This window comes from Leifsonia sp. NPDC056824 (genome assembly GCF_042789575.1).
Classification (GTDB): Bacteria; Actinomycetota; Actinomycetes; order Actinomycetales; family Microbacteriaceae; genus Leifsonia.
The window spans coordinates 760,678-816,448 of sequence record NZ_JBHUAV010000001.1; the positions used below are offsets into that span (position 1 = coordinate 760,678).

General features: G+C 69.2%; 56 protein-coding genes (2 of these 56 running past the window's edge). 30 read left to right on the forward strand and 26 right to left on the reverse strand.

The window, feature by feature from the left end; all coding sequences use genetic code 11:
* Positions 1-423: the 5' portion of an antibiotic biosynthesis monooxygenase gene (locus ACFRFH_RS03745; RefSeq protein WP_382461668.1), read on the reverse strand. It extends 186 nt beyond the left edge of the window; only the first 423 of its 609 coding nucleotides appear in the window; the start codon lies at positions 421-423; its stop codon lies off the left edge, out of view.
* Positions 424-561: 138 nt separating this feature from the next.
* Positions 562-1,599, reverse strand: a complete 1,038-nt coding sequence (locus ACFRFH_RS03750; RefSeq protein WP_382461669.1) for a LacI family DNA-binding transcriptional regulator — start codon at positions 1,597-1,599, stop codon at positions 562-564.
* Positions 1,600-1,962: 363 nt separating this feature from the next.
* On the opposite strand from ACFRFH_RS03750, the gene ACFRFH_RS03755 reads away from it, so the two are divergent.
* The 5 genes from ACFRFH_RS03755 to ACFRFH_RS03775 are packed head-to-tail and all read left to right on the forward strand — an operon-like array spanning position 1,963 to position 8,084.
* Entirely contained in the window at positions 1,963-3,216 is a 1,254-nt protein-coding gene (locus ACFRFH_RS03755) for an extracellular solute-binding protein (RefSeq protein WP_382461670.1), read from the forward strand.
* Positions 3,217-3,230: 14 nt separating this feature from the next.
* Positions 3,231-4,364, forward strand: a complete 1,134-nt coding sequence (locus ACFRFH_RS03760; RefSeq protein WP_382461671.1) for a carbohydrate ABC transporter permease — start codon at positions 3,231-3,233, stop codon at positions 4,362-4,364.
* Positions 4,361-5,275, forward strand: a complete 915-nt coding sequence (locus tag ACFRFH_RS03765) for a carbohydrate ABC transporter permease (protein ID WP_382461672.1) — start codon at positions 4,361-4,363, stop codon at positions 5,273-5,275. The genes ACFRFH_RS03760 and ACFRFH_RS03765 overlap by 4 nt, the downstream gene beginning before the upstream one ends.
* Positions 5,272-6,093, forward strand: coding sequence for a Type 1 glutamine amidotransferase-like domain-containing protein (locus ACFRFH_RS03770; RefSeq protein ID WP_382461673.1), 822 nt, complete (start codon positions 5,272-5,274; stop codon positions 6,091-6,093). Before ACFRFH_RS03765 ends, ACFRFH_RS03770 begins: the two co-directional genes overlap by 4 nt.
* On the forward strand, positions 6,090-8,084 hold the full coding sequence (locus ACFRFH_RS03775) for a glycogen debranching N-terminal domain-containing protein (RefSeq protein ID WP_382461674.1): 1,995 nt from the start codon (positions 6,090-6,092) through the stop codon (positions 8,082-8,084). Before ACFRFH_RS03770 ends, ACFRFH_RS03775 begins: the two co-directional genes overlap by 4 nt.
* A gap of 70 nt (positions 8,085-8,154) precedes the next feature.
* Here the strand turns inward: ACFRFH_RS03775 and ACFRFH_RS03780 are convergent, their stop codons facing one another.
* Entirely contained in the window at positions 8,155-9,216 is a 1,062-nt protein-coding gene (locus tag ACFRFH_RS03780) for an NAD(P)-binding domain-containing protein (protein WP_382461675.1), read from the reverse strand.
* 150 nt (positions 9,217-9,366) lie between these two features.
* Here ACFRFH_RS03780 and ACFRFH_RS03785 point away from each other — a divergent pair, with 150 nt between their 5' ends.
* Positions 9,367-9,612 (forward strand): DUF3073 domain-containing protein, encoded by a 246-nt coding sequence (locus tag ACFRFH_RS03785; RefSeq protein WP_382458072.1) that lies wholly within the window; start codon positions 9,367-9,369, stop codon positions 9,610-9,612.
* 79 nt (positions 9,613-9,691) lie between these two features.
* Here ACFRFH_RS03785 and ACFRFH_RS03790 read toward each other — a convergent pair whose 3' ends face one another.
* The 9 genes from ACFRFH_RS03790 to ACFRFH_RS03830 all read right to left on the reverse strand — a co-directional run bounded on the left by ACFRFH_RS03790 (position 9,692) and on the right by ACFRFH_RS03830 (position 18,334).
* Positions 9,692-10,300 carry a response regulator gene (locus ACFRFH_RS03790; RefSeq protein WP_382461676.1) on the reverse strand — a complete coding sequence of 203 codons (609 nt, stop codon included), beginning with the start codon at positions 10,298-10,300 and terminating at the stop codon, positions 9,692-9,694.
* Positions 10,297-11,439 carry a sensor histidine kinase gene (locus ACFRFH_RS03795; RefSeq protein ID WP_382461677.1) on the reverse strand — a complete coding sequence of 381 codons (1,143 nt, stop codon included), beginning with the start codon at positions 11,437-11,439 and terminating at the stop codon, positions 10,297-10,299. The genes ACFRFH_RS03790 and ACFRFH_RS03795 overlap by 4 nt, the downstream gene beginning before the upstream one ends.
* A gap of 32 nt (positions 11,440-11,471) precedes the next feature.
* Complete coding sequence (locus tag ACFRFH_RS03800) at positions 11,472-12,215, reverse strand: ABC transporter permease (RefSeq protein WP_382461678.1); 744 nt, start codon at positions 12,213-12,215, stop codon at positions 11,472-11,474.
* Positions 12,216-12,238: 23 nt separating this feature from the next.
* Complete coding sequence (locus ACFRFH_RS03805) at positions 12,239-13,165, reverse strand: ABC transporter ATP-binding protein (protein ID WP_382461679.1); 927 nt, start codon at positions 13,163-13,165, stop codon at positions 12,239-12,241.
* An 81-nt stretch (positions 13,166-13,246) separates the two neighbouring features.
* A complete protein-coding gene (locus ACFRFH_RS03810) occupies positions 13,247-14,494 on the reverse strand; it encodes a Calx-beta domain-containing protein (protein ID WP_382461680.1) in 1,248 nt (415 codons plus the stop codon).
* Positions 14,495-14,668: 174 nt separating this feature from the next.
* Positions 14,669-15,790 (reverse strand): phosphoribosylformylglycinamidine cyclo-ligase, encoded by a 1,122-nt coding sequence (purM, locus tag ACFRFH_RS03815; protein ID WP_382461681.1) that lies wholly within the window; start codon positions 15,788-15,790, stop codon positions 14,669-14,671.
* Positions 15,791-15,829: 39 nt separating this feature from the next.
* On the reverse strand, positions 15,830-17,416 hold the full coding sequence (gene purF / locus ACFRFH_RS03820; RefSeq protein ID WP_382461682.1) for an amidophosphoribosyltransferase: 1,587 nt from the start codon (positions 17,414-17,416) through the stop codon (positions 15,830-15,832).
* 34 nt (positions 17,417-17,450) lie between these two features.
* Positions 17,451-17,915 carry a hypothetical protein gene (locus ACFRFH_RS03825; protein WP_382461683.1) on the reverse strand — a complete coding sequence of 155 codons (465 nt, stop codon included), beginning with the start codon at positions 17,913-17,915 and terminating at the stop codon, positions 17,451-17,453.
* Positions 17,916-17,977: 62 nt separating this feature from the next.
* Complete coding sequence (locus tag ACFRFH_RS03830; RefSeq protein ID WP_382461684.1) at positions 17,978-18,334, reverse strand: sterol carrier family protein; 357 nt, start codon at positions 18,332-18,334, stop codon at positions 17,978-17,980.
* A gap of 122 nt (positions 18,335-18,456) precedes the next feature.
* Between ACFRFH_RS03830 and purD the strand changes: the two genes are divergently transcribed.
* Entirely contained in the window at positions 18,457-19,719 is a 1,263-nt protein-coding gene (gene purD, locus ACFRFH_RS03835) for a phosphoribosylamine--glycine ligase (RefSeq protein WP_382461685.1), read from the forward strand.
* Between the two features lie 84 nt (positions 19,720-19,803).
* Here the strand turns inward: purD and ACFRFH_RS03840 are convergent, their stop codons facing one another.
* A complete protein-coding gene (locus tag ACFRFH_RS03840; protein ID WP_382462725.1) occupies positions 19,804-21,048 on the reverse strand; it encodes an FAD-binding protein in 1,245 nt (414 codons plus the stop codon).
* Between the two features lie 166 nt (positions 21,049-21,214).
* Here ACFRFH_RS03840 and ACFRFH_RS03845 point away from each other — a divergent pair, with 166 nt between their 5' ends.
* Positions 21,215-21,682 carry a DUF6325 family protein gene (locus tag ACFRFH_RS03845; protein WP_382461686.1) on the forward strand — a complete coding sequence of 156 codons (468 nt, stop codon included), beginning with the start codon at positions 21,215-21,217 and terminating at the stop codon, positions 21,680-21,682.
* An 11-nt stretch (positions 21,683-21,693) separates the two neighbouring features.
* On the forward strand, positions 21,694-22,032 hold the full coding sequence (locus ACFRFH_RS03850) for an SHOCT domain-containing protein (protein ID WP_370055007.1): 339 nt from the start codon (positions 21,694-21,696) through the stop codon (positions 22,030-22,032).
* Positions 22,033-22,085: 53 nt separating this feature from the next.
* Here ACFRFH_RS03850 and ACFRFH_RS03855 read toward each other — a convergent pair whose 3' ends face one another.
* Positions 22,086-22,565: a MarR family winged helix-turn-helix transcriptional regulator gene (locus tag ACFRFH_RS03855; protein ID WP_382461687.1), complete on the reverse strand. Its 480-nt coding sequence runs from the start codon at positions 22,563-22,565 to the stop codon at positions 22,086-22,088.
* Between the two features lie 54 nt (positions 22,566-22,619).
* Between ACFRFH_RS03855 and ACFRFH_RS03860 the strand changes: the two genes are divergently transcribed.
* The 5 genes from ACFRFH_RS03860 (at position 22,620) to ACFRFH_RS03880 (ending at position 26,742) form a co-directional block, all read left to right on the forward strand.
* Entirely contained in the window at positions 22,620-23,345 is a 726-nt protein-coding gene (locus ACFRFH_RS03860; protein ID WP_382461688.1) for a hypothetical protein, read from the forward strand.
* A complete protein-coding gene (locus ACFRFH_RS03865; protein WP_382461689.1) occupies positions 23,342-24,091 on the forward strand; it encodes an SDR family NAD(P)-dependent oxidoreductase in 750 nt (249 codons plus the stop codon). The genes ACFRFH_RS03860 and ACFRFH_RS03865 overlap by 4 nt, the downstream gene beginning before the upstream one ends.
* 27 nt (positions 24,092-24,118) lie before the next feature.
* Positions 24,119-25,021, forward strand: a complete 903-nt coding sequence (locus ACFRFH_RS03870; RefSeq protein WP_382461690.1) for a phosphoribosylaminoimidazolesuccinocarboxamide synthase — start codon at positions 24,119-24,121, stop codon at positions 25,019-25,021.
* A gap of 74 nt (positions 25,022-25,095) precedes the next feature.
* A complete protein-coding gene (locus ACFRFH_RS03875) occupies positions 25,096-25,794 on the forward strand; it encodes an RraA family protein (protein WP_382461691.1) in 699 nt (232 codons plus the stop codon).
* Positions 25,795-25,827: 33 nt separating this feature from the next.
* The gene (locus tag ACFRFH_RS03880; RefSeq protein ID WP_382461692.1) at positions 25,828-26,742 is read left to right on the forward strand and encodes a VOC family protein; all 915 of its coding nucleotides are present in this window, start codon (positions 25,828-25,830) and stop codon (positions 26,740-26,742) included.
* A gap of 103 nt (positions 26,743-26,845) precedes the next feature.
* Here ACFRFH_RS03880 and ACFRFH_RS03885 read toward each other — a convergent pair whose 3' ends face one another.
* Together ACFRFH_RS03885 and ACFRFH_RS03890 are read right to left on the reverse strand one after the other, a co-directional pair.
* Positions 26,846-28,567 carry a DHA2 family efflux MFS transporter permease subunit gene (locus ACFRFH_RS03885; protein ID WP_382461693.1) on the reverse strand — a complete coding sequence of 574 codons (1,722 nt, stop codon included), beginning with the start codon at positions 28,565-28,567 and terminating at the stop codon, positions 26,846-26,848.
* A 13-nt stretch (positions 28,568-28,580) separates the two neighbouring features.
* Positions 28,581-29,162 carry a PadR family transcriptional regulator gene (locus ACFRFH_RS03890; RefSeq protein WP_382461694.1) on the reverse strand — a complete coding sequence of 194 codons (582 nt, stop codon included), beginning with the start codon at positions 29,160-29,162 and terminating at the stop codon, positions 28,581-28,583.
* Positions 29,163-29,461: 299 nt separating this feature from the next.
* Between ACFRFH_RS03890 and ACFRFH_RS03895 the strand changes: the two genes are divergently transcribed.
* Entirely contained in the window at positions 29,462-29,785 is a 324-nt protein-coding gene (locus ACFRFH_RS03895) for a hypothetical protein (RefSeq protein WP_382461695.1), read from the forward strand.
* A gap of 35 nt (positions 29,786-29,820) precedes the next feature.
* Positions 29,821-30,354, forward strand: a complete 534-nt coding sequence (locus ACFRFH_RS03900) for a MarR family winged helix-turn-helix transcriptional regulator (protein ID WP_382461696.1) — start codon at positions 29,821-29,823, stop codon at positions 30,352-30,354.
* Positions 30,355-30,369: 15 nt separating this feature from the next.
* Here ACFRFH_RS03900 and ACFRFH_RS03905 read toward each other — a convergent pair whose 3' ends face one another.
* Positions 30,370-30,981 (reverse strand): uracil-DNA glycosylase, encoded by a 612-nt coding sequence (locus ACFRFH_RS03905; RefSeq protein ID WP_382461697.1) that lies wholly within the window; start codon positions 30,979-30,981, stop codon positions 30,370-30,372.
* Positions 30,982-31,094: 113 nt separating this feature from the next.
* Here ACFRFH_RS03905 and ACFRFH_RS03910 point away from each other — a divergent pair, with 113 nt between their 5' ends.
* From ACFRFH_RS03910 to ACFRFH_RS03920, 3 genes are read left to right on the forward strand one after another with little or no spacing between them, the layout of a single operon-like run.
* A complete protein-coding gene (locus ACFRFH_RS03910; protein ID WP_382461698.1) occupies positions 31,095-32,156 on the forward strand; it encodes an ABC transporter substrate-binding protein in 1,062 nt (353 codons plus the stop codon).
* A 47-nt stretch (positions 32,157-32,203) separates the two neighbouring features.
* On the forward strand, positions 32,204-33,193 hold the full coding sequence (locus tag ACFRFH_RS03915) for an iron chelate uptake ABC transporter family permease subunit (RefSeq protein WP_382461699.1): 990 nt from the start codon (positions 32,204-32,206) through the stop codon (positions 33,191-33,193).
* Positions 33,190-33,951: an ABC transporter ATP-binding protein gene (locus ACFRFH_RS03920; RefSeq protein ID WP_382461700.1), complete on the forward strand. Its 762-nt coding sequence runs from the start codon at positions 33,190-33,192 to the stop codon at positions 33,949-33,951. The genes ACFRFH_RS03915 and ACFRFH_RS03920 overlap by 4 nt, the downstream gene beginning before the upstream one ends.
* Positions 33,952-34,010: 59 nt before the next feature.
* Here the strand turns inward: ACFRFH_RS03920 and ACFRFH_RS03925 are convergent, their stop codons facing one another.
* The 5 genes from ACFRFH_RS03925 to lanKC all read right to left on the reverse strand — a co-directional run bounded on the left by ACFRFH_RS03925 (position 34,011) and on the right by lanKC (position 40,107).
* Complete coding sequence (locus tag ACFRFH_RS03925; protein WP_382461701.1) at positions 34,011-35,012, reverse strand: TIGR03557 family F420-dependent LLM class oxidoreductase; 1,002 nt, start codon at positions 35,010-35,012, stop codon at positions 34,011-34,013.
* A gap of 21 nt (positions 35,013-35,033) precedes the next feature.
* On the reverse strand, positions 35,034-36,413 hold the full coding sequence (locus ACFRFH_RS03930; RefSeq protein WP_382461702.1) for an FtsX-like permease family protein: 1,380 nt from the start codon (positions 36,411-36,413) through the stop codon (positions 35,034-35,036).
* A complete protein-coding gene (locus ACFRFH_RS03935) occupies positions 36,407-37,162 on the reverse strand; it encodes an ABC transporter ATP-binding protein (RefSeq protein ID WP_382461703.1) in 756 nt (251 codons plus the stop codon). The genes ACFRFH_RS03930 and ACFRFH_RS03935 overlap by 7 nt, the downstream gene beginning before the upstream one ends.
* A gap of 103 nt (positions 37,163-37,265) precedes the next feature.
* Positions 37,266-37,406 carry a hypothetical protein gene (locus ACFRFH_RS03940; RefSeq protein ID WP_382461704.1) on the reverse strand — a complete coding sequence of 47 codons (141 nt, stop codon included), beginning with the start codon at positions 37,404-37,406 and terminating at the stop codon, positions 37,266-37,268.
* 37 nt (positions 37,407-37,443) lie between these two features.
* Positions 37,444-40,107 (reverse strand): class III lanthionine synthetase LanKC, encoded by a 2,664-nt coding sequence (gene lanKC / locus ACFRFH_RS03945; RefSeq protein WP_382461705.1) that lies wholly within the window; start codon positions 40,105-40,107, stop codon positions 37,444-37,446.
* A 118-nt stretch (positions 40,108-40,225) separates the two neighbouring features.
* Between lanKC and ACFRFH_RS03950 the strand changes: the two genes are divergently transcribed.
* The 4 genes from ACFRFH_RS03950 (at position 40,226) to ACFRFH_RS03965 (ending at position 45,621) form a co-directional block, all read left to right on the forward strand.
* Positions 40,226-42,013 carry an ABC transporter ATP-binding protein gene (locus ACFRFH_RS03950; protein ID WP_382461706.1) on the forward strand — a complete coding sequence of 596 codons (1,788 nt, stop codon included), beginning with the start codon at positions 40,226-40,228 and terminating at the stop codon, positions 42,011-42,013.
* A complete protein-coding gene (locus tag ACFRFH_RS03955) occupies positions 42,010-42,999 on the forward strand; it encodes an LLM class flavin-dependent oxidoreductase (RefSeq protein WP_382461707.1) in 990 nt (329 codons plus the stop codon). Before ACFRFH_RS03950 ends, ACFRFH_RS03955 begins: the two co-directional genes overlap by 4 nt.
* Positions 42,999-44,255, forward strand: coding sequence for a M16 family metallopeptidase (locus ACFRFH_RS03960; RefSeq protein WP_382461708.1), 1,257 nt, complete (start codon positions 42,999-43,001; stop codon positions 44,253-44,255). The genes ACFRFH_RS03955 and ACFRFH_RS03960 overlap by 1 nt, the downstream gene beginning before the upstream one ends.
* A 70-nt stretch (positions 44,256-44,325) precedes the next feature.
* Positions 44,326-45,621 (forward strand): M16 family metallopeptidase, encoded by a 1,296-nt coding sequence (locus tag ACFRFH_RS03965; RefSeq protein WP_382461709.1) that lies wholly within the window; start codon positions 44,326-44,328, stop codon positions 45,619-45,621.
* 155 nt (positions 45,622-45,776) lie between these two features.
* Here the strand turns inward: ACFRFH_RS03965 and ACFRFH_RS03970 are convergent, their stop codons facing one another.
* From ACFRFH_RS03970 to ACFRFH_RS03980, 3 genes are all read right to left on the reverse strand, one after another.
* Positions 45,777-46,925 carry an alcohol dehydrogenase catalytic domain-containing protein gene (locus tag ACFRFH_RS03970; RefSeq protein WP_382461710.1) on the reverse strand — a complete coding sequence of 383 codons (1,149 nt, stop codon included), beginning with the start codon at positions 46,923-46,925 and terminating at the stop codon, positions 45,777-45,779.
* An 11-nt stretch (positions 46,926-46,936) separates the two neighbouring features.
* Positions 46,937-47,977, reverse strand: coding sequence for a phosphonatase-like hydrolase (locus tag ACFRFH_RS03975; protein WP_382461711.1), 1,041 nt, complete (start codon positions 47,975-47,977; stop codon positions 46,937-46,939).
* 79 nt (positions 47,978-48,056) lie between these two features.
* Positions 48,057-49,214: a TIGR03364 family FAD-dependent oxidoreductase gene (locus tag ACFRFH_RS03980; protein WP_382461712.1), complete on the reverse strand. Its 1,158-nt coding sequence runs from the start codon at positions 49,212-49,214 to the stop codon at positions 48,057-48,059.
* A gap of 167 nt (positions 49,215-49,381) precedes the next feature.
* On the opposite strand from ACFRFH_RS03980, the gene kynA reads away from it, so the two are divergent.
* From kynA to purQ, 6 genes are read left to right on the forward strand one after another with little or no spacing between them, the layout of a single operon-like run.
* On the forward strand, positions 49,382-50,242 hold the full coding sequence (gene kynA / locus ACFRFH_RS03985; protein ID WP_382461713.1) for a tryptophan 2,3-dioxygenase: 861 nt from the start codon (positions 49,382-49,384) through the stop codon (positions 50,240-50,242).
* Entirely contained in the window at positions 50,239-51,315 is a 1,077-nt protein-coding gene (locus tag ACFRFH_RS03990) for a hypothetical protein (protein WP_382461714.1), read from the forward strand. Before kynA ends, ACFRFH_RS03990 begins: the two co-directional genes overlap by 4 nt.
* Entirely contained in the window at positions 51,312-52,640 is a 1,329-nt protein-coding gene (locus ACFRFH_RS03995) for a kynureninase (protein ID WP_382461715.1), read from the forward strand. Before ACFRFH_RS03990 ends, ACFRFH_RS03995 begins: the two co-directional genes overlap by 4 nt.
* The gene (locus ACFRFH_RS04000; RefSeq protein WP_382461716.1) at positions 52,637-53,494 is read left to right on the forward strand and encodes a PaaX family transcriptional regulator C-terminal domain-containing protein; all 858 of its coding nucleotides are present in this window, start codon (positions 52,637-52,639) and stop codon (positions 53,492-53,494) included. Before ACFRFH_RS03995 ends, ACFRFH_RS04000 begins: the two co-directional genes overlap by 4 nt.
* A gap of 42 nt (positions 53,495-53,536) precedes the next feature.
* On the forward strand, positions 53,537-53,794 hold the full coding sequence (gene purS, locus ACFRFH_RS04005; protein ID WP_382461717.1) for a phosphoribosylformylglycinamidine synthase subunit PurS: 258 nt from the start codon (positions 53,537-53,539) through the stop codon (positions 53,792-53,794).
* Positions 53,794-54,492 (forward strand): phosphoribosylformylglycinamidine synthase subunit PurQ, encoded by a 699-nt coding sequence (purQ, locus tag ACFRFH_RS04010; protein ID WP_382461718.1) that lies wholly within the window; start codon positions 53,794-53,796, stop codon positions 54,490-54,492. Before purS ends, purQ begins: the two co-directional genes overlap by 1 nt.
* 77 nt (positions 54,493-54,569) lie before the next feature.
* Here the strand turns inward: purQ and ACFRFH_RS04015 are convergent, their stop codons facing one another.
* Positions 54,570-55,373 carry a helix-turn-helix transcriptional regulator gene (locus ACFRFH_RS04015; RefSeq protein ID WP_382462726.1) on the reverse strand — a complete coding sequence of 268 codons (804 nt, stop codon included), beginning with the start codon at positions 55,371-55,373 and terminating at the stop codon, positions 54,570-54,572.
* A 68-nt stretch (positions 55,374-55,441) separates the two neighbouring features.
* Here ACFRFH_RS04015 and ilvD point away from each other — a divergent pair, with 68 nt between their 5' ends.
* Positions 55,442-55,771: the 5' portion of a dihydroxy-acid dehydratase gene (gene ilvD / locus ACFRFH_RS04020; protein ID WP_382461719.1), read on the forward strand. The gene runs 1,536 nt beyond the window's last position; only the first 330 of its 1,866 coding nucleotides appear in the window; its start codon is at positions 55,442-55,444; its stop codon lies beyond the right edge, outside the window.

Genomic DNA, 55,771 nt, shown 5'->3' on the forward strand with positions numbered 1-55,771 from the left:
GAGCCAGATCGTGACGGCCTGCTTCCAGCGCGGCGGGGCGGCGGGCGCTCCGGGCTCCGGCTCGTCGAACCAGCCCTCGATGCCGGTGCGGCGTTCCACACGGGACACCTCGACCAGCTCGCGGCCCGCATACAGCCACTCGGCGCGCTCGTCGGAGGCCTCCCAGACCTCCAGAGATGCGGCGTCGGCGAAGCGGTACAGCATGTGCCACTCGTGCGAGTGGGCGTTGGCGCGCACCCAGCCGGAGCCGAGGAAGCCCTCGTAGCCGTTGGCGAGGTTGACGCCCGCCTGGACCCAGTGGGTCACCTCGGGGAGGCGGTCGGGGTCGACGCGGCGGGTGATGGAGACGGTGACGGGGATGCGCGGGGGGAAGTCCGGGTTCTGCGCTTGTGGCGCGGAGACGTTCGGCTCTTGTGGAGTCATGCGTCCATTGTCGCCGCCGCGGGTTACGCCCACGTTTCGGCGGCGAGGTTCCGTCGAAGGGCACGTAAACGCCCCTAAAAAACGGTTTTAGGGGCGTTTACGTGCCCCTCGGCGGATGTGGGCGGGGTTTGGGCGCGGTCAGCGGGGGGCGAGGAGGGTGCCGCCGTCGCGCACGACGAGCTCGGGGGTCACCAGGCGGTGCCGCGGGTCGTCGACGCTGGAGCGCACGCGGCCGCCGTGGGCGCCGGTCAGCAGTTCGAGCACGCCGGCGGCCACCTCCTCCAGCGGCTGGCGCACGCTGGAGAAGCCGAGCGACGCGGCGACGGGGGTGTCGTCGTAGCCGATCACGGGGATGCGACCCCGGGTCGCGGTCAGGGCGCCGAGGGCAAGCGAGTCGGAGGCGCAGACGACGGCCTCCACGTCGGCGCGGGCGGCGAGTGTCCGCATGGCCTCCGCGCCGAAGGTCACGCCGTCCTCCGAGGCCTCCTCCAGCGTCGCGAGGGTCGCGTCGTCGACGACCTGCGCGTCCCGCATCGCCTCGAGCCAGCCCGCGCGGCGGTCGTCGCCGGTGCCGGAGCCCGCCGGCCAGCCCAGGTAGCCGATCCGGCGGAGGCCACGCGCGAGGAAGTGGTCGGTCGCTTCCCGCAGCCCCGCGCGGCCGTCCACGTCCACCCACAGGTGCAGCGGGTCGGTCATGTCGTCGATGCCCCAGGGGCGGCCGAACGTGACGAAGGACTGGCCGTGCTCGATCAGCCACTCCGTGCGCGGGTCGCCGTGGAAAGTGGAGGTCAGCACGAACGCGTCCACGTCCGCGCCGTCGGAGAGCCGTCGGAATTGCTCGATCTCGTCCTCCGGGCCGTCCGCGGTGAACAGCAGGACGCGCAGGCCCTTGCGGTCGGCCTGCTCGGTGAGGGCGTGCAGGAAGCGGTCGAGCACGCTGCCCGAGATGCCGTCCCTGGTCATCGGGTCGAGCCGGATGCCGATGGTGGAACTCTTCTGCGTGCGGAGCCGGCGCGCGGAGGCGTGCGGCCGGTAGCCGAGCGCGCGGATGGCCTCCTCGACGCGCTCGCGGGTCTCCGGGCGCACGATCGCGGGGGTGTTCAGCACGTTCGAGACGGTCTGCCGCGAGACGCCCGCGGCGTCGGCGACATCGCTGACCGTCGGCTGTGCGCCCATGCTGTTCCTTCCCGACGCGTTCCCGGGACGGCCCGGGACGCTGTCACAGACCTTACCGGTGCGCGTTCGCGCTGGCCCGCTGCCCCCGCTTGACACGTCCCGAAGGCCGTGACTATGGTGACAGCGTCCCCGTTTGATCGTTCAAAATGCACTGTAGCATCATCGAATTTGATCGATCAAAGAGGAGTCCCCCGGAACAAAGACCACAGGAGGTCGGATGCGCGCAGAGCAGCGGGCGATCCCAGCGCTCCCTCCGCGATGTCCTCCACAGGTCCGCGTCCGACGCGAACCATCCACCACTTCGGCGACCCACACCGCGTGAGCCCGACCGTTCGGGCACACTCACACCAAGGAGAGAAACACATGCGAAGAATCACATCCCGCTGGCTCGCGGGCGGCGCCGTCGCCGCCGCGGCCGCACTCGCCCTCACGGCCTGCGGCTCCGGCTTCGGCGGCAGCGGCAGCGGCAGCAGCGACACCGGCAAGCTGACCTCGTCGAGCAAGGCGCTGACGGTCATGATCGGCTCGTCCGGCGACGCCGAGACGGCCGCGGTCAAGTCCGCCGTCGGCGACTGGTCGAAGAGCTCCGGCACCAAGGCCAGCGTCGTGGCCGCGGCCGACCTCAACCAGCAGCTCTCGCAGGGCTTCGCGGCGAAGAAGCCGGCGGATGTGTTCTACCTCTCGACCGACGCGCTCGCCGGCTACGCCTCCAACGGCTCGCTGCTCGCGTACGGCGACCAGCTCGGCAACAAGGGCGACTTCTACCCGAGCCTGGTCAAGTCCTTCACCTACAACGGCAAGTTCTACTGCGCGCCGAAGGACTTCTCCACGCTCCAGCTCATCATCAACAAGGACATGTGGAGCGCCGCCGGCCTCACGGACAGCGACATCCCCAAGACCTGGGACCAGCTCCAGGCGGTCGCCAAGAAGCTCACCGGCAACGGCCACGTCGGCCTCGGCATCTCGGGTGAGTACGCTCGCATCGGCTCCTTCATGGTGCAGGCAGGCGGCAACCTGATGAACGACGACAGCACGAAGGCGACCGCGAACAGCGACGCCAACGTCAAGGCGCTCGACTTCGTCAAGACGATGCTCAACGCGGGCGACCTCAAGTACGCCAAGAACCTCGGCGCGGGCTGGGGCGGCGAGGCGTTCGGCAAGGGAATGGCCGCGATGACCATCGAGGGCAACTGGATCACCGGCGCCATGAAGTCGGACTACCCGAACATCAAGTACAAGGTCGCCGAGCTCCCGGCCGGCCCTGCCGGTCAGGGCACCCTCCAGTTCACCAACTGCTGGGGCATCGCCGCCGACAGCCCCAACCAGGCCGCCGCGCTCAAGCTCGTCGAGAAGCTGACCAGCAAGAGCGACCAGCTCGCCTTCTCTCAGGCGTTCGGCCCGATGCCGTCGATCAAGTCCGCCGCGAGCGAGTGGAAGTCGGCCAACCCCGACCTGGTGCCGTTCCTCAACGCCGCCGACTACGCCAAGGGCGTGCCGACCGCGAAGGGCGCGGCCGACGTCGTGACCGACCTCAACAGCAAGCTGGAGACGCTGGCCACGAGCGACCCGAAGACGATCCTCGACGCCACGCAGAAGAACCTCGAAGCGCTGAAGTAAGGATCGCAGACACCATGTCGCAAGCCACGAGTCGGTCTCGCCGTTCCGGAATCCGGCGCGGCGAGGCCGCCTCGGGGTGGTTGTTCACCGCCCCGGTCATCCTGCTGCTCGGCGTGTTCCTCGTCATCCCGGTGCTCATGGCGCTGTGGGTCAGCTTCTCCGACTGGGGAGGGCGCGGCAGCCCCTTCGCGTCCGACGTGAACTTCGTCGGGCTCAAGAACTACTCGACGCTGCTGGCCGGCGGCGGCCTCGCCGAGTCGGACTTCGGCACGGCGCTGAAGAACAACGCCTGGTACGTCGTCCTCGTCGTCCCGATCCAGACGGCCGTCGCGCTCTTCCTCGCGGTGCTCGTCAACCGGGCCATCCTCCGCGGGCGCGGCTTCTTCCGCACCGCCTTCTACTTCCCGTCGGTGACCAGCTCCGTCGCCATCACCGTGCTGTGGCTGTTCCTGTTCAGCACGACGGGCGCGGTGAACAAGGTGCTCTCCTGGTTCGGCGTCAACGGACCGAACTGGTTCAACGACCCGAGCGGCATCATCCACAACTTCCTCGGGCTGTTCGGCGTCACCACCGGCCCCGCCGCCCTCACCCAGAACACGCTGCTCGGCGTCTCCTGGTGGGACTGGCTGGGCGGGCCGTCCGTTGCGATGACGGCCTACATGATCATGGCCGTGTTCACCACGAGCGGCACCTTCATGCTGCTCTTCATCGCGGCCCTGCAGAACCTCGGCGGCGACATCACCGAGGCCGCCATGATGGACGGCGCCAACGGCTGGCAGCGGTTCTGGCGGATCACGCTCCCGCAGCTCCGCCCCACGCTCTTCACCGTCCTCACCCTCGGCCTGATCGGCTGCTGGCAGGTCTTCGACCAGATCTACACCGGCAGCAAGGGCGCGCCGAGCAAGACCACGCTCACCCCGGCCTACCTGTCGTACCAGACCTCGTTCACCAACCAGGAGTGGGGCCAGGGCGCCGCGATCGCGTTCATCCTGTTCATCATCATCGTGCTGTTCACGATCTTCCAGCGCTGGGTGCTGCGTGAGCGGAAGGTGTCCAAGCGGCGCATGCGGCCGTACGACGCGATGGTCATCGCGGCGACCGCGCCGAACAACTCGCCCGGCTCCGGCCTGAAGGGAGGCCAGGCATGACCGCCACCACGTCCACCGTCTCGCCGGTCACCGCGACGTCGCCTGGCGCCTCCGCTCCGCGGCCGGTGCGCCGGCGCCGCACGACCGGCACCATCGCCGCCACGTCCGTCAGCTACGCGATCCTCGTCGTCCTCGCGGTCGTGTACATCATGCCGTTCCTCATCCAGATCGCGACCTCGTTCAAGACCGACGCGGACGCGTCGGCCAACCCGGTCTCGCTGATCCCCCAGGTGTGGACCACGGCGGCGTACACCAAGCTGTTCCTCAATTCGGACTTCCCGCTCTGGTTCATGAACTCGGCGATCGTCACCGTCGTCGTGACCCTCGGCCGGGTGTTCTTCAACTCGCTCGCCGGGTACGCCCTCGCACGGCTGCACTTCCGCGGCCGCGGGTTCGTGTTCGCCGGGCTGGTCGCGGTCATGTCGGTGCCGATGGTCGTGCTGCTCATCCCGAAGTTCCTCGTGATCAACCAGCTCGGCATGTACGACTCGTACACCGGCATGATCCTGCCGCTGCTCACCGACGCGGCCGGCGTCTTCATCATGAAGGGCTTCTTCGAGTCGATCCCGGCGAGCGTCGAGGAGCAGGCGCGCATCGACGGCGCCGGCACCTTCCGGGTGTTCTGGTCGATCGTTCTGCCGATGGCGCGTCCCGCGCTCATCACGATCATCATCCTGTCCTTCCAGGGGTCGTGGAACGAGCTCGCGCACTTCATCGTGTCGACCCAGGACCCGGCCCTCACCACGCTGACCAAGGGCGTTGCGGGTCTGGCGAGCGGACAGCTCAGCCAGGGCAGCCAGTACCCGATCAAGCTCGCCGCCGCGGCGATCATGACCATCCCGGTCGCCGTGCTGTTCTTCATCTTCCAGCGCCGCATCATGAACTCCAGCGACGGAGCGGTGAAGGAGTGACAGCCAGCGCACCGACCATCCTGGCCACCTGCGGAGGCCTCGTCGCCGGAGACTGGACGGACTCCCACTACGGCCCCCTCCTCCAGTACGCGATCGAGCTGGCGCAGGTCGTCGGACGGCGGCCCAAAGTGGCCCACATCAACACCGCAGGCGGCGACCAGCGGCACGTCGAGGGCGGCGAGCTGGAGGCCGCGCGCGCTGCGGGCGTCGAAGCGAGTCACGTCCGGTTCTTCCCGCACCCCAACATCCCGGACCTGCGCGAGCACATCCTCGCCCAGGACGTGGTGTGGGTCAGCGGCGGGAGCCTGCTCAACCTGCTGGCCGTCTGGCGCGCGCACGGGCTCGACGCGGTCCTGACCGAGGCCTGGCAGCGCGGCGTCGTGCTGGCGGGCGGCTCGGCCGGTGCGCTGTGCTGGCACGAGGGCGGGACGACGGCCTCCCGCGGCCCGGACATCTGCGCGCTGCCCGACGGGCTCGGCCTGGTGCCGGGGTCGCTCGCGGTGCACTATGACTCCGACCCGCGCCGCCGGCCGGCCCATCACGCGGCGGTCGCCTCCGGCGAGCTTTCCGGCGGGTACGCGCTCGAGGAGGGCACCGGCCTCGTCTACCAAGGCTGGACCCTGGTCGACGTCGTCTCCGAACGGGAGGGCGCGGCCGTCTGGCGCGTGCAGGGCACGGACGCCGATGGGCGGCGCGGCGTGACCGAGACGCGCATCGAGCCCAGGGTGCTCCCGGCATCCACACCCTTCGCCGCATCCCCCACCACGTCTACATCCCCATCCCCATCCCCGATCGAGGAGGCGCGAACGCCCCGATGACCCAGCCGCTCCAACCCCTGCTGCACGACAGTGTCGTGGTGCTGACCGCGCCCAGCCAAGCCTGGTCCGCCGCGGACGGCACCGTCGACGGCGGCGGGATCCACGGGTTCTACCACTCGGACCTCCGGGTGCTCGACCGCATCCTCCTGACCGTCGGCGGCGACCTGCCCGAGCACATCGCCACAGCCGGCCCCGACGCCGCGAGCGCCGTCTTCACCGCGCTCGCCCGCCGGATCGACGATGCCACGGCCGACCCGCGCGTCCGCCTGGAGCGCACGCGCACGGTCGTGGCGGGGAGCCTGCGGGAGCGGATCGTGCTGCGTAACGCCCTCCGCACCCCGATCGCGACGACCGTCGAGGTCTCGGTCCGTGGCGACTTCACCCCCATGCAGATCGTCAAGGCCGGGCTGACGGGTGCGGAGCACGCCGTTTCGGCCGATTCCGTCGCGGAGGGCGTCGTCTTCCGCTCGGGACCCGTGACCGCACGGCTGATCGCGCCCGGCGCGCGCGTCGTGGTCGACGGCCAGGACGCGGCGCTCGCCTGGGACGTCGAGGTGCCGGCCCACGGGTCCGTGACGCTCGACTGGACCATCGACGTGGACGACCCGACCGCCGTCGTCGCCGGCGCCGCCCCTTCGGCCGAGTGGGCCGCCTTCCGCGCCAGCACCGGCGACTCCCGCCTCGCGTCCTGGCTCGACCGGGCGCTCGCCGACCTCCAGTCGCTGCGGATGTCCACCACAGCGCGGCCGGACGACACCTTCCTCGCCGCCGGCGCCCCGTGGTTCTTCACGCTGTTCGGCCGCGACTCCATCTGGGCCGCGCGCCTGCTGCTGCCGCTCGGCACCGACATCGCCGCCTCCACGCTCCGCGTGCTGGCGCACTTCCAGGGCACGGAGACCGTCGGCGAGACCGCCGAGCAGCCCGGCAAGATCATGCACGAGCTGCGGCCGGCCGCGCTCACCATCCCGGGTGAGGGCGTCGTGCTGCCACCGCTCTACTACGGCACCGTCGACGCGACCGCGCTCTGGATCGGCCTGCTCCACGACGCGTGGAAGTGGGGCCTGCCCGACGACGAGGTGCGCGAGCTGCTCCCCGCGACGCAGGCGGCGCTCGCCTGGATGCGCGACCACGGCGACAGCGATGGCGACGGCTTCCTGGAGTACGTCGACACCACCGGTCACGGCCTGGCCAACCAGGGCTGGAAGGACTCCGGCGATTCCATCCAGTGGAAGGACGGCACTCTCGCGGACGGCCCGATCGCGCTGTGCGAGGTCCAGGGCTACGCCTACGAAGCCGCGGTCGGCGGGGCCGAACTGCTCGAGGCGTTCGGCCTGGAGGGCGCGGACGAGTGGCGAGACTGGGCCGCGCAGCTCAAGACCCGCTTCGCCGAGGCGTTCTGGATCGACGACCCGGCCGGCGCCTACCCCGCCGTCGCGCTCGACGCCGCCAAGCGCAAGGTCGACACCGTCACGAGCAACATCGGCCACCTGCTCGGCACCGGCATCCTCACCCCGGAGCAGTCGACCGTGATCGCGCGCCGGCTGGCGTCGCCCGAGCTGTGCTCCGGCTACGGCCTCCGCACCATGTCGACCGACGCGGACGGCTACTGGCCGCTCAGCTACCACGGCGGCTCCGTGTGGGCGCACGACACCGCGATCGCGATCGTGGGGCTGTCGCGCGACGGCCACGCGGCCGAGGCCGACCTCCTCGCCGACGGCCTGCTGGCCGCGGCGGACGGCTTCGGCTACCGGATGCCCGAACTGCACTCGGGCGACTCCGCCGAGCAGACCAGCGCACCGATCCCCTACCCCGCCGCCTGCCGCCCGCAGGCCTGGTCCGCGGCCGCGGCGGTCGCGGTCCTCTCGGCCCGCCTCGGCCTCCGTGCCGACGCGCAGACGGGATCGCTCGACGTGCGCCCCACCCCCGGCGCAGGCAGCATCCGCGTCAGCGGCCTCCGTTTCGCGGGCACGCCCCGCGACCTCGAGGTCTGACACCCTGCAGATTCGTGCCGAATGTAGCGTTTGCCGCGGCGATAAGCCACATTCGGCACGAATCTGAGGCCTAGATCTGCGCCATGATCTGGCGGGCGATCACGCGGCCGGCGCGGTTCGCGCCGATCGTGCTCGCCTGCGGGCCGTAACCGGCGAGGAAGATCCGCGAATCCTGCCAGGACGCGCCGGACGCCACCGTGAGGCCGCCCGACTTCTCGCGCAGCTTCAGGGGTGAGAGGTGCCTGAGCTCCGGGCGGAAACCGGTCGCCCAGATGATCGCGTCCGCCTTCGTCGTCGAACCGTCCGCCCAGACGACGCCGTCGGGCTCGATGCGGGAGAACATCTCCCGCTCCACGAGCAGCCCACGGTCGATCCCGGCCGCGACGCGGCGCGTACGCGGCACACCCGTTCCGCTCACGATGCTGGGCAGCGCCTGGCCGGCGCGGGCCGCCGCGTCCTGGGCGGAGACCGCGGCCACACCACCCTCGATCGTCAGCTCCGACTCGTTGCGGAAGTCCACAGGGCGGCGGGTCGCCCAGGTCAGGCTCTCGGCGACGCCCTCCAGCTCCAGCAGGAAGCCGATCGCGCTCGTGCCGCCGCCGACCACCACGACCGACTTCCCGGCGAGCTCCTCCGCCGAGACGTACGACGACGTGTGCAGGTGACGGCCGGCGAAGTCGTTCATCCCTGCGTACCAGGGGATGAACGGCGCACCCCAGGTGCCCGACGCGTTGACCACGACCCGGGTGCGCGTCTCACCGCGGTCGTGCGCGACGACCAGGTCCGCACCGCGGTCGAACACCCGCGAGACGGTCACCGGACGCTGCACCTGGAGGCCGTAGTGCTCCTCGTAGCGGCGGTAGTAGCCGGCGACGATGTCCTTGGCCGGGAGGGCGCGGTCCGCGGTCTCGAAGCTGAGACCCAGCTCCGCCATCCCTGGGAGGTCGTTCACATGATGGGCGCTCCCGAGGCGCAGCGCGTCCCACCGGTGCTGCCAGGCGCCGCCGGTGCCGGGGCCGCGGTCGAGGATCACGAAATCCTGGCCGGGAACCAGCTCGAACCGGCGCAGGTAGTACGCGACCGCGAGCCCGGCCTGCCCGGCGCCGACGATCACCACCTGGGTGTCGGTCATGCCACTGATCACGCGCTCATTCCATCATCCGACGCTGTGCGGGAACTCGGGGTCCCCGAGGGTCACCATGCTAAACTCGATGCTAGTTTTCACTGTTTCTACTGGATCCCCGGGTGCCATTCCCCGGGCAGGACCAAAAGGGGGTCACGCATGGGGCGCGGCCGTCAAAAGGCAAAGCACACCAAGATCGCTCGTCAGTTGAAGTCGTTCAGCCCGAACGTCAACTACGACGCGCTCGAGCGTGAGCTCACCGGACATTCCCACCACGACGACGAGCACAACTACGACGCGTGGGCGGACTACAACCCGGATGGTGACGACGACACCCCAGGGTACGACGACGCCGACGAGGACGAGTACGAGGACAGCGAGTCCGAGACGCCGAAGCGCGCCTGAGCGCGCCAGCGTCATCCCCGCGATCACCCGAGCGGGCGGCGTGAACCGCTGACGATCCTTCGAACGCACCCTCGCGCGCTCAGAGCCACCCTTGCCGCGTCGCGATCGCGACCGCCTCGGAGCGGTTGCGCGCGCCCGTCTTGCCGATCGCGCTCGACAGGTGGTTGCGCACGGTCCCGTCGCTGAGGTGGAGGCGGCGCGCGATGTCGGTGATCGTCCCGCCCTGGCCTGCGACCGCGAGCACCTCGGCCTCCCGCACCGTCAGCGGCGAAGCTCCGGACGCCAGTGATTCGGCGGCCAGCGCGGGGTCGACGACGCGCAGCCCGGAGGCGACGCGGCGGACGGCGTCCGCGAGCTGGCCGGAGGGCGTGTCCTTCACGATGAACCCCGCGGCCCCGGCCTCCATCGCGCGTCGCAGGTAGCCCGGCCGGCCGAACGTCGTCACGATCAATGAGCGGCACGACGGCAGATCGCGCGCGAGCAGCGCGGCGACCTGGATGCCGTCGACCCCCGGCATCTCCACGTCGAGCAACGCGACGTCGGCGGCAGCGGAGCGCGCAGCGTCGAGCACCTCGTCGCCGCGGCCGACCTGCGCGACGACCTCCAGGTCGGTCTCGAGGTCGAGGAGGGCAGCGAGGGCGCCGCGGACGAGGGCCTGGTCGTCGGCGAGCAGCAGGCGGATGGTCACGCGGTCAGCCTCCTCACGGTCAGCAGCGTCCCGCCGCGTGGTCCGGCCTCCACCGTCACTGCGGCGCCGAACTCCCGCGCCCGGTCGGTCAGCCCGGCGATCCCGGAGCCCCGCACGAGCTCGCGCCGCTCCGCGAACGGGGCCGGCCCGCGGCCGTCGTCCTCGATACGCAGGGCGTCCGGCTCCACCGTCACCCAGCAGTTGCGGGAGCCGGAGTGCCGGATCACGTTCGTGACGCCCTCCCGCAGCACCCAGCCGAACAGCTCGCGCAGCTCGGGCGCGACGTCCTCGCCGTTGCGGGGGAGGTGCGCCTGGATGTCGGCGGCCGCCAGTCCGGCCTGGGCCGCCGCGAGCTCCGTGGACAGGCTCATCTCGCGGTAACCGGCGACGGCGGCGCGCAGGTCGGCGAGGGCCGAGCGGGTCAGACGCTCGATGTCGGCGAGCTCGTCCTCCGCGCGACGCGGGTCCACCGGGATCAGCCGGCGTGCGAGCTCCGACTTCACCGTCACCACGGTCAGCGAGTGGCCGAGGACGTCGTGCATGTCGCGCGAGAACCGGGCGCGCTCGTCCACCACCGCGAGCCTGGCGATCTCGCCCTGCGCGTTCCGCAGCCGGCGGAGGGTGTCGATCTGGCGGGCGAACGCGCTCATCATGATGCCGATCGAGACGGTGATGAGGGCGATGAACCAGGCGTCCGCGAACGTGCCGGAGAGCAGGAACACGATGACCTGCACGGCCCCGAGGGCGCCGATGATCGTGTTCGCGACCCAGGTGCGCGCGATCGACATCCCGGCGACGCACGCCACGTAGACCCAGGTCCAGAGCGTGTCGATGCCGATGAACGGGAGCAGCGTCAGCGTCAGCGCGAAGTACGCCAGCACGCCGTTCAGCCGCGTGCGCTCGCTCTCCCACCACAGGATGGGCGGGAGGGCGAGGAAGCCGACGTAGACGAGCGTGAGCAGCGCGGTCGCGACGATCTTGGTGCTCAGGGCGCCGGACGACGTCCACAGGCTCACGATCACGGAGATCTGGTACAGCAGGCCGATCACCGCGCCGGGGTACCAGCGGAAGGCGGAGCGGTGCGTCAGCCGCGCCCACACGCCGGTGGGCCGGTACTCCTCGACCTCGCTGCTGAACACGTCCCTAACCCTAGCCAGCCGTCGCCCGCGGGTCAGCCGCGCGCTGCGTCGCGCCGGTAGCGCCACACGATCAGCGCGCCGAGGGCGAGCGTCCACGCGGTCAGCACGAGTGCAGGCGTGAGGGCGTCGCCGCTCTGCAGCGCGCCGAGCTGCCCGACCCGGTTCAGCCAGTACGACGGCACAGCCTGCGCGACGTTCGCGACCCAGGCGGGGAAGATCTGCAGCGGGATCCACAGACCGCCCAGCACAGCCATCCCCATGAACACGGCCATGAACAGCGGCTGCGCGAACTCCGGCTTGGCGAACTGGCCGATCAGGATGCCCAACAGGGCGAACGGCACGACGCCGGCCCAGATCGCCAGGCAGGCGAGCATCCAGCTCATCGCCGGGAGGTCCGGGTGGTAGAGCCCGATCGAGACCGTGACGATGATCACGATGCTGAGCAGCGCGAGCGCCAGGGCCGCGACCAGCTTGGAGATCAGGTATCCGGTGCCGGTCAGCGGGGTGACCCGGAGCTGGCGGTTCCAGCCGAGCGAGCGCTCGGTGACGATGTTGAACGCCTGGGACAGCGCGGCCATCATGCCGCCGTACGCGGAGACCTGGATGGTGGTGACGACGATCCACGGGAGGTGGGTGACGGCGTCGACCTGCCCGCGGCCTCCGAACGTGCCGCCGAAGGCCAGCAGCATGACGAGCGGGACGGCGAGGGTGAAGATCATGGCGCGCATGTTCTTGAGCTGGCGCAGGGACTCGCGGCCCAGGTAGGCGATGCTCATCGGAGGGCTCCTTCGGAGAGGTGTTACGGGGTCGGCGCGGTCGCGTCGTCCCGCGACTCGGTGAGGGCGAGGAACGCGTCGTCCATCGTGTGCGCGGTGACCTCGATGTCGTGGAGGTCGTCGTGCGCGGCGAGGAGGGCGCGGAGCGTGGCGTCGGAATCGTCGCTGACGATCGAGAGGCGGCCGTTGCGCTGGTCGACCGTGCGGACTCCGGGGAGGGCACCCAGCTCGGCGGCGACCTCCGGGGTCCAGGCGAAGCCGGCGGTGGCGGCGATCCGGCGTCCGGACACGACGGCCTTCACCTCGGCGGGAGTGCCGTCGGCGACCACCCGGCCGCGGGCGAGCATCACGATCCGGTCGGCGTAGGCGTCGGCCTCGTCGAGGTAGTGCGTCGCGAAGACGACGGTGCGGCCCTGGTCGGTGAACTCCCGCATCGAGAGCCAGAAGGTGCGCCGGGCCTCCACATCCATCGCCGCGGTCGGCTCATCCAGGAACAGCAAGTCCGGGTTCGACACCACGGCGACGGCGAACCGTGCGCGCTGCATCTGGCCGCCGGACAGCTTGGCGACGCGCTGCTTGGCGATCTCGGTGCAGCGGGCGCGCTCGAGGGCTTCGGCGACGCTGAGCGGATGCCGGTGCGCCGACGCGACGAGCGCCACGGACTCGGCGACGGTGAGGGTGGGCAGCAGCGCGCCGCCCTGCAGCATCGCGCCGACCCTCCCCTCCCGGATCGCCGCGCGCGGGTCGCCGCCGAACAGCTCGGCGGTGCCGGCGGTCGGGCGTGCGAGGCCGAGCGCGAGGTCGATGGTGGTGGACTTGCCCGCGCCGTTCGGACCGAGGAGGGCGATGACCTCCCCGGCCCGCACGGTGAGGTCGACGCCGTCCACGGCGGTGAGCGACCCGAAGGTCTTGCGGAGGCCGCTGAGGCGGATTGCTGGTGAGGTGTTCACCATCCCAGAGTGCCGGGTGGGCGGCGGGGCCGCGCAGGGGGCGCGTCAGGGATTCGGGGTGACGTTTGTCATGGGCCGGCGTCAGAACGCGTCGCGGGTGCGCACCGACCGGACCAGGCCGATGACGCCCGCGAAGCCGCCGATCGTGATCAGGCCGGCACCGAGCAGGAGCAGGAGGTCCTGGCCGACGGGCGCGCTCGCGATCGGTGTGTGCGCGGTCGGGTCGCCCTGCGGGAGCGCGGACGCAGCGGTCGCCGCACCGCCGCCTCCCGTGCCTCCTGCGGCGACCGACGCCGGGGCCGCGGCCGGGACCGCCGGCAGCGACACCATCGCGACGGCGCCGCTGACGTCCGCGGTCGCGTGCTGCAGGACCACGAAGAACACGGAGGCCGGCGAGCCGGCCGCGCGGACGGGCAGACTCAGAGTGGCGGTCGCGGCCGCCTGGCCGGCTGCGAGCGCGAGGGTGCCGGACGCGGCGACGTAGTCGGGTCCGGCGTGGGCCGTGCCGTCGACCGTCGCGAAGTCGACGGTGACCGGGGCGGAGGCGCCCGTGCGTGTGACGTGGACGGTGACGGACTTGCTGCCCGTGACGACGCTGTCGGCCGCGACCGTGAGGGCGCCGGAGGGCGCGGTGACGGTCACCGCCGCGGTGGCCGTCGCCGGGCGGAGGGTGGACCCGCTCGCGGGCGTGAAGGTCGCGGTGATCGTGTGCGCGCCGGCCGGGGCGGTCAGGTCGGCGCGGGCGACGCCGCCAGGGCCGACGGGCGCGGTCGTGGCCACCCCGTCGACGGAGAACGCGACGGTACCGACCTCCGGCGCCCCGAGCAGGAACCGGGTGACGGTCGCGGACACGGAGACGGTGCCGGAGGATGCCGTCGGCGCGCTGAGCACGAGCGCGGTGGCGTCGGTGCACGCAGGCGCGGTGGAGTCGATGACGAGCGAGCGGCTGCCCAGCGTCCAGGTCAGCGACGGCTCGGCCGCGGCATCCACGGTCAGCAGCCACGCGCCGTGGTGCTCGCCCGGGAGGAAGGTCGACGGCTGCCCGCGGTCGGCAGCGCCCGGCGAGAGGTCGTCGCCGGAGCCGGGGGTCACGGTGACCGGGGCGGAGGCCGACGACCGGTAGCCGAGGACCACGGTGCGCGAGGTGACGGCGCCGAGCGGGGCATCCTGCACGCAGTCGACGAGCGGAGTGAGCGCGTCGGACGCGACCGTCGGGGTCGGTGTGGGAGTCGGTGTCGGGCTCGCGAACGCCGGCGCCCCCGCGAGTGCCACGGCGACGAGCGCCACCCCCAGCGCGCACACCAAGCGGAGGCTGGCATGGGGGGTCACAGCGGCCACTCTAGCGGGAGGCCGCAGCCGCCCGCGCGTCCACGAACGGGTCACGTTTTGCGCTGTCGCTAACGGAGGAGATCACGCGGCTGGAGTGGCCGGATGGCGGTCAGCGGAGGAGATCGGCCTGCTCTTGGGGGCGAAGTCCTCCGTTAGCTGCGGGAGGGGGCGGGGTCAGGAGGCGTAGGTGCCGGTGAGGCGGACGGCGCCGCCGTCGACGCCCTTGGCGCCCTGCTCGAAGCCGGCCAGGTCGCGGGCGGCCGTGGAGACCACGCCGGACCGCCAGGTGGGGATGCCGTCGGCGGTGAGCGCCGCCGTGATCGCGTCGGCGGCCTCCGGGGCGACGATGGCGAACATCCCGATGCCGAGGTTCCAGGTGCCCTCCGACGACTCCAGGGTGCTGCCGGCCAGGTCGCTCAGCACGCGGAACACCGGGAGGGGCGACCAGGTCGAGCGGTCGACCTCAACCCACGAGCCCATCGGGAGGACGCGGGCCAGGTTCGCGGCGATGCCGCCGCCGGTGACGTGGCTGAGCGAGTGGACGGCTCCGGCGAACGACGGGCTCTCGAGCACGCGCAGCAGCGGCGACGTGTAGAGGCGCGTCGGCTCCAGGAGGGCCTCGCCCACGGTGCCGCCGAACTCGTCCAGCCGGTCGGTGAAGGCGATGCCGCGCTGCGCGAGGATGTGCCGCACGAGCGAGAAGCCGTTCGAGTGGATGCCGGACGACGCCAGCGCCAGCACCACGTCGCCGTCGCGGACGCGCTCGGCGCCCAGCAGCTCCTCGGCCTCCACCGCGCCGACAGCGGCACCCGCGACGTCGTAGTCGTCCGGGCCGAGCAGCCCGGGGTGCTCGGCGGTCTCGCCGCCGACCAGCGCCGTGCCGGTCGCCTCGCAGGCGCGGGCGATCCCGGCCACGATCGACGCGATCCGCTCGGGGACGACCTTGCCGCACGCGATGTAGTCGGTCATGAACAGGGGACGAGCGCCCACCACAACGATGTCGTCCACGACCATCCCGACCAGGTCCTGGCCGATGGTGTCGTGCTTGTCGAGCGCCTGCGCGATGGCCACCTTGGTGCCGACGCCGTCGGTGGAGGTCGCGAGCAGCGGGCGACGGTAGACCTTCAGCGCCGATACGTCGAACATGCCCGCGAAGCCGCCGACCCCGCCCAGCACCTGCGGGCCCTGCGTGCGCGCGACCGCGGCCTTCATCAGCTCGACGGCGCGGTCGCCGGCGGCGGTGTCGACGCCGGCGGCGGCGTAGGAGGACGACGAGGATGCGGTGGGCTCAGTCACCGCTCCATCGTATCCGCCGGCGACGGGCCCGCTCGCGCTCTACTCCTGGCGGCCCGGGTCGCCGTACGCGATCAGGCGCTCGTACTCCGAGTCCGGTCCCGGCTCGCAGCCGTCGCTCGTCGCGTCCGCGCCGGTGTCGGTCGGCTCCACCGCGGCCGCGCGCTCCTCCGGACGCTCCAGGAGGTTCTTGCCCAGGTGGTGCGCGTCGGGCAGCTCGATCGGGTACACACCCGTGAAGCACGCGGTGCAGAGGCGCTCGCGCGGCTGCTCGGTCGCGGCGATCATGCCGTCCTCCGACAGGTAGCCGAGTGAGTCGGCGCCGATCGACTGGCGGACCTCGTCCACGCCGAGGCCGGTCGCGATCAGCTCCGCGCGGGAGGCGAAGTCGATGCCGTAGAAGCACGGCCAGGTGATGGGCGGGCTGGAGATGCGCACATGCACCTCGGCCGCACCGGCCTCCCGCAGCATCGAGACGAGCGCGCGCTGGGTGTTGCCGCGCACGATCGAGTCGTCGACCACCACGAGCCGCTTGCCCTTGATGACCTCCTTGAGCGGGTTCAGCTTGAGCTTGATGCCGCGCTGGCGGATGGTCTGCGACGGCTGGATGAACGTGCGGCCGACGTAGGAGTTCTTCACCAGGCCCTGGCCGAACGGGATGCCGGACGCCTGCGCGTACCCGATCGCCGCCGGGGTTCCGGACTCCGGCGTCGGGATGACCAGGTCGGCCTCCACCTCGTGCTCGCGGGCGAGCCGTCGGCCCATCTCGACGCGCGCCTCGTAGACGCCGCGGCCCGCGATGGTGGTGTCCGGACGGGCCAGGTAGACGTACTCGAACACGCAGCCGGCGCGCTTCTCTTCCGCGAACCGCTGCGTGCGCAGGCCGTTCTCGTCGATCACGATCAGCTCGCCGGGCTCCACCTCGCGCACGAAGCTCGCGCCGACGATGTCGAGCGCTGCGGTCTCGGAGGCGACCACCCAGCCGCGCTCCAGCCGGCCGAGCACCAGCGGGCGGACGCCCTGCGGGTCGCGCGCGGCGTACAGGGTGTGCTCGTCCATGAAGACCAGGCAGAAGGCGCCGCGCAGCTTCGGCAGGACCTCCAGGGCGGTGGCCTCGAGCGTGTGGTCGAGGTCGCCGGTGAGCAGCGCGGTGACCACTGCGGTGTCGGTCGTGTTGCCGCGGGACAGCTCGCCGTCGAGCTGCGGGTAGCGGTCGTGCACGAGCTGCATGAGCTCGGCGGTGTTGGTCAGGTTGCCGTTGTGGCCGAGCGCGACGGTGCCGCTGGAGGTGCGGCCGAGTGTCGGCTGCGCGTTCTGCCAGCTGGAGGCGCCGGTGGTGGAGTAGCGCGTGTGGCCGACGGCGATGTGGCCGGTCAGCGAGTTGAGCGCGTTCTCGTTGAAGACCTGGGAGACGAGGCCCATGTCCTTGTAGATGAGGATCTTGCTGCCGTCGCTCGTCGCGATGCCCGCAGACTCCTGCCCGCGATGCTGCAGGGCGTAGAGGCCGAAGTAGCTGAGCTTGGCGACCTCCTCGCCGGGCGCCCACACCCCGAAGACTCCGCAGGCGTCCTGCGGGCCCTTCTCGCCGGGCAGAAGTTCATGACTCAGGCGACCGTCGCCTCCGGCCACAGCGGGCCCCTTTCGTCAGGGTGTGTCGGGATGTTCAGCTGTCGACGGACGGGCTGGAGCCGTTGCCCCGTGCGTCGTCCGATCGTGGACCCGGCTCCGCGCCGCGCTCGGTGTCGAGCTCGGCGCCGGCGTCGGGAAGGCGCACGTCGATTCTATCCGCCTGCACGGTGCGTGCCCGGCGGGTGACCGAGCGGTCGATCAGGAGGGCGACCAGCGCGCCGACGGCGACGCCGATCGTCGCGCAGATCGCCAGCAGGAAGCCGAAGACCTGGCCGCGGTCGTAGGTGGGGTTCGCGGGGAACGCGAAGGTGAGGATGAGCGCGATGACGGCGAAGACGATGGCGCCGGTGAGCATGAAGCGGAAGTACCTCGGCGAACGGTGGACGCGCACCTCGGCCTCGGTGACCGTGGCGTCGACCTCCGGGTCGGGGACTGGCGCCGAAGTGTCGGCGACGTGCGCCTCGTCGGGCACGGAGGACTCCTCCGGGTTCGAGCTCATGCCTCCATTGTCTCGCACCGTAACTGAGCGGACGCCCACTGCTGAGCGGGCTATGAGCGCCGTCAGAAGCGGAGCGGGATGAGGCCCTCGAGCGTCGCCCGCTGGCCGGACGCGTGCACGGAGCCGGACGCGATCCCGGCATCCCAGGTGAGGCTCCCGGAGGCCAGGGCCAGCCAGGTCGCGGCGTCGGTCTCGATCACGTTCGGCGGGGTTCCGCGCGTGTGCCGCGGGCCGGGGATGCACTGCACGGCCCCGAACGGCGGCACCCGCACCTCGACGGTGTTGCCCGGCGCCCGCTCCGCCAGCAGCTGAAGCAGGTACCGCACCGCCGTCGCCGTCGTATCCCGGTCCGCGCCCTCCCCCAGCGCACCGCGCACCGCAGCGCCCCCCACCTCGTCGCTGATCTTCGCTCGTGCCACGCCCCCATCCTCCCACCGCCCCCGAGCCATCGTTTCCGGAGTTGTGTACGCAACACGCCGTGCCCGGGCGTACACAACTCCGGAATCGATGGCGGGTGGGCGCGACCTCTAGCATGGGTCGGGTGAAGATTCTGGTTCTGGGTTCCGGTGCCCGCGAGCACGCCATCATCACTGCGCTGCTGGCCGAGGAGGCCGGGCACGCGATCGTCGCGGCCCCGGGCAACGCCGGGATCGCGGCCGACGTCCCGGTCGAGACCGGCCTCGATCCGCTGGACGGCGCCGCGGTCGCGGAGTACGCGATCGAGAACGGCATCGAGCTCGTCGTCATCGGCCCCGAGGCGCCCCTGGTCGCAGGGGTCGCCGACCCGCTGCGCACGCGCGGCATCCCGGTGTTCGGGCCCGGCCGCGCCGCCGCGCAGCTGGAGGGCTCCAAGACCTTCGCCAAGCGGATCATGGAGGAGGCGGGTGTCCCGACCGGCCGCGCCGCCCGGGCGAGCACCCTCGCCGAGGCCGAGCGCGCACTCGACGAGTTCGGCGCCCCCTACGTCGTGAAGGCCGACGGACTGGCCGCGGGCAAGGGCGTCATCGTCACCTCCGACCGCGCCGCGGCCGTCGACCACGCCCGCCACTACCTGACGCAGGGCGGCGTCCTGATCGAGGAGTTCCTCGACGGAGAGGAGGTGTCGCTGTTCCTGGTCAGCGACGGCCATACTGTCCTCCCGCTCAGCCCGGCCCAGGACTACAAGCGCCTCCTCGACGGCGACGCCGGCCCGAACACCGGTGGGATGGGCGCGTACTCGCCGCTCCCCTGGCTGCCGGAGAACTTCGTGGACGAGGTCATCGAGACCGTCGCCCTCCCGACCGTCCGGCAGCTCGCGGCCGAGCAGACGCCGTTCATCGGCCTCCTCTACTGCGGGCTGATCGTGACGGCGAAGGGCATCCGCGTGATCGAGTTCAACGCGCGGTTCGGCGACCCGGAGACGCAGGTCGTGCTGCCGCGGCTGCTGACGCCGCTGTCGTCGCTGCTCTACGCGGCAGCGACGGGCGAACTGGCCGGGATGCCGCGCCCCGAGTTCGCGTTCGACACCGCGGTGACCGTGGTGCTGGCGAGCGAGGGCTACCCGGAGGCGCCGCAGACCGGCCGGCCGATCACCGGGCTGGACGAGGCTGCGCAGGTCCCGGAGGTCACCATCGCGCACGCCGCGACCGCGCTGGACGCCGAGACTGGCGCGCTGCTCGCGACCGGCGGCCGCGTGCTCTCTGTCGTCGCCCGCGGCACGACCTTCGACGAGGCCCGCGAGCGCGCCTACGACGCGGTCGCCCGCATCCACCTCCCCGGCGCCCAGTACCGCACCGACATCGCCGCCCGCGTCGCACACGCCTGACGCAGCCGCGCCGCCATCTCTTCCGGAGTTATGTACGCAACACGCCGTTCAGAGGCGTGCACAACTCCGGAATTGTTGGAGCGGCTAGCCGAGGAGGCGGGTGAGGAAGGGGTTGGTGAAGCGGCGCTCGGGGTCGAGCGACGTGGCTAGGGCGCGGAACGCGTCGAGGCGCGGGTACAGGGCGGGGACGACGCCGTCGACGTCGAGGTAGAGCTTGCCCCAGTGCGGGCGGGCGCCGAGCGGGAGCAGGGCGGCCTCCAGCGCGGGGAGCACTGCCTCCACACCGGCCTGGTCGCGGAACCAGGTGAAGTGGAGGCCGACCGCGTCCGTGCCGTACGCGCTCGACAGCCACAGGTCGTCGGCCGCGACCGTGCGGATCTCGCTGATCTGCAGCAGCGGCGCGATCACCGGGGCGAGCTCGCGCACCGCCTGGATGGCCTCCACCGCCCGCGCCCGCGGCACCAGGTACTCGGACTGGATCTCCTCGCCGTTGGACGGCGTGAACTCGAACCGGAAGTGCGCGAGGCGCTCGCTCCACGGGCCGGCCACGCCGAGCTGCTCCGTCGTGTTGCGGACGTCCATCGCCGGGATCATGTGCCGCGCCTCGGTGAGCGCGGGCGCACCGAAGAAGTCGTCGCCGATCGTCGTCGCGGCGCTGTCCAGCTCCTTCAGCCATGCGAGCGAGACGGTGTCCTCGTCCCAGGTCGTGAAGAGAGAGACGCTGTACGCCGCCGAGGTGACGTCGTCGAACCGCGCGGTCACGGCCTCCCACGGGACGCCGCCGAACAGCCGCTGCCGCGCGTCGAAGGTCGGCCGGATGTCGAGCACGACCTCCGTCACCACCCCGAGGGCGCCGAGGGAGACCGCCGCTCCCTCGAAGCCGGCGTCGCCGCGCGCGAAGTCGACGAGCTCGCCCGACCCGGTGAGGATGCGCAGCCCTGCGACCGCGGTCGACAGGTTGCCGTTGCGATCGCCCGAGCCGTGGGTCGCCGTCGCGATGGCGCCGGCGACAGAGATGTGCGGCAACGAGGCGAGGTTGTGCAGCGCCCAGCCCGCCGCCTGGAGCTCGCGGGCGACGTCGCCGTAGCGAACGCCTCCGCCCACGGTCACCGTGCGCGCCTGAGCGTCGATGCGGATGTCCGCCGGGAGGCCGGCCGTGCTGACCAGGACGCCGTCGGTGTCGGCCAGGTCGTTGAACGAGTGCCTGCTGCCGAGCGCCCGCACCGAGGCCGCGCCTGTCACGACCTCCCGGAGCTCGTCAATGCTGGTCGGGCGCGCGATCCGCTGCGCCCGGTACTCGTGGTTTCCTGCCCAGTTCTTCTCCACCAGGGTCCCTTCTCGACGTCGACGGCGGTGTCCGCAGGGTCCCAGTCTAGGGATGTGACCGTGCACATTTCGCGCCTCCCCTCGGCCGCAAATCGGTCATTGCCGGGCTGAGTACGCCTGTGTATCGTCTGCCGTGAAAGCGGGACCTGCCTGCTGACGGAGGCGTGAGATGGCTGAATTCGAGTACGGCCCGGCGGAGTTCATCGTCGCCCAGTTCGACAACGACAGACCGTCGCCCGGGGTAGTCCAGGCCATCCTCGACCTGGTGGAGAGCGGCACGGTACGCCTGCTCGACCTCCTGTTCGTGATGCGTCACGCCGACGGCGGGATCGAGATCGTGGAGCTGGAGGAGATCGGCGACGAGATCGGCATGGCCGACATCACCCTGGAAGCCGGCGGCCTCGCGGGCGGGGAGGACGTGGACTCGATCGCCGAGCTGATCGAGCCGGGCACGACCGGCGCGATCCTGGTCATCGAGCACCTCTGGGCGAAGGACCTCGCCAGCAAGTTCTTCCAGGCGGGCGGTCTGGTGGTCCACAGCGAGCGCATCCCGGCGCCGGTCGTCAACGCGGTCGTGGCCGGGGAGTTCGAGGACTTCGCGGAGTCCGACGCCGATGTCGAGACGGTCGAGAGCTGAGGAGTGGGGACATGCCTTTAGGACGAATGGGACGCCCGGGACTGATCGGGATGGCGGCCCGCACGGCCGTCGTGGCCGGGACGGCGACCGCCGTCTCCGGCAACGTGCAACGGCGGCAGGCGCAGCGCCAGCAGAACCAGTACGAGCAGCAGGCGTACGAGCAGGAGCAGCAGCAGGCGCAGATGCAGCAGGCGGCGCAGGAGGCGGCGGCGCAGCAGCAGGCCGCGGCTCCGGCGGCTCCGCCGGCCGACGACATGATGGCGAAGATCCAGCAGCTCGCCACCCTGCACTCGCAGGGAATCCTGTCGGACGAGGAGTTCAGCGCGGCGAAGGCCAAGCTCCTGGCCTGACGAGTCTCCTGGCCTGACGAGTCTCCTCGCCTGACCGTTCGCGGACCCGACGGTCAGCGGCGGAAGCCCGGATGGCCGTCGGGCGGGACGGTGGAGGCGGCGGCGAGTTTGGCGAGCAGCGCCGCGAGAGCGACCTGCTCGTCGTCGTCGAGCGGGGACAGGAGGTCGTCCTGGTGCGCCTCGGCGACCTCCCGCAGCCGCGCGAGCATCCGCTCGCCCTCCGGCGCGAGGGTGAGCACGTTGTTGCGGCGGTCCCCCTCGCTGCGCTCGCGGACGACGAACCCCTTCGCCTCGAGCTCGTCCACCAGGGCGACCAGCCGGCTCGGGACCGTTCCGAGCTGCTCGGCGAGCTCCCGCTGGCTGAGGCCCTGGCGTCGACCGAGCACCCGGATCGCGCCGGCCTCCCGCGGCGTCAGCCCCAGGGTGGCGACGCGCTCGGCGAACCGGTCTGCGGCGTCCGCTCCGATCTGGGCGAGCAGGAACGCCGTGCGCGGCGGGGCGCCGCGGCGGGCGCGCTGGGGAATGGACGTCACGGAATCCAGAATAGCGCTTGCGCGTAACGATTACACAGTGTAATCATTTCAATTATGAACGATATCCAGCCGACTCCCCGTCGCCGCCGACCGGACGGGCCGCCCTTGGGCATCCTCGCGGTCGTCCACGCGGGACTCTTCATGCTCGCGCTGATCGTCGGATTCGTGCTGTCCGGCGCCGGCGCGTTCCTCTCGCCGTTCGCCGGCGCGGACGCGGTCGCCGCGCACGCGCACGCCGATTGGGCGGCCATCCGGGTCGGCGCGATGCTGCAGTTCGGCTCCGCCGTGCCCCTCGGCATCTACGCCGCCACCGCGTTCGCCCGCCTCCAGCGTCTGGGCGTGCGCGTCCCCGGCCCGGCGATCGGCTTCACGGGCGGCCTCACCGCCTCGATCCTGCTGATGGTGTCGGCGTTCGGCACGTACCTGCTGAGCCGTCCCGAACTGACGTCGGACCCGCGCCTGGCCCTCACGTTCTCGTTCCTGGCGTTCGTCTCCGGAGGCGTCGGCTACGTCGTCGGACTCGGCCTGCTGATCGCCGGGATGGCGGTGCCGGGCCTCATCCTCGGCCTGCTCCCGCGCTGGCTGGCGTGGGCGGGACTGGTGGTGGCGGCGCTCTCCGAGCTCTCGTTCCTGTCCCTCGCCGTCGAGCCGCTGCAGTTCCTGATCCCGATCGGGCGCTTCGCGGGGATCGCGTGGCTGATCGCGGCGGGGTTCCTGTTGCCACTGGACCGGCGTGAGGTGCGGGATCGGGCCGGTTCGCGCGAGGAGGTGCGGCCGTGAGCGGCACAGCTCGCGTCGCGTTCGTCCTCGGCGCGAACGGGGCCATCGGCAACGCGATCTGCCGGGCGCTCGGCGCGGACGACCTCCTCATCGCCCCCGCCGCACGGGACTCCGACGCACTGCGCGCCCTCCAGGACGAGCTCGTCGCGTCCGGCGTCGAATGCCCGCAGACCTTCCCGCTCGACGCCACCGACGACGGCGCGCTCGAGTCCGCGATCGCCGCGGCGGCCGGGCTCGGCGACGGCCTCGCGGTCGCCGTCAACAACGTCGGCCGCGGCCACATGCCCACCCCGCTCGCGGACATGCCCGCGGACGTGTTCGACCAGCTCGTCGCGGTGAACTTCCGCACGGTTGCCGTCGCGATGCGCGCCGAGGTGCTGGCACTGCGGGCGTCCGCCGGGCCGCGCGCCATCGTCAACATCACCTCCACGGCCGGGACCCGCGGCGCCCCCGGGATGTCGGCGTACGCGGCGGCGAAGCACGCGGTGATCGGCCTGACCCTGACGACGGCGCTCGACGAGGCACGGTCGGGCATCCGGGTGAACGCGGTCGCGCCCGGCCCGATCATGTCCGGCGGCAACCTCCGGCTGGACGACGCGACGCGCGAGCGGATCGGCGGCTACGTCCCGGCCGGCCGGATGGGCACCCCGGAGGAGGTCGCTTCGGCGGTCGCGTGGCTCGCCTCCCCCGCGGCGTCGTACGTGACCGGCGACGTCCTCGCCGTCGACGGCGGCCGCACGATCTGACCGCGTCGCGACCCCTACGATGGACGGGTGAGCGAACTGGCAGGCTGGAAACACGTCTACTCCGGGAAGGTCCGCGACCTCTACGTCCCCGAGGGGGCGGACGGGCTGGACGACACGGCCGCCGTCCTCGTGGTGGCCTCCGACCGGGTGAGCGCGTTCGACCACGTTCTCGAGCCCGGTATCCCGGGCAAGGGCGAGCTGCTCACCACGCTGAGCCTGTGGTGGTTCGACCGCCTCGGCAGCGTCCCGAACCACCTCATCCCGGATCACACGCTGGAGGGCGACCGCGTCGTCGAGCGCATCCCGGCCGAGGTCGCGGGCCGCGCGATGCTCGTGAAGCCGCTCGACATGTTCCCGATCGAGTGCGTCGTCCGCGGCTACCTGACCGGCAGCGGCTGGGCCGAGTACCAGGCGACGCAGAGCGTCTGCGGCGTCCCGCTCCCGGCCGGGCTCACGGACGGCGACCGGCTGCCGGAGCCGATCTACACGCCCGCGTGGAAGGCCCCGCTCGGCGCGCACGACGAGAACATCAGCTTCGAGCGCACCGTCGAGCTGGTCGGCCCGGAGGTCGCGGAGGAGCTCCGCCGGCTGTCGTTGGACGTGTACGCGCGCGGCGCGGCCATCGCCGAGGAGCACGGCGTCATCATCGCGGACACGAAATTCGAGTTCGGCGCCGACCGCGCCACCGGCGAGATCACCCTCGCGGACGAGGTGCTCACCAGCGACTCCAGCCGCTACTGGGACGCCCGTGTGTTCGCCACGGCCGAGACCCCGTCGGCGCGGATGGCCAGCTTCGACAAGCAGATCGTCCGCGACTGGCTCGCCGCCAACTGGGACAAGCAGGGCACCCCGCCCGAGCTCCCCGCCGAGGTGGTGGAGCGCACGGCCGCCCGCTACCGCGAGCTGCTGGAGCGGCTGACCGGGAGGTAGGGCGCGCGCTCCGCGCTCAATCGACCGGTGGGCGCATTCCCCCGCCCGCAGGGGCGCGGAGGTAGCGTCACGACATGGAAACCACCGGCACCGACGCCCACCCGCTCCCCACGGCCGCTGTCGCCGACGCGGCCGTCCGCCTCGGAATCCCCGTCGCCGCGGCCCCGGTCGCGCTTATCCCGCTGCTCCCGCGCCGTCCGTTTCACGGCCCCGCCGCACCCGTCACGCACCTCGGCAGCGTCGACGTGCTCCTGGAGACCATCGACGACGCACCTCCCGGCGCCGTGCTCGTCGTCGACAACGGCGGCCGCCGCGACGAGGCGTGCGTCGGCGACCTGATGCTGCTGGAGGCGCGGGAGGCCGGCCTCACCGGCGCCGTGATCTGGGGCCTGCACCGTGACACCGCGCAACTCCGGGAGATCGGCCTCCCGCTGTTCAGCCTGGGCGCGAACCCGTTCGGCCCGCGCCGGGTCCCGCCGGCCCGCGCCGCCATGCGCAGCGCCATGCTCGACGGCGTCGCCGTCACACCGGGCGACTGGATCGTGGCCGACGACGACGGCATCCTCATGGTCGGCGCCGACCGCCGGGACGAGCTCTTCGCCGAGGCGCGGCGCATCCAGACGGTGGAGGGCGCGCAGTCCGAGCGGATGCGGGCCGGGATGTCGCTGCGCGCCCAGCTCGACTTCGCCCGCTACCGCGAGCTCCAGGCCGCCGACCCGTCGCTCACCCTCCGCCGCTACCTGGCCGAGACCGGCGGCGCCATCGAGACCTGAAATACCCGCGGCCCCTCGCGTGTTGCACTAGCCATGCCCGAACTGCTCCCCGCCGACTCCGCGATGGGTGCGGTGACCCTCCGGGTCGCCGACCTCGACGCCATGACCGCCTACTACCGCGACGCCGTCACGCTCTCCGTGCTGGCCGCCGAGGGAGGCCGCGTCATCCTCGGCCGCGGCGCGACGCCGTCGGTGATCCTGGAGCACGCCCCCGAGTTGAAGCACGCCTCGCCTGGTGAGGCCGGACTCTTCCACACCGCGATCGTGTTCGACAGCCAGGAGGCCCTCGCCGCCGCGGTGTACTCGGTCGCGCGCCGCGCCCCGGGCACGTTCACCGGAAGCGCCGACCACCTCGTCTCGCAGGCCTTCTACTTCAGCGACCCGGAGGGGAACGGCGTCGAACTGTACTGGGACCGCGACCGCAGCCTGTGGAGCTGGACGCACGGGCAGGTCGAGATGGACACGCTCTACCTGGACCCGACTGCGTTCCTGCGCGAGCACCTCAGCGACCGCGGCGCGGCGCTGGCCGAGCTGCCCACGCTGGACGGCTCGACCGTGGACGACCCGCGCTTCGGCGACGCCGTTGTCGGCCATGTGCACCTGTCGGTCGGGGACGTCGCCTCGGCCCGCGCGTTCTACGTCGACCGGCTCGGGTTCGAGGCCACGGCCTCCCTCGGCTCGTCGGCGCTGTTCGTGTCGGCGGGCGGGTACCACCACCACATGGCGATGAACACCTGGAACAGCCGCGGAGCGGGCGTGCGGCGGCTGGCGCTCGGACTCGGTGAGGTGCAGCTGCGGTTGCCCGGCGCGGATGATGTGGGGGCGCTGAGCGAGCGGATGCGGCACTACAAGGTGCCGACGCGGGATGACGGGCGGTCGGTGGCGTTCGATGATCCGTGGGCGAATGTTGTGCGGGTGGTTGCCGAGACATCGACAACACAGGCATAGAAACCGGAGGAGATCGCGGGCGACACGCCACCCTGAAGCAGTTAACGGAGGACTCCCCGGCCGGGTTGGCCGGGGAGTCCTCCGTTGTTGCGCTGCGCGGCCGCTAGTCGGTCGCGGGGGCGGCGTGGATGCCGTGGTGCTCCTCGCCGTCGCGGGGCGCGTCGGCGACCGGCTCGGCGGCGTGCACGCCGTGCCGTGCCACGTCCACGGGGCCGGAGCCCGCGTGTGCGCCGTGCGTGGACGCTGCGGACTCCGCGACGCCGACATGCTCCCCGGCCGCCGCAGCACCAGCGGGCACCCCGGCACCGGCTTCACCAGCGGCACCCTGACCGCCTGCGGCCCGCGGCCCCCACGCCGGCGGCTTCGGCTTCGCCCACCACACCACGATGAGCGCGCCCAGGAGGGCGACCGCCGCTGGCAGCAGCAGCGCCTCCGACATCGCCTGAGTGAACCCTGCGTGCAGGAAGCTCGGCAGCTCCGTCCCGGTGGTCGCGGTCGGCGCCGCGCCGCTCGGGGCCTTCGGCAGGTCGGCGGCGAGGCGGCCGGTGATGAGCGCGGAGATGGAGGCGCTTCCGAGCACGGCGCCGATCTGGCGCGTCGTGTTGAACACGCCGGAGCCGGCACCGGCCTGGTTCATCGGGAGGTTGCGGGTGGTGACGGCCGAGATCGGCCCCCAGACGCCCGACATCGCGATGCCCATCAGCGCGCTCGGGATGAGCAGCCACCAGATGCTCACATCCGGGGTCAGCATCCGCGAGTAGAGGAACAGCGACAGCGAGAACAGCACCAGCCCGGGCGTCGCGATGTACTTCGGGTTGATCCTGTCGATCAGCTTGCCCATGATCGGGGCGAGCACGCCGGAGAACACGGCGGTCGGGGCCAGCATCAGCGCCGACTGGGTCGGGGTGAGGCCGCGCACGGTCTGGAAGTAGAACACCAGCGGGAGCGCCATACAGGTGACCGCGAAGCCGACCGTCGTGATCGCGCCGTTCGACAGCGAGAAGTTGCGGTCGCGGAACAGCGGGAGCGGCAGCAGCGGCTCCTTCTTGTTGAGCGCCTGCCAGACCACGAACGCGATCAGGACGATGATGCCGGAGATGATGAGGCCCCAGACCGAGAACGGGCCGTCCCCGATGACACCCCAGTTGTAGGTGCCGCCCTCCTGGATGCCGAACACCAGCAGGAACATGCCGACCGCCGAGAGCACGACGCCGAGGATGTCGAACGCGTGCGTGTGCGTCGGGAGCTTCGGGACGAGCCGCATCGCCAGGATGAAGGCGACGACGCCGACCGGGACGTTGATGAAGAAGATCCACTCCCAGCCGAGCCAGTCGACCAGCACACCGCCGAGCAGCGGGCCGATCAGCGTGGCGACGCCCGCGACGGCGCCCCACAGGCCCATGGCCGCGCCGCGGCGGTCCGGCGGGAAGATGCGGGTGATGACCGCCATCGTCTGCGGGGTCATCAGCGAGGCGCCAAGGCCCTGGACGACGCGGGCGGTGATCAGCATCGCGATGCCACCGCCGGCCATGACACCGGAGAATCCGCACCAGGCCGAGGCGAGGGTGAAGATCACGAGGCCGATCAGGTACATGTTCTTGGGGCCGAAGCGGTCGCCGAGGCGGCCGGTGATCAGCAGCGGGACGGCGTACGCGAGCAGGTAGGCGCTGGTGACCCAGATGACCGCGTTGTAGTCCGTACCGAGGTTGAGGCCCTTCATGATCGACGGGTTGGCGACCGACACGATGGTCGTGTCGATCAGGATCATGAAGAACCCGATGACGAGCGCCCAGAGGGCGGGCCACGGCTTCAGTTGGCGTTCCATGTGATTCTTTCTCTCAGTGCTGCTTCTCCTCGTCCCAGGAGATGACTCCGGAGGCGAGGTCGTCGATGAGGGCTTCGAGGGCGGCGGCTTCGGCCTCCGCCGTCGTGCGCAGGTACCGCACGTCGAGCCAGTACTTCTCGGGCAGCCCCTTCGCGCGGACCCGGTGGATTCCGTCGTCGAGCAGGGCGATGTCGGCGCGCATGAGGCCGACGCGGTTGCGGAGGAGGTCGATCACGGTTTCGACCGGGAGGTTGTGCGCCTCGCCGAGGCCGAGCGGGAACTCCGGGAACTCGTTGACCGGGGTCGCGATGATGTCCGCGACGCGTTCGCCGAGCGCCTGGGTGCCCTCTTCCGTGATCTCATAGGTGGTGCGCTCCGGGCGGTTGCCCTCGCGCTCGGTGCCGGTCGCGCGCACGAGCCCCTGCCGGGCCAGGCGGTCGACCGTGTGGTAGAGCGAGCCCGGCCGCACTTTGACGAGCCGGTCCTCCGAGCGCAGCACGAGCGTCTGATACATCTCGTACGGGTGCGTCGGCCCCTCGGCGAGCAGCGCGAGCGCTGCGACGGCGAGCGGGGTGAGGGTCGGGGAGTGCGGCATGGGTCTCTCGAGCAGGCTCTTTCGGTGGTCGATGATCGGAAGGGATTATTCCAAGTGGAATAGTACGTCAGGGGCATTTCATCGTCAAGAGCCCGACGTTCGGTCGTTGTCACGATCCGCTGCTTAGTGGCCGGACGGCAATGGGCGGATGTAACTAGGTGGACTAGCTAACAAGACCAGCCGACCGATGAACGTCAGTCCCTGACCGGATAAAAATGTTACAAGAAATGGATAGCTAGATCATCTAGCTAGCGCTATGATCGTTCCACGCTCACACACCCGGGCGGAAGGAGACGATGATGGGCGCTCTGATCTACGACAACCAGTCGTTCGAGTTCGACGACCGCGCGCTCGCGCACCTGCAGGCCGTCATCACCATGAAGCTGCGCAGGCGGGAGCCGTTCCTGCTGTCCTGGAACCCGGCCGGGGCCGACCCGATCGGCCGACACGCGCTCTGGATCGACAACGCCATCCCGCTCCGCTACGAGTTCGTGTCCCCCACCCCGGAGCGGCTCGACGACCGCTGGCTGAACGCACTCGCCGACCAGACGTCGCGCCCGAGCGGTCTGTTCTTCGCCCCGCAGCCGGCCGAACCCGTCGCGGCCGAACCCGTCGCGGTCTGACGCGTCCCGCTGGTCCGCAGGATTATCATCGAAGCATGGCGACGGGCAGACCCGATTCCACCTCACCCGCGTCCGGACGACCGGGCGCGGACCGCGGGCGTGCCCTCGAGGTCCTCGAAGGCCTCCGGAGCTACCTGGTCGCCGAGTCGGCGATGCAGCGCCGCTCCGAGAAGAGCATGAACCTCACGGTCAACGACATCTCGGCGCTCCGCTACCTGCTGCGCGCCAGGGAGCGCGGCATCGCCGTCGGCCCCAAGGAGCTCGGCGACTACCTCGGCATCCAGAGCTCGTCCATCACCGTGCTGCTCGACCGGCTCGAGAAGGCCGGCCACATCCGCCGCGAGCCCAGCCCGTTCGACCGCCGCGCGCTGATCATCGTGCCGGCGGTCCCTGTCGACGAGATCCACCGCGCGATCCTCGGCGACGTGCGGGAGGAACTGGTCGACGTGGCCGCGACGCTGGACGACGACGAGTCCCGCACGGTCATCCGGTTCCTCGACCAGCTCCGCGATGCGATCGACAGCATCGACGACGTGACGGCGCCGGGGTCCAAGCGGGCCGGTCGCTAGGGCGAGCCGCCGTACCTACCGCAGCAGCGCCCGGTTCAACTCGATGAGCTGTTCCGCGAAGAGCGCCGCGCCGCCCTGCGCGGGATGCCGGATCGCGGGCGCCTCCAGTCCCGCCGTCGCGATCGCGCCCTGCGCCTTCCTGCCCACCGCGACGACCGTCTCGATCTCCAGCGCGCGGATCAGCTCCAGCGCGACCGGCGCGCCGGCACGCACCTCGGCGGGACGCGGCGTGCGGTTGCTGTGCGGCGTGCCCGCGACGAACGGGTGCAGCGGGTAGACCGGCCACGACAGCGGCACCGGGCCGCGCCAGTCCTTCAGCGTCGCCCAGACGACCCGGCTGGAGGCCTCCCACTGCGCCTGCGGATGCTCAGGCAGCTCCAGCCCGGGCACCACCCCGGCCTCGGCCTCCCGCGCCGACACGAACGGGACGCCGGTCACCGTCATCCCCCGCCAGCCCGGCGCCTCCCCCAGCAGCAGGACCGACGCGTGCGGCATCGCGAAGTACCGCCGCAGGTTGCGCTCCCGGCGCCGGCCCTCCGGATCGTCGCCGTACAGAGCCTCGGCGTCGTCCGGCTCGGGCAACGCGCGCAGCAGCTCGAAGAAGCGAGCGAACGGGTCTGCGGCCATTCCCCTACGATGCCACGCCGACGCCGAAGACGCGGAGGTCAGCGGTCCGGCCGCCGTTGCGTGGCTTCGATTCTTGGCATGTCTCACAAACCTGTGAACCACTAGTATAAAAAGTGACACGCCTGCGCATTGGATTTTGCGTCGAGCTGGAGCGAGATGCTTCGGGAGGCCGTGCGACTTTCCTTCGGCCTTTCTCGATCAGTGAGATTTCATCAATGTTCCTTCGCCGCTTATGGCCGATCGCGGTGCTGTCAGGCATCCTCGCGATCAGCGGGTGCTCCGCCGAGCCATCGGTTCCCCTCGCCACCAAGCCCCCCACAATCGACAACTGCGGGACCAAGGTGCCGGCAGACTCAGCCCCGCAACGCATCGTCACTGTCAAGTCGACGGCAACCGAGATGGCGGCCGCTCTTGGGCTCGCAGACAGGATCGTTGGCATCGCTCAACTTGATGGCCCTCTGCCTCCGAGTTTCGGAGCCGATATCTCGGCCAAGATCCTGAGCGAGCAGTCTCTCAACGCGGAAGCTCTCCTGAATGTTGATCCGGACCTCGTCTATTCGGGATGGGAATCGACATTCCCTGGTTCCGGTCCGCTCAGTCGAGATGCGTTGGGGCAGCTTGGTATTACCACTCTGGTCTCGCCAGCGGCTTGCAAGGACCCGGAACGTGTTACCGAAATGCTGAGTTTCGGTGATCTTTTCACGGAGATTCAGCAGACCGGCCGCGCGCTCGGTGCCGGCGCACGCGCCGCGGAACTTGTGAGACGTCAGAAGGAGCGCCTAGAGACCGTCACCCCCATTCCCGGCAGTCCGACTGCCGTGTGGTATTCGAGCAACGTGACCCTCCCTTACATCGGCGGAGGAACGGGCGCGCCCGCGCTCATTATGAGGACAGTCGGCGTGCGCAACGCCTTCGACGCAATGAAAGACACCTGGGGGTCGGTTAGCTGGGAAAGCATTGCGGCCGCGGATCCGTCGCTGATCATCCTTGCGGACTCGAGTTGGAGTACGGCGGCCCGAAAGATCGAAGCACTGGAATCGAATGCGGCCACCAAAAACATCGACGCCGTCGTCAACCAGCGGTACATCATCCTGCCGTTCGCGGCAACGGAAGCAGGAGTGCGCGTCATCGATGCAGTGGAGAGCGTCATCTCGCAATGGAAAAGCCTCAACTAGGTTCCAAGCTCCTGGACTCGCGGCGGCGCGGGCAGCGAGTGGGGTTGATGGCCGGAATGCTGGTGTGCGGGCTGCTCGTTGCCACAGTTGTCTCGATCGGGCTGGGCGCCGCGAGTATCAGCGTCGCCAACGTAGTGAGCTCGGTTACCTCTCACTTCGGCGTTCCCCTCTTCGAACGGCCTCCTGCACTCATCGACTCGATCGTGTGGGGGCTGCGCTTACCGCGAATCGCAACGGCAGCCGCGGTGGGAGCGGGTCTCGCGCTGAGCGGTGTCGTCATGCAGAGTGTCTCGCGCAACGCGCTTGCCGACCCATATCTGCTCGGAATCTCCTCCGGCGCGAGTGTCGGCGCGGTGTGTGTGCTCGTCATCGGCCTCACATTCGCTCTACCTGTCGCCGCGTTTCTGGGCGCTTTCATCGCGCTTCTCGGGAGCCTGGCGATTGCTCGCGCGGGATTCGCTGTCTCACCGGGAAGAATGATCTTGGCGGGAATAGCGATGGGGCAACTCTGTGCGGCCCTGACCTCGTTCCTGATCTTCTGGTCGGCCAAAGGCGACGCCCTCCGTGAGATCATGACCTGGCACTTCGGATCGTTCGCGTCGAGTTCATGGACCAGCGCAGCGATCGCCTGGGCAGCCCTCGGCGTGATCTGTCCGATTCTCATCGTTCTCGCTCCGCAACTGGATGCCTTTGCTTTCGGTGAAACCACTGCCTCAGCGCTCGGTGTCGACGTGACGAAGATCCGATGGATGCTTCTGGGGTCGGTCGCGCTTTTGACCGGGGTTATGGTCTCCCAAAGCGGCGCGATCGGGTTCGTTGGTCTCGTCGTTCCGCACCTTGCGCGGCCGATGACGGGCACATCTCATCGCCGCCTCCTGGCCATCTCCGGGCTCTGTGGCGCGCTTCTCCTTGTCGTCTGTGACACTCTCGCGCGCACGGCCTTCACCCCGCGTGAATTGCCCGTCGGAGTAATCACCGCTGCGGTCGGGGCCCCGTTGCTCATCGCCCTCATCAGGCGGCGCGGGGTCATCACATGACTGTCTTGTTCAGCAACCTCACTGTGACAGTGCGAGGCCGGAGTCTCCTCCGCAGCATTTCCACAGAGGTTCGACGGGCGTCGGTGACGGGACTCCTCGGCCCTAACGGGGCGGGCAAGAGTACTTTGCTCAAGGCTCTGGCAGGAGTGCTCACCCCCACCTCCGGCTCCCTCTTCCTCGCCGGACAGGATCTTTCTGAGCTGCATCGGCGCGAATCGGCCCAGCGAATCGCGCTTCTCGAACAGTCCGCTGAACCGGCGACGGACATGACGGTGATCGAGGTGGTCTTGCTCGGACGAATTCCGCACCGGACTGGACTCCTCGGCAGATTCGACCGTATGGACGACCGACAAGTCGCGATGGACGCGCTCCGGCGGGTCGAAATCGTGGACCTCGCGGAACGCAGGTGGTCGACACTCAGCGGAGGGCTGCAACAGCGGGTACGGATCGCCCGGGCCATCGCTCAAGAGCCTCAGCTTCTGCTCCTCGATGAACCGACCAACCATCTCGACATCCGATCGCAGCAGTCGTTCCTCGGCGGCCTAGGCTCGTTGAACACGACATGCATTGTCGCGCTTCACGACCTCAACCTCGCAAGCGCGTTCTGCGACTTCCTGATTCTCATTGCAGAGGGTCGTATAGTCGCTACCGGCACCCCCACCGAGGTCCTTCGCCCCGAAACCATCGAAGAGGCATACGGTCTGAAGTGCGATGTGATCAAGCATCCGCGTCATCATGGCCCTCTGGTCGTGTTCTGACAACACGGCCGCCGTCGGCGTCCCTGCTCGTGATGAACCCCCGAATAGGCGGGTGACACTTATCGCACGATCTTCGGCAGCACCTGGCTGCCGAAAAGGTCGATCCAGTCGTGTTGATCACGGCCGACATTGTGGAGATAGATCCGATCGAATCCCAGGTCGGCGAACCGTTGAATCGAAAGCCGGTGCACATCGGGGTCTGCGGAAATCACCATTCGATCCTCGAAGTCCTCGGGGCGGACAAGCCTGGCGATTTGTTCGAACTCGAATGGTGAGCGAATGTCTGCCTTCGGAAACTTCATCCCTCCGTTGGGCCATTCGAGCAAGGCGTTCTCAAGCGCCAGGCGTTCCGTCGGCGCCCAGCTCAGGTGCAGCTGCAACACACGCACCAAGGACTTCGGATCCCGTCCTCCATCCCGCGCACCGGCATCGAATTTATCCAACAGCATCGCCACCCTGTCGAACGATGACCCCACGGTGATCAAACCGTCCGCCACACGACCTGCCCGCCTGGCCGTAACAGGGCCTGAAGTAGCAACGAATATCGGTGGAGCCGAGGGGGGCATGGTCCACAGTCGTGTGCTCTCCAACTTGAAGTAGGCACCGGAGTGCTTCACGTCTCGGCCGGAGATTGATGCCGAAAAGAGCTTGGAGATGATGTCGACCGCCTCGAACATACGATTGATGCGTTCGGGCGCCTCCGGCCAATACTGCGCCAGGACGTGCTCATTCAGCGCTTCGCCGGAACCGACACCGAGCCAGAAACGTCCTGGATACATCGCCTCGAGGGTGGCGGCCGCTTGCGCAACGATCGCCGGATGCCAACGAAAGGTCGGCGTCGTCACGCCCGGACCAAAATTCCCCCGTGTTCGCTCCGCCAAAGCGGCTAGGACACTCCACACGAACGCGGACTGACCTTGAGAAGGCAGCCAGGGCTGGAAGTGATCGGAGGCCATGACGCCGGAGAAGCCCCGGGATTCGGCATGCACAGCGAACTCGACCGCTTCACCCGGCGCAAACTGCTCGAGGGTCGCAGAGTAGCCGATTTCGATCGAGCTCATGAGACGAACGCCAACGAAATCTCAGCCAACACGGCCAAGGTCCTGAATCCCATCCGCCGCCAGCGTGATGAGTCGCGGAATAGCAAGAGTCGCCGCGAGAAAGACGAAACCGATTCCCGCCAGAGCCAATGAAGGAACAGGATTCACAACGAATGTCCATGTGCCGGTGTTGACGACGAGCGAGACACTGTAAACGAGTGTCGAAAGCACTGAAGCCAGAAATCCAAGAAGAAGCGCCGTGCAGGTATGGATGACGCACTCCAAGACCGGGAGCCAGATGAGGTCCGAACGGCGTGCGCCGATGCTCCGGACCAATGCTCCTTCGTGCTGGCTCGCCTTCGAGGCCAGGAGGAGGACCGCCAGGCTTCCGCAAATGCCGATGACACCCGCTGGCGCGAACAACACGAGTCCCTGCAAAGCGTTGGAACGCGATTCCGTTGCGCTTGCTCCGACCGCCTGTTCCCATGTCGCAGCGGCCCCGAAGTAGACCGCGAAGAGCCCTACGGCTACGCCGAGCGGAACAACCGCCGCGGTCGTCGAACTGATGCGATGCGCCGCTTGATGTCGCGCGAGATACCATGCCGCCGAGACACGAGCAGGGACGATCGCGCTCCAGAACAGCGTCAGTCGCGGGACGATCACAGGTGCTGCCGTTGCGAGACCGATGAGAAGGAATACGCCCGACAGCAGGACAGCGCTCGAGGCGGGGCCGGTGCTTGACTCCGAGATCGCCGAGGCCGCCGTGAGGGCGCAGGCGAACAGCGCCAGTGCGGAAAGAGTCCACCGAAACCAGGTCATCCGCACTCTGACGTGCTGATCTACGCGAATCGCAGCAATCGGCTCGATTCGTCCGATCCTCAACGCCGGACCCGCCGCGCCGATCAATGTCACCGCGATCGACAGTCCCATCGTCCACAGCAGGCCGGAGAGCGAAGGCGCGACGGTCAGGTCCACTCCGAAGTCAGTCACGGAGAGGAGATAGCGCGAGCCGAGGCCGAGGAAGGGGATAGCGATCAGCGCACCTGCGAGGGAAGCGATGAGCGCTCCCAGTCCGAATTGGGCGAGAACCAGGACGGAAACCTGCCGAGGAGATGCTCCGATAAGCCTCCATCGCGCATACGACGTGCGATTTCGCTCGACGCTCGCTGCGGCAACGGCAACCAGGGTTACAAGCCCAGGAACGATGACGCCCGCGATGAACAGGAACACGGTGAGCTGCTGGATGAGATTGGCCGCTCTCGGACCGCCGGCCGCGAGCTGGTCGATTCCGCGCGGAGAGTTCACCGAGATCAGGAAGTAGAAGGCCAACGCCGTCAGAGCGGAGACGATCGCGTTCGCGATGATTGGAGCGACGATGCCGAGCCGGTTCCTCAGAATCTCGGCGCGAATGAGAGTCAACATGCGACTTCTTCGCCATGAGCGATTGCATTCGCAATGGTCTCTGCCGTCGGGTTGTCAAGCAGAAAGCTGATCTCTCCGTCTCGAAGCACGACGACGCGATCGGCCCGAGCGGCGGCATCCACATCATGAGTGACGAGAACGACGCTGTTCTGCTCGCCGATCATTCCTTCGAGCCGCTTGAGGATGTCGTCGCTTGCAAGGGTGTCGAGCGCGCCGGTTGGCTCGTCCGCGAACAGCACTGCGGGCTGTGAGATGATCGCTCGTGCAATCGCGACTCGCTGTTGTTCGCCGCCTGAGAGCGTTTGCGGGAGCGCCTTGCGTCTGTGGCTGAGTCCGACAGAGGCAACAATGTCGTCGACCTTGGCGATGTCAACGCGGTGTTGTCGCAGCCGAAAAGGTAGCGCCACGTTTTCCCACACGTTCAGGGAGGGGACGAGGTTGTACTCCTGGAAGACGAACCCGATGTTTTCGCGATAGAGGCGTGAGAGCTTCGACATCGAAAGATCCGCGACCGAGGCTCCCAGGATCTCGACGTCACCGGTAGTCGGCTTCTGCAACCCCGCCAGGCAGTGAAGCAGCGTGGACTTGCCCGAACCAGACTTGCCGACGATCGCGACGAGTTCGCCGGGCGCGATTGTGAGCGTGATATCCCGCAGAACTGAGACGGACGGGGCGCCACGTTTGCCGCCGAATGCCTTCGTCAAGGCGTAGCAATTTATTAGTGATTGCGGATCAACGTTCACCGTCATGTCCTACTTCTTGTTTGGCGCTGCACGCACCTGTGGTTCAAACTGACAACGTCGGTCGTGGGTGACAAAACGCCTGCCACCCACGACCGACTAGTGCTGGTGATCAGCAGTACGTGCGGCTCTCCCAGCTGCTCGTGAACGAGTTGCAGTGCGAGAGCGACGACGTGCTCCATGCCACCTGGTCCATCGGACCAGACTCCTGCTCAGCCTCGAACGCCTGGAGTTCCAGAATCTTCGCTTCCATTGTTTTCACCTCCTCTCTCGTGTCGAGTTGACCTCGATCACTGGGATCGAGGAGCTAGTGCCCTAGGGAGGAGATCACTCGAGTCAGCGCAGAGCTGCGTGACGGCCCATGCGATTCCTGGAGCGCCGGATGCGAAGTCACCCGTGACCCGCAGTCCGCTGTCGCCGGCAAAGACGATGCCGTCGCCACTATCTACGGCGTAGCCTGCAAGAACCCGCATCAAGTGCTCGGGATCCCGACGAGGCAGACCAAGGAACTTCCGAATGCCTGCGTTGCCGAGGCTCAGCCCGGAGTAACCCTCCAGCAAGCCGGGGAACACGGAAAACAGCGCCTCCGTGGCCGCCAAGAGCGCTGGCGCGCTCGCGACTACGTCAGTGTCGACCGCATCCCTTGGAAGATCGGGAAGCACGACGCCGAAGCCGGCGCTGCCGCTGGCGAGATACGGCAGAACGCGCGTCGTCTGGCTGAGTTGCAGGTTCTGAAGATCCGGGTCATAGAAGTAAGAACTCAGCTCGCACGTCATGGCGTAGTTGCACGCGTCGAGGAAAGATTCCTCTCCAAGCGCCCTCCAGGCCTCCGAAAAGAGCCAGGCAAGTCCGAGATGTCCGAACAGGAGGCCTGAACTCATGTCATCCGGGGTGTTGCCGGTGTTGGTCCGCACCATTCCCATCGGCGCGAACCTCTCAGCGTTCTGAATATAATCCTGTCGAATCCGCTCCATCTCGTCGGAGATTCGGGCGAGCATCCCATCGGACAGAGCCCCGAACGAGTGGAGTCGCAGACCTGAAAGGAGCATGCCGGGGCGTCCGTCAAAAACTCGGGGCAGCGAGGAGTGAGTCCACGCATCCCACCGCGAGTCAACGAGATCCCGAGCGCGCTCAGGGGCACCGAGAGCTGCCAGCGCGAGGGCGTTTCCCATTCCCCCCTTGAATAGCGACCCATCCATTTCGGTTTCCGCCGAGCGGAAGAGCCCCGTCAAGCTGTTCGGGGTGCGCCAGAAGGCGTGTCGAGCGTTGCCCTTCGTTCCCTTCAGCGCGGCATCGAGGCCGATCGCCATTCCGGCGTCGCCATACGAGAGGCCTGTCAGCGGATCGTCGAGGGCGTAGGCATGCACGGGGAGCATCCGGTCCTGGTGTGGCCAATGCTCCCGTGTTTCATCAGCCCCTGCCAGCAACCGCTGCAGAAGGTCTGCTGGCGACGTGAACGTCTCGAGGAAAGGCCCGAGTGACCAAGACCCGTAGATGTTCACGTTTGGCTCGGCCACATCACCGCCCACCAGGCGATCGAGTTCCCCGAGAAGTTCGAGAACGGACAGGAATTCGGAAGGCGCTTCGCCACTGTGATCTGCACCGCTGAAGAGGTAATCAGCGAGGAGCCGCGTTTGCTTTGAATATTCGTGGATGAGCTCGGTCTGCTGCACGATCGGAAGAAGCATGAAGGCGACAGTTTGGCGAAGCCCGAACCAGTCCGCCTCCTCGGGGCGACATTCGTAGGGGGCTCTGAATCCAGATGCGGCGAAGACGTGAGGCTGCGCTGGTGATCCGGCCGGCTTGGCGAACTCGAAGTCGATAAGCGTGAGCTCGTGATCGTCAGACACGAGGATGTTGTCGAAATGGAGGTCGTGATGGCACCAGCCCGATGCATGCAACCGGTCGACCATGTCCTTTGCGCGGATGGCGATATCGAGGACGGCATCAAGGTACGCGGCGAACTTCTCGGACGAGGGGAGGTACGCGGGATAGTTGTTGATCACCCATTTTCTGATGGTGATTCCGCGACGCCTCTCGAGCGCCAAATACCAGTTCTCCCAGAGCGGACCGGTCCACACGACGCCCGGGACCTCTGGCAGGTCCGACAGAGCTTGCATCGCCCGGGATTCGCGGCGCAAGCGATCCACCGCGTCCGAGCCGTCATAGTCATGACAGACATCGGATCGTGCTTCCTTGATGACGATGCCGCCACCCGAGGACGCCATCGTTCCTTCGTACGTTCCGCCCGCGGTTGAGAATTTGATCGCAGCCGTAATGTCGAAAGGGAGGGCCGGCTCGTCCTCATTCGGAGGACTGCCTGTCAGCCAGGACTCGAGGACCTCGGGCCGAGGAGCCCAGTCGGGGAAGCGGAATGGCACGGAGCGCTCATCCGGGACCAGACGGCCGTCAGGCCCGACGAGCGCGGGGACCTCGCCCGTTCTCGTCTCGAGCATCAGTCTCTGGAATGCGCCGTAGCGCAAGTAGACGGGAGCCTTTTTCCATCTGCGGTCGCTGAGGATGTAAGGCCCCTTCAGACCGGAAAGAGACTCATCGAGCTCGGTGAGGAGCTCGGCGAGTTGTTCCTCCGATGGATACAGGGTGATGAACTTTCCAGCGTGCTCCCGTGGAGTGTCTTTGCCGTTCCGCGCAATGAGACGCGCCATCGTCGACAGGTACTTGAACGCGACCCGATGGCGAACAGCCACCTCCGCCGAACGCGCGAGGATCTCTTCAGCGTGGTCCGGCACAGCGCTCACATGCACCTTCCAGCCCTGTGTCTCGAGTGGATGGTTCTCCTCGGAAGCATGCGTCCACTCGGGTTGCTCGCGAAGATTCCAGCCATCAGGAAGCGCGATGTGAAAGCGAAGTCCTCGATCTTCTGCTGCATCAGGTGCGCGGAAGAAGTACGGATTCCTCGTTGCAAAACGCTCAAGCCGGAGACTGTCGCTCATCTAGACCCCTCGATGACTGTCATCATGTTCTTACTGGAATTGAACATAACAGGCATGACCACTGTTCGTCTATTATGTAATAAGAAACATCTTGCGCAATCTTCGGGGGAGGTCATCGATGAGCCAGCGCAACCCCCGGCTAGCGAAGTCGAATCAAAAGGCTCGCTTACGGGACTTCATTCCTTATTCCGCGGGCACGCGAGGGACGTTGATCGCTGGTGCGGTCTTTTCCTTGCTGGCGACAGGGGCACAGATCGTGCAGCCGCTCTTCGTTCAGCAAGTAGTCACGTCCATCCCGAGCGGCGGACCCGTAGCGGCCTTGGTTGCCGCGCTGCTTCTCATTACGGTCGGGGAGGCTATCTTCTCCGGGCTGCAGACCCTCTTTCTCCAAGGGTCGGCCGAACGTTTCGTCAAGACCGTGAGGCGCGGTCTCGTCCGCAAGCTCTTGATCCTGTCGATTCGCGAATATGACGTCCGTCAGCGCGCCGATCTCATCGCTCGGGTGACCTCGGACTCGACAATGCTTCGATCGGTGGTCACTTCGGGGTTACTCGAGCTGTTCTCCGCCGGCATCATGTTCATCGCCGCGTCCGCGTTCATGCTCAGCATTGACACGACTCTCTACGGCGCGGTGGCGCTCTCCGTCACGCTTGGGACCGTGGCCAGCGTCCTGATCTCGAAACGGTTGCGGATCGCGAACCGCGATGTCCAGAGCGGGATCGGTGGGCTGGCCAGCGAAATCGACCGGGCGATCGGGGGTGTTCGAACTGTGCGGGCCTCCGGAGCCACCGCCCAAGAGCTCGCATCCCTGAACGATCGGATTGAGTCGGTCTATCAGCGCGGGCTTCGTACCGTCAGGTTGAATGCTCTCATTCGGCCGGCACTCTCGCTCTTCATTCAGGGCTGCTTTCTCATCGTGGTCACCGTCGGGGGGCTGCGTGTCGCCTCAGGGCAGCTCGAGATAGGTGAGCTGGTCACGTTCATCCTGTATCTCTTCCTGTTCCTGCAGCCTGTGGCTCAGGTGCTCGGGACAGTCGCTGAACTGCAACTCGCGATGGCCGCGCTCGACCGCGTCGCGGAGATCGAGCGGCTGCCTGAAGAAGATGAGTCATCAGACGGCGATGTCGCTGTCATCCATGACGGCCGCGGCAGTCGATTTCTGGAGTTTGATCGCGTCGGGTTCGGCTATACCGCTGAGTCGCGTGTCTTGGAGCGCGTGAGTTTCTCGGTCGAGCGAGGAACCCAGAACGCGATCGTCGGGCTCTCCGGCGCGGGAAAAAGTACATTGATGGGCCTGATCGAGAGGTTCTACGAAGTCGACGACGGGCGGATCGCGCTCGACGGAGTCGACGTCCGCGCCTTGCCACGGGATCAACTTCGCGCCCGAATCGGATACATCGAGCAGGATGCTCCCGCTCTAGCAGGGTCGGTCGCCGACAACCTTCGAATCGGGAAGCCAGATGCGACACGCGCACAGATGTTGGCCGCCCTTGCCTCGGTGAGACTCGATGAGTTCATCTCGAATGCTCCGGATGGCCTGGACACTTTGGTCGGTGAGCAGGGTGTGATGCTCTCAGGCGGTCAACGCCAGCGACTTGCCTGGGCAAGGGTGCTCTTGGCGGATCCGGAAGTGCTCCTCCTCGACGAGCCCACGTCGAGTCTGGATTCCGTGACCGAGGAGGCCCTCCAAGAACTTCTTCGCAGCGGCAAGGGACAACGGACCGTTTTGATCATCGCTCATCGCCTGGCCACTGTCGCCGACTCCGACCAAATAGTCCTACTGCACGACGGGCGAACAGAGAACAAAGGAACTCACACCGAGCTCCTGAAGTCGAGCCACGTCTACAGGAATCTCGCAGAGCGTCAGCTGATTGCACCCCTGAAGGGAGATGAGTCCTCACCGTGACTCCTGAGATCGAATCATCACAACGGGTGTCCATCATGTTGCCCAAACAACCCGAATCCATGTCATCGGTTGAGGAATTCGCACGGCGCGTGGGTCCGGGCGCAGCGCACACTTTGTGGTTGGGGCAGTCGTTCTCCCTCGACACGCTCATGGCCCTCGCGCACCTAGCTGGAAGTGGCTTCTCTCTTCCGCTGGGCTTGGGCGTCGCGCTGACTCCGTTGAGTTCGCCGTACCATGCCGCCCTTCAGCTTCGCACACTGGCTCAGCTCACGGGCGCTCCCGTGTCGGCATCGTTCGGCACCGCAACTCCATCTGCGGTGGCAAGCCTCACCGGCCGCGCCTATGGTCGGCCGGCCCGCGCACTCGAAGAGTACGTGTCGGTAGTTCGCTCTCTGCTCGAGAGCGGCCATGCGACGCTCGACGGCGAATACTTCCAAATCGACGCTGCACTCAATCCAATTGCCTCGAACAGCGTTCAGCCGGTCGTTGAAGTCGGCGCCGGCGTGCTTCGCCCCGCAGCCGCCCGGGCGGCTGGACGATCTGCGGACCTGATAACGACGTGGCTCGCTCCGCCCACGTACATTCAGAACGTCCTGATCGAGGAAATGAGCAAGGCCGGGAGACGGGCGAGGACCGTGGCGATCGTTCCCTTTGCTCTTGCGCGACCGGGCCGCACCGCGGTTCATCAATTGAACGCAGCAATAGGGCTCCATGTCTCGCTGCCGCACTACGCGGAGATGCTCCGACTTGCGGGGATGGACGTCATCGACAAGGCCCCGAACGCGTTGGCGGGTGAGCTACGTCACCGCGGCGTGTTCGCTTTCGGTGACGCCGATACGGTGTGGGCCACGGTCGACGATTACTTTGCCTCGGGGGTCGACGAGGTCGTACTCAGCCCCGCGGGCGTCTTCGAGACCCAAGGTCAGGCGGCGGCGCTGCACGATATCGACGACCTGCTCTCTTCCGCAGGGAGCCGAGTCGGCTGATGCAACTCGAGAACCTCATCGCGGAGAGGGTGCCGTTCATGCATCGCCGCCTCGATAACGGTTTGAGCATGGTTGTGGCGCCCGATCCTGCTGCCACAGTCGTCTCGATCAATGTCTGGTACAAGGTTGGGTCGCGCGATGAACCGCTGGGTAGGTTCGGGATCGCGCACTTCATCGAACACTTGATGTTCCAAGGGACCGAACGAACAGAACGTGGCGAATTCACTGAACTGATCAACCGCGCTGGGGGTTCGCCCAACGCGACAACAGGATTCGATAGAACGTCGTTCTTCATGAGTGTGCCGCGCGCCTCGCTGGAACTGGCGCTCTGGCTCGAGGCAGACCGAATGCATTCGCGTCTGCGTGGTACTCCGCCCGAGAGCCTTCGGGACCAGCTTGCAGTGATCCGGCAGGAGGCGGCACAGCGAGCCAGGAAGCCGGAAGCTCGCCTCTTCGACCGTCTCGTGGGGAGGCTGGCCCCTTCACAGGCTAACTACGGCCACAACGCCATCGGAGATGTCGACGCCCTCGAAACGCTGACGATCGATGACGTCCACGCGTTCGCGGATCGTCATCATGTACCGCAAAACGCGGTCGTCACCCTCGTGGGCGCCGTGAGGGCGGACGAAGGATTCGCATTGATCGAACGCTACTTCGCGGCGGTGCAGAACCCGCCAAAATCCACGATCGACGGTCTCAGGGATGGAGTGGTTCACGCCGCCGAATTAGTTCCGACTTCGAAAACCCCGGTCATAGCCGGGCTCGCGATCAAGCTCCCTTCATCGCCGTCGAGCCGTTACGCGCAGGCAGCCGCAGCGCTCGATGCGATTGGTAGGCAGAAAACCGGCCCGTTCGGACGGCACCTCGATCTGTCGCCGACTGGCGATCATGATGTGTCGGTGTCAGACATCCCCCTTCATCGCTCCTACAGCGTCGGATTCGTGTTCATCCGATCGACGGATTCACGTTCGATTCAGGGCTTCGCTGACCGCGCTCGCGACGCTTTTAGCTCGGCCTGCGCTGCGGGGCTTGCGGAACAGGAGTGGGCGAGCGCCGTTCGCCGCCGCACGGCCGATCATCTCGCCAGGCTTTCAGATCTGCGTCACCGAGCCGAAGTGTTGAGCGAGCTTGTAGCAGTCAACGGGGACACGACGGCCTCCTTGACGGAAGGGTTTCTCCCCAACTCGAGAACCACGCCGGGGCGTCTCACGGAACTGTTCGCGTTCGACAGTCTGACCGTCGACGTGGCGGCCTGAGATCATGATCGCGATTCCTCGACCCCAAGCAGGCGAGCTTCCACCCTGGCAGCGGCACCACATCGGTGCAGTGGCGACCGTTGACGGTGTTCGCGTCGTCACCTGCGACGTTCCCGGGCAGTTCATGGCATCGGTCGTCGTGTTGTCTACCTCCCCCGCCATAGGTGAAGCCCGCGAGCGATGGGGGATTAATCCGCTAGTTCTCGAGATGCTCGGGACGGCCCGAAACGGTCGCAGCCGACTCATCGATGAGCTTGAGGCGCTGCCCGCACGCGCGGTCGTTGTCCCCGACTATGCGGGGTCCTTCGTGGACATCCAAGTGGCTCTTCCGTTTCTCGATGAAGCACTCGACCTGATCTTCGACGCCGTCGCGCGCCCGGACTTCACGTCGATGTCGTCGCTTCGCGCGCTCCAGGTTGCGAAACAGCGGGTCGTGACCGAAGCACGATTCCCAGGCACAAGAGCGCGCTCACATGTTCAGGGTCTGCTTTTCGGCGCAGCCTCGAGATTCGCCAAGCCGAGCTCGGGCGACAGCAGCAGCGTTGAGGGGATCGACCCCGACGTCGTACGGGCGCATTCTCGCCACGTCCTCCAGCCGGACAATCTCGTCGTCGTCATCGTCGGAGACCTCGCCTCGCAGCGGGCCGATCAACGTGGCGCGGACGCGTCCCCAGCAGCCCAGACATCGAATGCTGGTGGGGAACCTCTCTTGGACAGCACAGACCCGATGCTGCTAGGGCGCCGGCTTTCGAATGTGAACGAGCCAACGTCGAAGCAGCTCGACATCCTTGTAGCGCATCGGTCTCCAACGATGACCTCGACCGAGTGGCCAGCCCTTCAACTCGCGGCGGCAGCCCTCGCGAGCGGAACGGGAGGGATACTCAACGCCGAGATGAGGGAGAAGCATGGTCACACCTATGGCGCGACGGCACAGTTCGCGTCCTTCGGGATGTCGGGACTCTTCAGCTTCTCCGCATCTGCTTCGTCTCACACCGGGGCGCGCGGGATCGTCGGCGACTATTTCGCTGTTATGGAGGAGGTCGCCCGGGCCGGTTTCTCCGCTTCCGATCATGAAAGAGCGGTGAGCGTGCTGATTGGCCGAGCGACTCACAATGCCTCGTCACCACGCTGGCTGAGCGCGAATATCGTTCGTGCGTTAGCCAACGGGCTCCCCGTTTCCTGGGTCGACGACCACCACGAGGCAGTCCAGCGCGTTGGCGTCGATGAGATGTCGAAGGCATTCACAGACCAGCACGCAGTCGCGAGACCGAGTCTGACCATCGTCGGTTCGGCCCAGTCATTTGACGCGGTCGGAGCTGATTTGGCGGCACGGCATGGCTTTGAGCTGGTCGATGAAATCGAGTGAAGAATCCGCAAATGCGGATCAGGAGACAACGCCGAGACGAGTCCGCGTTTCTAGAGGCAATCCATGAGGTCATCGACTCCATCGCCCGATGCGCGCGTGTCCAACCTGAACAAGTCATGACCCGAGGCGTTGTGACCACCTTCGATGTGGCGCCGTTACGGCCGCACCGCCACGCGCGGGTAGCCGGTCGCCGCCAGCGCGGCATCCACCTCCGCGAGCGGGAACACGGCGCCGACCTGCTCCGCGAAGGGGTACGTCGTGCCCGCCTCCGCCAGGAAGCGCACCGCCTGCTCCAGGTGCCGCGGTGCGTAGTTGTGGACGCCGCGGACGGTGAGGAGGCGCCGGACGAGCTGCTCCGGCACGAGCGGCAGCTCGGGGCCGTCCGAGAGCGAGCCGGCCAGGACCAGGACGCCGCCGACGTCGACCACGGGCAGCAGCGACCGCACGGCCGACGGGTTGCCGGAGAAGTCGAGGGCGATCGTGGGCGCGGACTGCCGCCCGCCGGCCTTCGCCAGGGCCGCCGGCAGGCCGGAGCGGGAGTCCGGAGCGGCTCGCGGGTCGGCGACGGCGGCGGCGCCGAACAGCCGGGCGGCCTCCCGGCGCTCGGGGATCGGGTCGCTGACGACGACCTTCGCGCCGGCCTCCGTCGCCATGGCCGACGCGGTCAGGCCGAGCATCCCGGCGCCGGTGATCAGCACGAGCGCGCCGTCGAGGGGGACGATCGCGGCCGCGGCCTCCAGGGCGGCGGCGACGGTCGCGGTCGTGCAGGACGCGGGCGCGAGCACGGCGGCGGGGAGCTCCTCCGGCGCCACCACGATCGAGGTGCCGTCGAGCAGGTGAGCGTGGGTCGCGAAACCGCCCGACAGCTCCCAGCCGCGACGCATGCGCTCGTGACCGTACTTCTGCAGGTTGACGCAGCGCTGCGGGAGGCCGCGGCGGCAGCGCGCGCAGCGGCCGCACGGCACGGCGACCGACCACACGACGCGTTCTCCGAGCGCCACGCGGTGCCCGTCGGTCGTCTTCGCTCCGCCGCGGCCGAGCGCGACGACCCGGCCGACCTGCTCATGACCGAGCACCAGCGGCGTGGGCGCCAGGCGGTGGCCCAGCGCCGTGTGGATGTCCGAACCGCACACCGTCGCCAGCTCGACCTCCACGAGCGCGTCGCCCGGAGCCAGCCGCACGCCGGGGACGGCCACGGCCTCGTGCCGGTGGCCGACGCCCTGCCACACCATCGCGGTCGCCGACGGATACACGCTCACCCCCATCCCCAGGCTCGCCGGCGGCGCGACGACGCGTGGGGTCACTGCCTTGATCGTCACCGGCGGGTCTGCCCCTCCGGCCGGTCGACGGCACGCAGGGCAGCCTTCGGGGCGGCGGGGATTGGGGAGGTCGCGTCGCGGTCGTCCTGGTCGGCCGCGTCGGCCAGGTCGTCCAGGTCGTCCTCGTCGTCCTCGTCCCGAGCGTCCCGGTCGTCCGGCTCGCCGTCGGGGTCGTCGTCGAAGTCCAGCTCGTCCAGGTCGTCGAACTCGTCGTCGAGCTCGTCGGCGCGCTCCAGCTCGTCCAGGCCGAGCAGCTCGGCCAGGTCGGCGACGCTGGCGATGACCGCGTCCGCGCCGGCGGCGGTGAGGGTCTCCTCGTCGTGGGCGCCGGTCAGCACTCCGACGACGAGGCCCGCGCCGGCGGAGAGGCCGGAGACGATGTCGCTCGCGGTGTCGCCAACGACGACCATGCCCTCCACGCTCGACGCTCCGGTGCGCAGCAGCGCCGTGAGCGGCAGGTCGGGGTACGGGCGTCCGCGGCGAGCGTCCGACGCACTCAGCGTGAGGTCGGCCAGGTCGCGCCAGCCGAGGGCGGCGAGCACCGCGTCCTGCGTCGTGCGGGAGAAGCCGGTGGTGAGCACGACGGCCACGCCGAGCGACTGGAGGCGGCGGATGAGGTCCTCGGCGCCGGGCACCGGGCGGAGGCCCTGGTCGGCGGCGAGCTCGGCGTAGGCGGACTCGAAGACGGCGTTGGCGTGCTCCGCCTGGTCCTCGTCGTCGGTGAGCGCGCGGAAGACGGCGAGCTTCGGCTGACCCATCGTGTCGCGAACGAACGCCCACGCCCGGCGCTGCTCGTCGTCGGTGACGGCGAGCCCTGCTGCGTCGACGGCCCGGAGGAACGCGTGCTCGACCAGGCCGTCGTCCACGACGGTGGTGCCCGCGAGGTCGAGCACGACGAGCTCGAGGTCCGCTAGCTCGTCGTGGTCGATGGCGTCGGGGTCGTCGGCGTCGACGGCAACGACCGCGGCCGCGTCGACCTCGGTGTCGATGATGGCGGCGTCGTCGAATTCGCTCGTGATGAGACCTTCAGGAGACATGGTCGGTGCCTTTCTGTGCGGAGCTTCGGTGGTCGGCAGGGGCGGTCAATGGTGTCGGGCGGTGAGTGGTGTCGGGTGGTCAGCGCGTGCGTGCGGCCCCGGCCGCGGTCAGCACTCCCGGCGCGGTGGCGAACAGCTCGTCCACCACGCGGTCGGCGAGGCCGAGCCCGGTGGTCATCCCGATGCCGGAGGTCACCGAGACGACGCGCACGGACGGCGCGGGGGACGACACGAGGAAGTCGTCGGCGGCGGACGCGTGGACGCCCTGCCAGCGCTCGACCACGCGCACCCGGCCGAGGCCGAACAGCGCCCGCGCGCCGTCCAGCAGCAGTTCGAACGCGGTCTCCGACTGGAACGGCGGGACGTCGTCGCCGCTCCGCCTGGCCGCTCCGAGCAGGACGGAGCCGTCCAGCCGCTGCGCGAACACCTGGTCGATGTCGAACGCGAGGAGGTCCGGCCGCTCGGCGGCGAGCCGCTCCCGGAGCGCGTCGACACCGGGGACGTGCGCGAACCCGGAGGCCCGTGTGAGGGATCGTCCGGTCAGCACCGGCGCCGTCAGCGGCCGGTCGAAGTCGGCCTCCACGAGCAGCATGTCGAGCCCGGAGCGCTGGATGCCGTGCGCCTCCGCGATACCGGGGAACAGCCGATCCACCTCGTGATCGACGGCGACCACGACGGCGTCGGCGGACACCCGGCCCCGCGACGTGTGCACCCGGCCCGTCTCGACGCCGGTCACGGTGGTCTGCCAGAAGAAGTCGACGCCGTGCGCGTCGAGCCAGCGCGCGATCGCCGGTGCGGCCTCCCGCGGGTCGACCTGGAGGTCGGCGGGGAAGAACGCGCCCCCGACCGCGACGCCGTCGGCGACGGGGACGCGTTCGCGCACGGCGGCCGGGGTCAGCATCCGCACATCGTGGCCACCGCGCGTGGTGCGGAACTCCTCCAGCACGGCCAGCTCGTCCTGCGCCTGGGCGACGACGACGGTGCCGGCCTCGCCGAGCCAGAATCCGGCCTCCACGGCGAGCGTCAGCCAGAGCTCGCGACCGAGCTCCGCGTACGCCCTCGCCTCGCCCTCCTGGCCGGTGATGCACAGGTGGCCGAAGCCACGGACCGATGATCCCTCCACGCTGGAGGCGCGATCCACCACGGCCACGGTCAGCCCGCGCCGCAGCGCCGCCACCGCATGCCCCAGCCCGACGATGCCTCCGCCGACGATCGCGAGGTCGTAGTGCCTGCCCATTCCCGTCTCCCGTCCGCAGGAAGTCCCTGCACGAACGTAGAAGGCGGCGACGACGGAGGCGGCAACTCCAGGTAACCGGGCGGTGAACGACAGCGAACGTCCGCGTGCCGCGCGCCGCGGCGGGCGCGCCTGTTGCACTTCCGTGACGATCGGCGCAGAATCGCAACATGACGTCGAACCAGAACACGCGCGAGTTCGATCCGGACATCGTCACGGACTTCCGCGAGCGCATGTCGTACGGGTCGTACCTCGACCTCGGTACCCTGCTCAGCGCCCAGAAACCGGTGAGCGTGCCGGAGCATCACGACGAGCTGCTGTTCATCATCCAGCACCAGACCACCGAGCTCTGGCTCAAGCTCGTGCTGCACGAGCTGCAGTCGGCGCGCGATCTGCTGCGCGCCGACGAGCTGCAGCCGGCCCTCAAGCGGATCGCGCGCGTGAAGCACATCCAGAAGACGCTGACGGAGCAGTGGTCGGTGCTGGCGACGCTCACGCCGACCGAGTACGCCCAGTTCCGCGGCTTCCTCGGCAACTCGTCGGGGTTCCAGTCGTACCAGTACCGCGCGGTGGAGTTCGTCCTCGGCAACAAGAACCGGCGGATGCTGTCGGTCTTCCGCGACGACCCCGGCGCGCTCGCGCTGCTCACCGAGCTGCTCGAGGCGCCGAGCGTGTACGACGAGTTCCTGCGCTACCTGGCGCGCGCCGGGCATGCCGTGCCGCAGGCGGTGCTCGACCGGGACGTGACGGAGGCCCATGTGTTCAGCCCGGAGCTGGTCCCGGTGTTCCGCGACATCTACGAACACGCCTCGGAGCACTGGAGCGAGTACGAGGCGTGCGAGGAGTTCGTGGACCTGGAGGACAACTTCCAGCTCTGGCGCTTCCGCCACCTCAAGACCGTGCAGCGCACCATCGGCATGAAGACCGGCACCGGAGGGTCCACCGGTGTCAGCTTCCTGCAGAAGCCGCTGGACCTGACCTTCTTCCCCGAGCTGTTCGCCGTGCGGACGGAGATCGGGGCGCCGGAGTGAGCGACGCCCGCCCTCAGGCACGCGCCATCCAGGTGGACGCCGTCTGGGGCGGCGCGGGCTTCGAAGGCAGTGCGACGTTCCGCGTCGACGGCGAGCGTCTCGTGCCCGCGGCCGCCGATTCGGACCCGGCCCTCCCCAGCGCGGGCCAACACCTCCCGCTGAGCGGCACTCTCTTCCCGTCGCTGACCGACCACCACACGCACCTCGGCCTCTCCGACCCGGCCGCACTCTTCGCCGGCGGCATCACGCACGCCGTCGACCTCGGCTGGGTACCGGACGTCGCGGCCTCGTGGCTTCCCGACTCCGACGACCGACCGGACGTCGCGATCGCGGGCGCGCTGATCACCGCCCCCGGCGGCTACCCGGTGGCGTCCGGCTGGGCGCCGGAGGGCGCTGCGGCGGAGGTCGGCGGCCCGCGCGAGGCCGCGGAAGCGGTGCGGAGACAAGTCATGGTGGGAGCCTCCCGCATCAAGGTCGCCCTCAACAGCGATGCGGGGGAAACAGTGGACAACCCGACGCTGGCCGCAGTTGTGGAGGAATCCCACGCCGCCGGCCTCCCCGTCGTCGCGCACGTCCAGGGCCCGGGCCAGACCGCCCGCGCGGTGGCGGCCGGTGTCGACCAGCTCGCGCACACCCCGTTCACCGAGCGGCTCGACGACGCGCTCGTCGCGGAGGCCGTCCGCCGCGGGATGACGTGGATCAGCACCCTGGACATCCACGGCTGGGGCACGCCGACCGAGCACTACCGCATCGCCGTCGACAACCTCCGCCGCTTCATCGGCGCCGGCGGACGCGTGCTGTACGGCACCGACCTCGGCAACGGCAACCTCCCCGTCGGCGTGAACGCCCGCGAACTCGCCGCGTTGCAGGAGGCCGGGCTGACCGGCGACACGCTCGTGCGCACGCTCGCGGGCGAGCCGGCGGCCGCCCTCGGCCCCCGCGTCGCCTGGATCGCCAGCCCGCCTCCCGCCGACGACCGCGACCTGCCGGCCTGGCTCGCGACCGCCCGCGGCGTGCGCGTCCCCGACCTCCTCACCCTCCCCTCCCGACCGCTTGGACAGGACACCCCATGACCGACATCCCCGACGACCTGTTCGCCTACGACCCGATCGACGACGAGGTCGCGGCGGCCGACGCCGACACCCTCGCCGGCGATCCCCTCGCCGCCGCCCGCGCCCTCGACGCGGCCGACCCGCTCGCCCACTACCGCGATCGGTTCGTGGGCGTCGCGACCGCCGGCGCCGGCACGGCCTCCCCTGTCGTCGCGTACTTCGACGGCAACTCCCTCGGGCGGCCCGTCCGGGCGAGCGTCGAGCGCATCCAGCGGTTCCTCGTGGACGGCTGGGGCGGACGGCTGATCCGCGGCTGGGACGAGGAGTGGATGGAGCTGCCGTTCCGCATCGGCGACACGCTCGGCGAGACCGCGCTCGGCGCCGCGCCCGGCCAGGCGTTCATCGGCGACTCCACGACCGTGCTCCTCTACAAACTGGCGCGCGCCGCCGTCGACTCCCTGCCCGAGCGCAGCGAGATCGTCCTCGACACCGACAACTTCCCGACCGACCGCTACGTGCTCGACGGCATCGCCCGCGAGCGCGGACTCACGCTGGTCTGGATCGAGGCCGACACCGAGTCCGGCGTGACTCCCGAGCAGGTCGCGGCGGCGGTCGGACCGCGCACGGCGCTCGTCGTGCTCAGCCACGTCGCGTACCGCTCCGGATTCCTCGCCGATGCGCGCACGATCACGCGCATCGTCCACGACGCCGGAGCGCTCGTGCTGTGGGACCTCTGCCACTCCGCCGGCTCCGTGCCCGTCGAACTCGACGAGTGGGACGCGGACCTGGCCGTCGGCTGCACCTACAAGTACTTGAACGGCGGCCCGGGATCGCCCGCGTTCGGTTACGTGAACAGCCGCCTCCAGCGCTGGCTCGTTCAGCCGATCCAGGGCTGGATGGGCGTGCGCGACGTCTTCCTGATGGGGCCTGAGTACCTGCCGGCCGACGGCCTCCGCCGCTTCATCTCCGGCACGCCGCCGATCGTCGGGATGCTCGCCCTGCAGGACACGGTCGCGATGATCGGGGAGTGCGGGATCGACGCGGTGCGCGCGAAGTCGGTCGCGCTCACGTCGTTCGCCGTCCGGCTCGCCGACACCTGGCTGACGCCGCTCGGCGTCACCCTCGCGAGCCCGCGCGACCCGTCGCAGCGCGGCGGCCACGTCACCCTCAGTCACCCGGCGATGCGGGAGGTCACGGCGCGGCTGTGGGAGCGCGACGTCATCCCGGACTACCGCGACCCGGACGGCCTCCGGATCGGGCTGTCACCGCTGAGCACGAGCTTCGAGGAGGTCGCAGTCGGGCTGGCGGCGGTGCGGGATGTGCTGGGCGAGCTGATCACGGAATGAGCGGCCCGGTGGAGGTGCGGGAGGTGCGGGAGGACCTCGAAGCCAGCAGCGGCTCCGCCACCGCCATGCTACGCACGGTCGTCGGCAGCACCCTGCGGCCGCTCGGCGGCTGGATGAGCGCCGCCGGAGCGGTGGAGCTGATGGCCGCGCTCGGGATCCCGGCCGCGACCGCGCGCTCCAGCCTGGCCCGGCTGTGCGCGCGGGGCGTGCTGGTCCGCGCGCCGCGCGACGGGGTCGCCGGCTACGCGCTCGACCCGGCCGCGGTGTCGATGCTGGAGCGCGGGGACGCGCGCATCTTCGGCGAGCGCGCCGCGCCGGCCTCCTGGTGCCTGGTGTCGTTCTCGTTCCCCGAGCGTCAGCGCTCGCAGCGCCACCGGCTGCGGCGGACGCTCGCCGCGCTCGGCTGCGGGACGGTCGCCGACGGCCTGTGGATCGGGCCGGACGCCCTGGAGACCGAGCTGGCGGAGGTCGCGCACGCCTTCGGCGCCGACCTGTTCACCGGCTCGCACCTCGCCGGCACCCCGTCCGCCGCCGACCTGCCGTCCGCCCTCGCCCGCTGGTACGACCTCCCCGCCCTCCGCGCCCTCCACGAGGCCTTCCTCGCGCGCTTCAGGTCCGCGACGGCCCCGGCCGACGACCGCGACGCGTTCGCCCTGTGGGTCCGCCTCCTCGACGAGTGGCGCGTCATCCCGTACCGCGACCCCGGCCTTCCCGCCGCGGCCCTCCCCGCCGACTGGCCGGGCGCCGCCTCCGCCGCCCTGTTCGCGCGCCTCCACGCCGAGCTCGCCGGCCGCGCGCTCGCCTTCGCGGGGGTGACCGCCCGGGCGGACCGAGGCGCCTCCGCCCCACGGTAGAATCGCTGTGCCCGGATGCGCGAGTGGAGCGGAGATCACCCTTTGTCGACGATCGTTGTGGAAGTCATGCCCAAGGCTGAGCTGCTCGACCCGCAGGGCAAAGCTGTCGCCGGCGCCCTCGGGCGGATCGGCAAAGGCCAGTTCTCGGGAGTCCGCGTCGGCAAGCGGTTCGAGCTGACCGTCGACGGCCCGATCGACGACGAGGTGAAGGCCGCGGTCGCCGAGATCGCGGGCGAGATCCTCTCCAACTCGGTCATCGAGGACGTGGTGGGCATCCACTACCCGGGCGAGGACGCCTGATGCGCATCGGCGTCATCACCTTCCCCGGCTCGCTGGACGACCGGGACGCGCTGCGCGCCGTCCGCATCGCCGGCGCCGAGCCGGTCGCGCTCTGGCACGGCGACCACGACCTGCAGGGTGTCGACGCGCTCGTCCTTCCGGGCGGGTTCAGCTACGGCGACTACCTGCGCTGCGGCGCCATCGCCTCCCTCTCGCCGATCATGACCGAGGTCGTGGACGCGGCGGGCAAGGGGATGCCGGTGCTCGGCATCTGCAACGGCTTCCAGATGCTCGCCGAGGCGCACCTCGTCGCGGGCGGACTCATCCGCAACGACCACGGCAACTTCATCCGCCGCGACCAGCACCTGGTGGTCGAGAACGCGGACACCCCGTGGACCAACGGGTTCGAGCAGGGCCAGGAGATCGTCATCCCGCTGAAGAACGGCGAGGGCGGCTTCATCGCCTCCGCCGAGGAGCTGAAGCGGCTGGAGGGCGAGGGCCTCGTCGTCTTCCGATACACCGGCGTGAACCCGAACGGCTCGCTGGACGACATCGCGGGCGTCCGCAACGAGCGCGGCAACGTGGTCGGCCTGATGCCGCACCCCGAGCACGCGGTCGAGGCCGGATTCGGCCCCGACACCGCCGCCGCCATGCGCTCCGGCGTCGACGGCCTCACCTTCTTCACGTCCGTCATCCGCTCCACCCTCGTAGACGCGTAGCCCGCCGCAATCTCTTCCGGACTTCTGTACGCGACACGCCGTGTTTCGGCGTACACAACTCCGGAATTGATGGCTGGTTAGCCGAGGGCGGTGTAGACGACCAGGCGGAGGTCGGGGTGGTCGGTGGGGGTGAGTTGGTGGTGCTCGAGGGTGACGGCGCCTCGGCGCGGGTGGCGGAAGCGGCGCTCGCGTGAGGCGAAGCCGCGGATGTCGTAGCGCTCCCACGCGGCACGGAACGCGGGGCTGGCCTCCCGTAGCCGCTCGACCAGCGCGCGGACGGCCGGGTCGCCGGCGCGCGTGCCCGTCTCGGCCCGGAACTCCGCGAGGAAGCGCGCGCTGGTCTCCTCCCAGTCCGGCAGCAGCTCGCGCACCGCGGGGTCGGTGAAGACCAGCCAGAGCAGGTTGCGGTCCTCGCGCGCCACCCGCGCCACGTTGGGATACAGGTCGGCGTACGCTGCGTTCCAGCCCGCGATGCCCCAGTCGGGAGCGAGCGCGAACGCCGGGTTCGCGCCGAGCGCGTCGAGGAGGCGCTGGACGTGCGCGGGCGCATCCTCCACCGGACGCGACGGCACGAGCGACGGGAAGCCGAAGCCGGCGAGCGACAGCAGGTACTCGTGCTCGGGCGGCGTGAGCCGCAGCGTGCGGGCGACCGCATCGAGCACCGAGCGGGACGGGTTGATCTGCCTGCCCTGCTCCAGCCAGGTGTACCAGGTGACGCTCACGCCGGACAGGTAGGCGACCTCCTCACGGCGCAGCCCGAGGTCGCGCGACCGTCCGACGGGCGGGAGGCCGTACTCCGCGCGCGGGGCCTGCTCGCGGCGGCTGCGCAGGAAGCGTCCCAGCTCGCCGCGGCGGTCGTCCTGTTCGGTCACGCCGACGATACTAGTGCTCCCACTACTAGTAGTGACGCCGCCTTCCGGCCGGGGGGCAGCGCCCGCACGATGGGAGCATGCCCGTTCTCCGCTCCCGCACTGTCACCCACGGCCGCAACATGGCCGGCGCCCGCGCACTGCTGCGCGCCGCCGGCGTCGCCCGCGAGGACTTCGGCAAGCCGATCGTCGCCGTCGCGAACAGCTTCACCGAGTTCGTGCCGGGCCACACCCACCTCCAGCCGGTCGGCCGCATCGTGTCGCAGGCCGTGCAGGCCGCGGGCGGCATCCCGCGTGAGTTCAACACGATCGCGGTGGATGACGGCATCGCGATGGGCCACGGCGGGATGCTGTACTCGCTCCCCTCGCGCGAGCTGATCGCCGACTCCGTCGAGTACATGGTGAACGCC

Coding starts and splice junctions, on each gene's coding strand:
- ACFRFH_RS03975 (WP_382461711.1), bottom strand. CDS start 47,977: ATGTCTCCTGAAGGTCTCATCACGAGCGAATTCGACGACGCCGCCATC.
- kynA (WP_382461713.1), top strand. CDS start 49,382: ATGACGTCGAACCAGAACACGCGCGAGTTCGATCCGGACATCGTCACG.
- ACFRFH_RS03875 (WP_382461691.1), top strand. CDS start 25,096: ATGGAAACCACCGGCACCGACGCCCACCCGCTCCCCACGGCCGCTGTC.
- ACFRFH_RS03750 (WP_382461669.1), bottom strand. CDS start 1,599: ATGGGCGCACAGCCGACGGTCAGCGATGTCGCCGACGCCGCGGGCGTC.
- ACFRFH_RS03995 (WP_382461715.1), top strand. CDS start 51,312: ATGACCGACATCCCCGACGACCTGTTCGCCTACGACCCGATCGACGAC.
- purQ (WP_382461718.1), top strand. CDS start 53,794: ATGCGCATCGGCGTCATCACCTTCCCCGGCTCGCTGGACGACCGGGAC.
- ACFRFH_RS03800 (WP_382461678.1), bottom strand. CDS start 12,215: ATGAGCATCGCCTACCTGGGCCGCGAGTCCCTGCGCCAGCTCAAGAAC.
- ACFRFH_RS03940 (WP_382461704.1), bottom strand. CDS start 37,406: ATGGAAGCGAAGATTCTGGAACTCCAGGCGTTCGAGGCTGAGCAGGAG.
- ACFRFH_RS03765 (WP_382461672.1), top strand. CDS start 4,361: ATGACCGCCACCACGTCCACCGTCTCGCCGGTCACCGCGACGTCGCCT.
- ACFRFH_RS03890 (WP_382461694.1), bottom strand. CDS start 29,162: ATGCCGCACTCCCCGACCCTCACCCCGCTCGCCGTCGCAGCGCTCGCG.
- ACFRFH_RS03950 (WP_382461706.1), top strand. CDS start 40,226: ATGAGCCAGCGCAACCCCCGGCTAGCGAAGTCGAATCAAAAGGCTCGC.
- ACFRFH_RS03755 (WP_382461670.1), top strand. CDS start 1,963: ATGCGAAGAATCACATCCCGCTGGCTCGCGGGCGGCGCCGTCGCCGCC.
- ACFRFH_RS03895 (WP_382461695.1), top strand. CDS start 29,462: ATGGGCGCTCTGATCTACGACAACCAGTCGTTCGAGTTCGACGACCGC.
- ACFRFH_RS03825 (WP_382461683.1), bottom strand. CDS start 17,915: ATGAGCTCGAACCCGGAGGAGTCCTCCGTGCCCGACGAGGCGCACGTC.
- ACFRFH_RS03850 (WP_370055007.1), top strand. CDS start 21,694: ATGCCTTTAGGACGAATGGGACGCCCGGGACTGATCGGGATGGCGGCC.
- ACFRFH_RS03760 (WP_382461671.1), top strand. CDS start 3,231: ATGTCGCAAGCCACGAGTCGGTCTCGCCGTTCCGGAATCCGGCGCGGC.
- ACFRFH_RS03900 (WP_382461696.1), top strand. CDS start 29,821: ATGGCGACGGGCAGACCCGATTCCACCTCACCCGCGTCCGGACGACCG.
- ACFRFH_RS03960 (WP_382461708.1), top strand. CDS start 42,999: ATGCAACTCGAGAACCTCATCGCGGAGAGGGTGCCGTTCATGCATCGC.
- ACFRFH_RS03785 (WP_382458072.1), top strand. CDS start 9,367: ATGGGGCGCGGCCGTCAAAAGGCAAAGCACACCAAGATCGCTCGTCAG.
- ACFRFH_RS03925 (WP_382461701.1), bottom strand. CDS start 35,012: ATGAGCTCGATCGAAATCGGCTACTCTGCGACCCTCGAGCAGTTTGCG.
- ACFRFH_RS03915 (WP_382461699.1), top strand. CDS start 32,204: ATGGCCGGAATGCTGGTGTGCGGGCTGCTCGTTGCCACAGTTGTCTCG.
- ACFRFH_RS03980 (WP_382461712.1), bottom strand. CDS start 49,214: ATGGGCAGGCACTACGACCTCGCGATCGTCGGCGGAGGCATCGTCGGG.
- ACFRFH_RS03880 (WP_382461692.1), top strand. CDS start 25,828: ATGCCCGAACTGCTCCCCGCCGACTCCGCGATGGGTGCGGTGACCCTC.
- ACFRFH_RS03780 (WP_382461675.1), bottom strand. CDS start 9,216: ATGACCGACACCCAGGTGGTGATCGTCGGCGCCGGGCAGGCCGGGCTC.
- ACFRFH_RS04000 (WP_382461716.1), top strand. CDS start 52,637: ATGAGCGGCCCGGTGGAGGTGCGGGAGGTGCGGGAGGACCTCGAAGCC.
- ACFRFH_RS03930 (WP_382461702.1), bottom strand. CDS start 36,413: ATGTTGACTCTCATTCGCGCCGAGATTCTGAGGAACCGGCTCGGCATC.
- ACFRFH_RS03905 (WP_382461697.1), bottom strand. CDS start 30,981: ATGGCCGCAGACCCGTTCGCTCGCTTCTTCGAGCTGCTGCGCGCGTTG.
- lanKC (WP_382461705.1), bottom strand. CDS start 40,107: ATGAGCGACAGTCTCCGGCTTGAGCGTTTTGCAACGAGGAATCCGTAC.
- ACFRFH_RS03885 (WP_382461693.1), bottom strand. CDS start 28,567: ATGGAACGCCAACTGAAGCCGTGGCCCGCCCTCTGGGCGCTCGTCATC.
- ACFRFH_RS03920 (WP_382461700.1), top strand. CDS start 33,190: ATGACTGTCTTGTTCAGCAACCTCACTGTGACAGTGCGAGGCCGGAGT.
- ACFRFH_RS03860 (WP_382461688.1), top strand. CDS start 22,620: ATGAACGATATCCAGCCGACTCCCCGTCGCCGCCGACCGGACGGGCCG.
- ACFRFH_RS03775 (WP_382461674.1), top strand. CDS start 6,090: ATGACCCAGCCGCTCCAACCCCTGCTGCACGACAGTGTCGTGGTGCTG.
- ACFRFH_RS03845 (WP_382461686.1), top strand. CDS start 21,215: ATGGCTGAATTCGAGTACGGCCCGGCGGAGTTCATCGTCGCCCAGTTC.
- ACFRFH_RS03935 (WP_382461703.1), bottom strand. CDS start 37,162: ATGACGGTGAACGTTGATCCGCAATCACTAATAAATTGCTACGCCTTG.